This is a genomic window from Pseudoalteromonas sp. SR41-1, assembly GCF_014164015.1.
GTDB classification, from domain to species: Bacteria; Pseudomonadota; Gammaproteobacteria; order Enterobacterales; family Alteromonadaceae; genus Pseudoalteromonas; species Pseudoalteromonas distincta.
Genome location: NZ_JACJEK010000024.1, coordinates 1 through 57,454, shown reverse-complemented (window position 1 = coordinate 57,454; position 57,454 = coordinate 1). Strand labels below are relative to the sequence as shown.

The window sequence follows — 57,454 nt, the reverse complement described above, 5'->3', positions numbered from 1 at the left end:
CTAGGTCGGTTTGCTCAACACACGATACAGCGCGTTGCTTACCTTTGCTCATTGCCGTTACGGCAGCTTCAGCGCCTGTTTGTAGCGATTCAATCATTGATTGTATCTCTTGGGTTGACTCTTGAGTTTTACTCGCTAGAGAGCGTACTTCGTCAGCTACAACAGCAAAGCCTCGGCCATATTCGCCTGCACGTGCAGCTTCAATTGCGGCATTTAGTGCAAGTAGGTTAGTTTGATCCGCTATTCCGCGTATTACATCTAAAATGCTGCCTATTGATGCGCTATCTTGATGCAGTTTATTAATGACTTGTGAGGCGTCGTCTACTTCACGTGCTAGCTGTTCAATCGTTGCTTTATTGTTATTCGAAATACCTTTAACGCGTTCAGCTTCTTTATCAGCATTTTTAATTTCGCTAAGCGCTTGTTGAGCGCTGTTACTAACTGTTTGCGATGTACTGCTCATTTCGGTTGTTGCAGTAGCTGCTTGTTCAACTTGTGCTTGTTGGTTACGAATTGCTTGGCTTGATTCTGAGGTAATGGCCGATGTTTGCTCTGATGCTGCTGCAAGCTGAGTAGAGCGCGAAATAATACCTTTAATTAGGCTGCGTAGGCTGTCAATTAGTGTATTACAACTTTTAGATAGTTCGCCAAACTCGTCTTGAGCGCTATCGTCTAAACGTTGTGTCATGTCGCCACTTGCAACAATATCTAAAATGCGATTAACTTCGGCAAGTGGTTTAGTAATGCGGCTAACAGTAATAATGGCAATCACAATTGCTAAAAGAGTGGCTATAACCATACCAACCCAGGTCCATAAATTAGCTGAGTCTACATCGCTGCGCACACCTTGTTGCAATTTAAACGCAACGTCACTTGCTTGATTAACTAGCTCGTCAATTTGGTTAAGTGCCATTTTGGTGGCTTGTTCTGACTGTGCAAGCTCTGATTGCGTAAGCGTAATCGAATCAATTAAACGTTTTTTGTTTGCTGCTAAGCTGTTATTGCCCTTTATGTTATTTTCTAAAATATCAACATATTCTTTTAGGCTTGAATATAAGTCGCTATGCGTTTGCTCTATTGCTGGCTTAATTAAATCAACGGTGCGTACTACTTCTTCAAGGTAATACGTTTGCTCGTTTTTAACAATATCGAGAGTGTTAAGCGTTTTAACAGTTAGCATGTCGGTGCTGTTACTAACTACCGACATAAAGTTGTTTTCTAAATTATTTGCAGCTTGATAAGCGCGAGGGTGGTTTTGTTCAAACCCATCAATGTCGATAATATCGAGTACAACAGAGTTAGCATCTTCTGCACTTAGTTCTATATTTTCTAATTGTGCTTTTAATGTTTTATTTAATGCTAGTTGCTTGCCTTTATCTGCTAATAAATTTTCAACTGAGCTTAAAAAGCTTAAATAAGTTTTTTCTACATTTTGGCTGCTTTGATTAAGTGCAGCATCGTTTTTTACTACGTCTTGAAGCTCACGGTGCAGCGTGTTGAACAATTGTTTTTGTTCAAGGACCTGTGCTTTTATTGGTGCAAGCTCATTGGCTGATGTAGTGTAAAAGCTCGCTTGAGCGGCTTTGCTCATTAAAATAAATTCGGCTTGTAGCTCAGAGCTTTTATTTAATGCTGGGAGTGATAGTTGGTTCACTTTTTGAGTGGAACGGTCAATATTTGCAATTTTTATTAAGGAATTACCACCAATTATTAATAATAATAGTGTGATAAATATAAAACCACCCCAAATACGCTGGCTTACTGTCAGGTTCATAAGATTTCCACTCAAAAAGTACTTCAATTAAGACTTATCGGCGTTTGTACCAATAAGTTAAGTAATTAAAATCAATTACTTTAATTAATTTTAACTATTAATTGATAAATCTAACAGATGTATTGTTTTTTTTCAGTTTATTTAGACGAAAGGTGGGATTTTTCTACAATTACTTTTTTAGTACTCAGCTCCATTAGGCTCATGGTGTTACCCCATACGCAGCCTGTATCTAGGGCGTGAACCCGTGAATTACCTGTTCTACCTTCAAGTGCGGCCCAGTGGCCAAAAATAATATCGTGTTTAGATTTAGCTATATTGGGGTGGTTAAACCAAGGAGTGAGAGTTTCGCTGTCGGTTATTGCACCCTTTGCATTAAGCTCGAGTTTGTTATCACTTGTTAAAAAACGCATGCGGGTAAAGTAATTAACTATGTATCTAAACTTTGCAAAGTCATCAAGGGTGTTAGACCACCTAGCGGGGTGAGCCTGGTACATGTGTTCAAAAAACGCTTCTGCGTTACTTGATTGATAACAGCTTTGTGCAAATTGAGCTTGTTTTAGCGCATCTTCAACAGACCAATCAGGGTTTAACCCCGCGTGAGATATAAAGCAGTTATGTTTTATAAGCTCTAATGCCAATGGCTGGGTTTGTAAAAAAGCGATGTAGTTAGCCAATTTAGGGCTTTCAAATATTGGGTTTAATTTATCTTTTGGATTAGTGGGTTTGTTAAGAAAGTAGCAGGCAACCATGTGAAGGTCGTGATTGCCTAAAGTGATGGTCATGCTATTTTGATGTTGGTAAATATAGTCTAAGCAGGCTAGGGAGTCTGGCCCGCGAGCAACTATGTCGCCAACTAAATATAGGTGATCTTTACTTGGGTTAAAATCAACCCGTTGTAAAAGGGTGTTAAATTCACTAAAACACCCTTGTAAATCACCTATCGCATAATCTGCCATCTAAGTGCTTAATGCAAAATGTTAGGGCAAGCCAAACGAAACACATTAATAGGCGCCTGAAACTCAGAGCCAAACTCGTTGCGTAACGTGTAATGGCCTTGCATAGTGCCTACAGGTGTATCTAAAATTGCACCGCTGGTGTATTTATAGCTTTCGCCTGGGCCAATATCTGGCATTTCGCCAACAACGCCTTCGCCTTCAACTTCTACTTGTTTGCCATTTGCATCGGTAATTAACCAATAGCGGCTCAGTAATTTTGCACTGCATAAACTATGGTTTTTAATTGTTACCGAGTAAGCAAATACGTATTTTTCAAGCTCAGGTTGAGATTGGCCTTCTACGTAAAATGTTTCTACAGATACCTTTACAGGCGATCCAATGTTACTGCTTGTTGTCATAAATCCAGTTAGCTATATCAATAAATTGTTGTAAAGATAAGCGCTCAGCACGCAGCGTTATATCAATGCCAATGCTAGTTAGTTCTTCTGCGGTAAGTAAATTACCTAAACTATTACGTAGCGTTTTGCGGCGCTGGTTAAATGCTTCTAAACACACGGTGTTTAAAATTTTAACGCTTTTTGCTGTACGTTGCTCTGGCTTTTTAGGTATTAAACGAATAACAGCAGAGTCAACTTTTGGCGCTGGTTTAAAGCACTCAGGTGGTACTTCAACAACCGGCATTGCATTACAGTAGTATTGAGTCATTACGCTTAAGCGGCCAAATGTTTTACTACCTGGGCCTGCTACCATGCGTTTTACTACTTCTTTTTGAAGCATAAAGTGCATGTGCTCAATATGATCTGAAAATTCAAAAAGGTGAAACAATAACGGTGTCGAAATATTGTAAGGTAAGTTACCAAACACTTTTAATTTTTTGTCATCGCGAACCAAGCTTGCAAAGTCAAACGTCATTGCATCGCCTTGGTTAACGGTTAATTTAGGACCCAAAAATGGGTGTTCAATTAATCGTTGTGCTAAGTCTTTATCTAATTCAACAACCGTTAAATGGCCGCTTAAGTCGGCTACTGGCTCAGTAATTGCGCCAAGGCCGGGGCCAATTTCTACTAAGTTGTCTTCTGGTTTAGGATCAATCGCAGAGACTATTTTATCGATGATAGATTCATCAAATAAAAAGTTTTGCCCAAAACGCTTACGAGCGCGGTGTCCTAAATGTACTTTATCGGTCATTGATTTTGTGCTTTTTCTTGGGCGAGCTTAATTGCTTCGCGGATCGCTAATTCAAAACTGCCAACGTCAGCTGTACCAGTCCCTGCTAAATCGAGAGCAGTACCGTGGTCAACTGAGGTGCGGATAAATGGTAAGCCAAGGGTAATATTTACCGATTTACCAAATCCTTTGTATTTTAGCACAGGTAATCCCTGATCGTGATACATAGCAAGTACTGCATCTGCTTCAGATAGGTATTTATGTTGAAATAAGGTATCGGCCGGTAGTGGGCCAATTAAATTCATCCCTTCGCTTCTAAGTATTTCAAGCGTTGGGGTGATTGTTTCTATTTCTTCACGGCCTAAATGGCCATCTTCACCTGCATGTGGGTTTAAGCCACACACTAAAATACGTGGTTTTTCTATCCCAAACTTAGTTTGTAAGTCGTGATTTAAAATACCCGCTACTTTAGTTAAGCGCTCAGGAGTAATGGCACGCGACACATACGCAAGTGGAATATGCGTGGTTACAAGTGCAACGCGTAAACCTTCAGTTGCAAGCATCATAACCACATCTGCAGTATTTGATTGCTGCGCAAAATACTCAGTGTGTCCGCTAAATGAAATGCCCGCTTTGTTAATAATGCCTTTGTGAACAGGGCCCGTAACAACCGCATCGAACGTGCCATCCATGTTTTTTTCGCTTGCTATACGCAAGGTATCTAACACGTATTGGCCGTTACCGTCGTTTAGTACGCCAAGCTCTACATCCGCACCTAAATCAACCTGATGAATATACAAACTGCCCGCAGGTGCTGCTATGGCGGGGGCATTATCATCAAATTCAATTAAATTTATTGTTAAGCCTAAATGCTTTGCACGCTCTTTTAATAGTTTGCCATCAGCAATCGCTATTAGTTGAGCGTCCCACGCTTGCTGAGCAAGCGTGAGTAGCAGATCTGGGCCAATACCGGCTGGTTCACCCGGTGTAATAGCAATTCTTAGAGTCATATTTATTGGTCTATAGGGAAAATTTCAACGTGAGCTTGCTCGCGCATTTCTTGCTGCCAGTTAAAACTTTCTTCCTTAAATTTACGGTTAAACAACATGCCATGAGCACGGTTACGTTTAGCTAGTTCAGTTTTATCAGCTACACGTTTGCCAAGTAACTGCACAATATGCCAACCAAACTGTGTTCTAAACGGTTCGCTTATTTCATTTTCTTTAAGAGAAAGTAATGTATCTTTAAACGCAGGTACGTAGGTAGTTGGATCTGTCCAATCGTACTCGCCGCCTTTAAGTGCAGAGCCTGGATCTTCTGAGTACTCTTTAGCAAGTTCACCAAAGTCGGCTGTTCCTGCGCGTAAGTCTTTTGCAAAGCCTGCAAGCATTGAGCGTGCTTTTTCTTCACTTAAAATAATTGAAGGTTTAATAAGTATATGGCGTGAACGTACTTCAGTTGTTTCTACAACTTGTAGACCACGAACGTCTTGTACTTTAATGATATGAAAACCAGCACCAGAGCGAAGTGGGCCAACAATAGCGCCTTTCTTTTGGCCTTTTACTGCTTCAGCAAAAAGCGATGGCATTTCGTTAATGCCCATGTAACCAAGTTGTCCACCTTCAAGTGCTTTAGAGCCGCTTGATGATGAAATAGCAATACGCTTAAACTCTTGGCCATCGTTTAATAGCTCAATAACCTTATCTGCACGTGTTTTTGCATCAGCAATTTCGTCAGCTGTCGCATCGTTAGGGATATCTATTAAAATATGACCAATGTCGTACTCTTCAGCACTTTGACCTTGGGTTTCCATAATTTTTAAAAGGTTATCAACTTCTTGTTCGCTAATATAAATACGACGATCAACGCTTGCACGTGTTACTTGCTGCGTTGTGATTTCTTTACGAATTTCTTCACGGTAAGCTTGAAAGCTTTCGCCCGAACCTTCAATAGTGCGGCGTAAGTCGGCGATTGTTCCGCCTTGCTCTTTTGCCATGTTAGCGAGAGTTTGATCGAGTTGGCTGTCTGAGATTTGTAATCCCATACGCTCAGCCATTTGCATCATAAGCGCTTGATTAACTAAACGCTCTACAGCTTGTACACGAAGTGTTTCATCTTTTGGTAATTGCTGGCCTTGTTCTTGTGCTTGCTTTTTAACACGATCAATTATGGTGTCTACTTCGCTTTTTAAAATTACGCCTTGGTTTACAACGCCAATAACTTTATCTATTTCTACTGGTGCAGCCATTACACTTTGACAAAGGCTGGCACTTAAAACTGCTGATGTTAATAATTTTTTTAAATTCATATTCTTTTTACTACTCTTGCTGATAGTACTCTAGTTACTAAGAAAATACGGTCTACGATAGCCAAAAATACCTTGTTGTAATAATTTTTGTGCATCATAACGGCTTTTACTGCCAAGTCCTTTTAATACAAAATTCAAACTAATACCTGAATCAAAAGTTGCTTGTTCTTGTCCTATTGACTGATTTAAATCAGTTTCAATTTGGCGATGGCCAGTAATTTGGATAGCCCAACAGCATGATTCATACTGTAATCCGCTCAATACTTCGATACTTCTGTTGTTTTCAAGATCTCGATGATAGCTCGCAATAAATTGCCATTCGTCGCTAATAGGAATACTTGTAAATACACCTGCTTGCTCGATTGTATTTCCTGAGACATCATTTGCATAGCGATGGTTCAATTGTACTAGCTGATTATTATCACCTTTATAATCAAGCGTTACATTTGACTGTACCATTTGCTTGCCATCTGTATCATATTGAATACCTCCAGCGAGGTACCAACGGCGGTGCCAATGTAACATGGTTTGAGCTGCAAATAGTGCATTATAATTAGTGTCTGAGTTTAAGCCTTGCTCTGTTGGCTTGGCATCGTCACTTAAATAAAATATTTGGCCCGCACTAAAGTTAAACACTTCTTCTTGTTTTTTATCAAATAAGCGCGTTGTAGCACCTAAAGTAAACTGATTAGCAGCTGCTATACGGTCAACACCCGAAAAGCGCACGTCTCTAAATAAACCATAATAATCATCTTGCAGTTTGGTTGTATCAAACAAGCCAATATCTGACTGATCTTTATTAGGTGTATATAAATACTGAATTTGTGGCTCTAGTGTTTGTATACCATCTTCAAAAAAGTAAGATGCGTCACGCTCAAAATTAAGCTGAGAGTACAAACGTACTTTTGGGATAGTACGCGATACGGTATCGCTGTATTGCGTGCCGGTTAAGTTTCCGCTTTGCTTATAATTAGTTTGTAATAAGCTTACTTCAGACAAAAATGACCACGCATGCGTAGCGTAGTTGTAGCGTGCTTTTGGCTCTACGTGTACACGAGTTGCGCTGTCTATGGCCACTTCTGATGAATCATTAGTAAAATGACTAATCTCGCCCGACACACTAAAGTCAAAATTATCAAAACGCCAAGGCGCTGTTTGCGTAAAATTAACTTGCGGTATAGCAGTGTAAGACTCTAAGTGATCGCCCAGTACTTCAAAGTTTTGTACTTTAATATCGGTGCGCCATGTTTCACCTAAATGGGTAAGTGAACCAGTACGATACAATTGAGTATCGGTTTTACTTGCGTAGTTTGAAGTTAAGTCGGTGATGTAGTTATCATCGCTCACATTGGTTACATCAACGTTTGCGCGCCAGTTTTCACCTAGGTAGCTTTGCTGTTGCCAATGAAACATGTAGCGTTCATTCAAATCAGGCTCAGAATCATCACTATCTAAGTATTCAATCCCTACTAAGCCTTCGTGTTGCTCTGTTAGGTATCTAAACTCTGTCTGTAATTGCAGCCCTTTGTTAGACATATAACGAGGCGTAATAGTGGCATCAAAATTAGGTGCAATATTTAAATAATACGGCGTAATTGTTTCAAGGCCGTATTTGTCAGAGCTTGAAATGGTCGGGGTAAGTAGGCCCGATTTACGGCGTTCATCTAGCGGGAATGTAAAATAGGGTAAATATAGAACTGGTGTATCTAAAATACGCAATACGGCGTTATATGTTTCGCCCCAGCCTTCTTCGCGTGAAAGGTTTATTTCGTCAGCTTCAATTTCCCATGCTGGGGTGTCACTTGGGCAAGTAGTAAAGCTTGCATTCATGAGTAATAGGCCAGACTGATTAACAGTGAGCTTTTCAGCGCCGCCTTTACCTTGTTGTTCGGTTAGGCTGTAGTCGGCGCCTAACAAACTGACTTCTGAATTATTTAAATCGGCATTTAATCCGGTGCTGTTTACTTTACTTACGTAGTCTTGATAAGTAATTGGCCCCGTTGCATTTAATAAACCACGCTGTTTGTCTATCAACGCAGTTTGTGCGGACAAACTCATCTTAAGGGTGTTAATATCAACATTGCCGGTAAATTCAGCGCTTTGAGTGCCAAGTAGCTCAACATCATCAGCTTGGATATCAACTTCACCAAGGTTAAGGCCTTCAAGTGGTTGCCAAGCTCTGGTTTGCATTGAAATGCCACAAAGGTTGTGTGCCAGTTCAGTTTCGGCAAGCGATGGTGCGCTAACTACGCTTAGCATCAATATGCCCCAGGTTTTGCTCATTTATCGACCTTAATACTTTGTGTTTAATATAATATACACATAATAAAGGAAAATAATGGCAATTACAGTAATTGACCTATAAAAATAGATATCTAATAAAATGACACGCTTTGAGAATTTACAACAATTTATAAACACACACCTTAATGCCAAGTCGCATACTTTAAACGCGATCACGGGGGATGCTAGCTTTCGCCGTTATTATCGTTTAAATCACGATAATAAACATTTAATAGTGATGGACTCAGATCCAAAAAAAGTGAATAACGAACCTTATATTTCGCTAAACCAGGTGTTTGTTGAGCAAGGTTTTTTACTTCCCACTATTATTGCAAGCGATGAGAAACAGGGCTTTTTTATCCTCAGTGATTTAGGCAGTACGCACCTAGCTGACATGCTTGATGATGCAAATCGCACCGAGCATTACCAAGCATTAATTAGTTTAAGTGCTCAGTGGGCAAAAACGCCCACAGCTTCTGCTATGCAAGCGTATAACGAAGATTTTATAAAGCTAGAGCTTGATATATTTAGCCAGTGGTTAGTAAGCGACTTTATTAATGAGCCACTCAGTACCGAACAAAAAATAATGTGGCAAGCAAGTTCAGAGCTATTAATAAAGGCGATGCTTGAGCAACCTACGGTTACCGTTCATCGTGATTACCATAGCCGTAATATTATGAATAGTGACGGCCAGTGGGCCATTATAGATTATCAAGATGCTGTACGCGGGCCGCTTTGCTACGATTTAGTATCGCTACTGCGCGATTGCTACTTTAAATTGCCAGAGCAAGAGTTAACAAGTTTACTTGATTTTGCTTATCAAGAATTTACAGCTCAAAATTTACTGACTAACACTTCATTCGATGAGTTTAAATATTGGTTTGATTTAACCGGATTACAGCGCCACTTAAAAGCTGCGGGTATATTTTGTCGATTGTATTTACGCGATGGTAAAACAGGTTATTTAGATAATATTTTACCGACGCTTGATTACATTATTGAAGTAGCAGCAAATTACCCAGAGCTTAAAGCATTGAGTGAGTGGACAAAAAATACCATAGTGCCAAAAGTGACTGAAAAGTTGGCAAAGGAGCGCTCATGAAAGCGATGATTTTAGCTGCAGGACGCGGGCAAAGAATGATGCCGCTAACGCAAAATATGCCAAAGCCAATGTTAAAAGTGGCAGAAAAACCACTTATTGAGCACCATATAAATAACCTTAAAGCAGCCGGCATTACCGATATTGTAATAAACCTTGCGTGGCAGGGTGATAAAATTAAAGACTATTTTAAAGATGGCAGCCAATTTGGCGTAAATATACTTTATAGCCAAGAAGTTGAAGGTGGCCTTGAAACAGCCGGCGGTATTATTGAAGCGTTACCGTTGTTGGGCGACTCGTTCATTGTAATAAATGGCGATGTATACACCGACTACGATGTAAGTGCGCTAATGCAACTTCATTTACAACCCGGTGAGGCGCACATAGTGTTTATAGAAAACCCGCCACATAACCCAGATGGCGACTTTGCATTAAGCCATTTGCCGGGCGAGAGTCAAAAATATACCTTTTCGGGGATTGGCCGCTATCAGGCTGATTTTTTTAAAGGATTAACGCAAGGTATTCGCCCTTTAGGGCCTATTTTACGTGAAAAGCTAAATGAACATTTAGTCTCTACTGAGCTCTACATAGGGCAGTGGGATGACATTGGTACACCAGAGCGTTTAAACCAATTAAACACGCGCCTTGAGGCGTAACAACTCAATTTTTAAGAAGGCAGTATTATAGATGTGGGGAAAAATTCTCGGTTTTTGTTTTGGCTTTATGTTTGGCAAAATATTTGGTGCTATTTTAGGTTTATACCTAGGTCATTTATTTGATAAAAGCTTAAAAAATAACTTTGATAAAGCAGGCGGTTTTTCTAGCTTATTTAGTGGTGACGATGTTCACGAGCGCCAAGCTTTATTCTTTTCAAGCTGCTTTGCTGTTATGGGGCACATTGCCAAGTCGAACGGTCGAGTGAGCGAAATACACATAAAAGCGGCTAACTTGTTTATGGATGAAATGGGCTTAAAGGGCGAAGAACGCCGCGAAGCACAACATGCATTTCAGTCAGGTAAAGAGAGCGACTTTTCACTTAAAGAAACCGTACACGATTTTAAAGAACGCTTTGCTAAACGAAACGATTTAATACAGTTGTTTTTAGAAATACAAATACAAATGGCGTTTTCTGATGGGGTATTAGCCGAACAAGAAAAGCAATTATTAGCAGATGTAAGTAAACAGCTAGGCATTTCTAAAACACACTTTGCATTTGTATTAAAACGTTATCAAGCTGAGTTTAACTTTAGAAAGCAACAACAGCGCTTTAATCAGCAGCAACAAAGCCAAGGTCAAAGTAGTAGCTACCGTGAGGGTTCTGGCCATCATGTACCGCCAAATAATAATATGAATCGTGCGCAAGCATTGGCGTTATTAGGCTTAAATAGCGATGCAACGCAGCGTGATATAAAAGTAGCGTACCGCAAACTTATGTCGCAACATCATCCAGATAAATTAGTATCGCAAGGCTTACCAAAGCACATGATGGAATTGGCAGTTAAAAAGAGCCAAGATATTCAAGCCGCTTATGAGTATTTAAAAAAGTCGGCGTAAAAACCCGTCTATTTCTTTTGTTAGGCGTGCGTGTTGACCAGGTTGATCGCGCAGGCCAAACAATTGGCGTTGGCGGTAATCAAATTTTGCATTTCGGTTAACCCAGCGCTGACGATTTTTAAGGCTCATTAAAATGTCTGTGCTGTCATTTGCATAGTAAATATCAAGCAAGGCGGGTGTAACAAGTGACGCTGTTTGGCTCAAACTTTCGTTACGCTTAGTATTAGGTAAGTAACTGCTTAAACTTATAAACGCATCTAGTCTCTCATCTGGAAAATCTGCATAGTACTCCAACAACACACCCGCACTTGTACCTTGTGCTATAACCACTATATTACTCGAATCTTCCATAGCGGTTTGATACAGCGCATTAAACCGAGAAATGAGATTTATTTTATAGTCATCAAGTATGTCATCGGTTACTTTTTCAATTGCATTTACGTAATGAGGTTCTTCTTTGATTTTTGCAGGCTGTGATTGTGCGTTTGTTGCTGTGTCGGGTGATGCAGGTTCATCGGCTTTACTAGGCGCTGTTTCTGCTTCATTAGGCGTTGCTTTGGCCATTTTACTTGCTTGCCAATCAATGTCGGGCACTGTCATTGCGTAGGTGCTGTAGCCTAAATTATTAAGCTCTTTACGCAAGTAGCCCATACCGGAGTTATTGGTAGGTGAAGAATGCCAGTCGGGTATAAGTATTACTATACCCCTAAAATTACTACTCATATATTCGCTGTAAAGGCTTAAAAATTCTGTTTCACCCGCTAATATTGGCTTTATTTCATCACTTGGCAGTAGTCGCTCAATATCGCTATTTTCAATGCTTGATAAACTAGGTGGGGCAATATGTTCAGCCGCGTAGGCGGGGTTAGCTAAAAGTAGCGCACAGCTGAGTTGTATATAAAAAGCTGCTTTTAAAAACCGTGAAAATAGCATAATGCACCTAACTAATGACAATTAGTTAGGTATCGGCAAGGTTATCTAAAAGTTTAATAATTTACGAAGTATTTGCGCCGGTTAAAATTCTGGCTCAGCTTCAAAAGTAAGTACTTGCTCAGTTTTAGGGTGCTTTAATTGCAGCATTTGTGCATGTAACTGTAAGCGAGGAGCCGCAGCAAGTGCCTCTTTATGGGCGTAAAGTCTATCACCTAAAATAGGATGACCAAGGCTTAACATATGCACACGTAGTTGATGCGAGCGACCAGTGATGGGGGTTAGTTCTACACGGGTTGCATCTTCTTCACGCTCAAGTATTTTAAAATGCGTAAGTGAAGGTTTACCTCTGTCGTGATCAACCATTTGTTTAGGGCGATTAGGCCAATCACAAATAAGGGGTAAATCTACTGATCCTGTTTCAGCTTCAAGGTGTCCGTATATACGTGCTATGTAACGTTTAGCTGTTTCGCGCTCTTGAAACTGCATACTTAAATGTCTGTGCGCGGCTTTATTCATGGCAAGGCACAGTATGCCAGAAGTCGCCATATCTAAGCGGTGCACTATTCTTGCGGTTGGAAAAACACGATTAACACGATTAATTAAGCTGTCGGCATGTTTAGGATCTTTACCTGGGACAGTTAATAACTCACTTGGTTTATTAACTATCAGTAAGTCGTCATCCTGAAAAAGTATCGTTAAATACGGACTCATAGGGGGATTGTAGTTAACTAACACGGCCGACCTTAGTAATTTTGAAGGGCGCTATTTTAGTAGAGCAAGCCAACAGGCTCAAGTAAAAGTTTGGCTATATTGTTTTAGTTAGGGCGTGTTGAACGTTGGTGGTTGAATTTGCAGTAGTATGTTTGGTTTTTAGGCAAGGCAGCGCCTATGTAGTGTGGTTATTCCCCATAATTAGGCGATAACGCAGCATAAATGCCAAACATGCTCTGCCCTTTGGGTTCTTCCTAGGGGCGATTAACTCTTTGTTGCTCGATTTTTACTTAGCCCACTAGGTTACAAACCTCGCGCCGCGATTAAATCGCCCCTAGATTGAACAAATTTCAATCCACAAAGCTCAACACGCCCTAGTATATCCAAACTTAGGCTCCTTTAAAGCGCTTTTATAACTTAATTTCTTCGGGTGTTAATAATCGATATTCACCACTGGCCAAGTTTTCATCTAGGGTAATCCCCGCAATCTGCTCGCGATGTAACTCAACCACTTTGTTATCTACCGCGTAAAGCATACGCTTAACTTGATGATACTTTCCTTCACTTATTGATAAACGCAGTCCGTAATTAGCAAGTCGTTCGGCAATAGCTGGGCGGGTTAAATCTTTTTCGTTATGCAGCATGACGCCTGTACGTAATTGCTCAAGTGCTTCATCGGTAATAGGCTCTTGAGTTTCTACTAGGTAGGTTTTAAATTTATTGCTTTTAGGCGACGTAATTTTATGTGACCAATCGCCATCATTAGTAATAATAACTAACCCGGTGGTATCTATATCAAGGCGACCTGCTACGTGAAAGTCGCTCATATTTGGCTCATCAAGTAAGTCAAAAACAGTTTTATGAAGCTCGTCACTGTTGGCACATACATAGCCAACAGGTTTATTTAGCATGTAATAGCGCTTACCTAAAAATACCAAAGGCGTACCTTGGTGCAGTACTTCATCTTGCTGGGCTAGCTGAAAATTATGTGATGTGATTATTTCGCCATTCACGCTTACTTCTTTTCGCTTAATACTAGCACGAGCTTGGGTGCGCGGTATTTCAGCTAAGTGGCTAATAAATTTATCTAAGCGGCAAGGGAATTTCATTTTGGTTCACATTTTTAGTCGGCTACAATGGGCGCGATTATAGCCGATAGTGAAATACCATGACAGTGCACAGCACACAAATTTTAAGCCTTTACCAAGCAAAAATAGACACAGGTGAACTGTGTTTTGATGCTGCGCAGCAAAATGCGGTGGAAGCTTTAAATACGCTAAGCGAGCAACTTCAAGCTCACACATCATGGTGGCAAAAAGCACCCTTAATAAAAGGCATTTATTTATATGGACCCGTAGGGCGTGGTAAATCCATGTTAATGGATTTATTTTATAAAAACCTATCTATTGAGCAAAAGCAGCGACTGCATTTTCATCATTTTATAGCACAAGTGCATGCCCAACTTTCGCAGCTACAAGGTCAAAAAAATCCACTCATTCTAATTGCAAAACAATGGGCTAAAAATATTCGAGTACTGTGTTTTGACGAGTTTTTTGTGAGCGACATTGGCGATGCCATGATTATGGACAGATTGTTCAATGCGTTGTTTGAACAAGGTGTTGTGCTGGTGGCCACATCGAATGCAAAGCCAGAGCAGCTTTATTACAACGGCCTGCAACGGGCGCGATTTTTACCTACTATCGATTTAATTAATAACCATTGCCATATAATTAACGTAGCAGGGGAGGACGATCACCGCTTTAGATATGGTAAAAACAGCCGTCACTATTTTATTAATTTACCTAAACGCGATTTTCAAAATGAGTTTTTAGCTTCGTATCCGGCTGTAACATGCAGCAATACAATTACTGTGCATGGGCGCGATTTACATTATTTATTAAGAGCCGATAATGCCTTGATGATTGATTTTATGGCGCTATGCTCCGGCCCGCGTAGTGCTAACGATTATATGTTTTTAGCAACGCAATTTGATGTGTTATATGTATCGAACGTGCCGCAAATGGGTGTTAAAGCAACGGGTAAAGTTATTGTTCACGGTATAGAAGATAGCTACCAACGCGAAAAACAAACGCTTGATGAGCACACATTTGACGACGAAGCACGGCGCTTCATTGCGTTAGTCGATGAATTTTACGATTGCCATAAATTGCTGGTAATAAATGCGCAAACCGACATTGAACATTTGTATAAAGGTAAAAAGTTGAGCTTTGAATATGCGCGCACGCAATCACGCATAGTCGAAATGCAAAATTGGTAACGCTTTAATATATATTGTAAACGAGCTTGCTCACGCGAAAAGCGCAGCGCCTTCTCAACCTCTTTGTGAATAATTCACTTAAGATCTTATTGCACAAAGAGAAGCAAAAGAGGAGTAAATGAGAAGACATAAAACAATAGTAATTATGTATTTTTACTTCTCTAAAGCGCAGCGCCCTCTAAACCTCTTTGTGAATAAATCACTTAAGATCTTATCGCACAAAGAGGAGTAAATGAGAAGACATTAAAACATAGAAATTACGAGCTTTGCTCGTCACAGCCAGCAAGCTGTGCTTATACAAGTAAATTTAACCACGGCGTTAAACTTACCCTTCTTGGCGCACTATATTCTCAAGGGCGCGAATATTAGTAATTAAGTCCTGGCGTTGTGGGTTGGCTTGTAATGCTTTTCTAAGATGCTTTAGCGCGCTCGGGTAGTCTTTAGAATCAATTGCTATTTGCGATAATCCAAGCCACGCCGATAGTTGGTAATCAGGTAGAGCTTGTGCACGAACATACATAAGTTTAGCTTGGGTAAGTTGGCTCTTACTGCGATATATACTCGCTAAACTAAGTAGGGCATCACCTAAATTCGGGTTTATTTTAAGTGCGTTATTTAAGCTTTTAAGAGCACGTTTAGTATTACCTTGTTGCATAGCAATTTGTGCGTTGTATACAGAAAACTGCGCTTGTTCATCACGGGGTAGCTGCTTAGTTAATCTTTTTGCGCTGCCTATTAGCTCTTTAGCTAAATCCCATTTTTGTTGAGATACTAGCCAGCCTAAAGTTTGCATCGTGGTATTAATAACCTCAACTTTCTGCTGTTTAGTGGCGTGTTTTAAACCTTGCTTTAATAAACTCACTGCGCGTTCAGTGCTGCCTTCAGTTAAATGCAGCTGGGCTGCTAAAAGCTGGTTACTGGCATCTTTAGGGTTGAGTTTTAGGGCTACTTCAATAGCAGCAAGCGCTTGCTTTTTTTGATCAAGCTGTAATGCTATTTGTGCACGTTGCAGCCAAAGTTCAGCTTTATCAGGGCTTTTATTGAGTAATTCTTTTAATAATGCATTTGCCTGGCTTAAATCACCCGATTCAATTAACGCAAACAATAGACCTTGTTGATATTGGCTTGTTTCTGGCGCTAGCATAAGCGCTTGGCGGTAGGCCGCTACTGCGCTCCAAGGTTGGTTGTGCTGTACGTGTATATAAGCAAGTTGCGCATAACTTTGTGCATCAGCTTGGCCTAGTTCAATACTGTGAACTAGATGTGTTTGCGCTTTATCATACTTTGCTTGTTGCATGTATAAAAGGCTCAAACCTTGGTGAGCTTTTACTAAATCAGGTGATGCTTTTAAACATGCTAAATAAGCGGCTTCTGCTTTATCAAAATCTTTTGTTGAAAGCAGTACTTGTGCACGTAATAAGTTTAAAGCAGTGCTATCTTGGCTTATATCTCGGCCTTTAAATAGCGCCGCAACTTCACTGTAATTACCGGCTTGTAATAGTGGTTGTACTTGGCGAGCAAAACCGCGCTCGGTAGGCTCAATAAGAACCTCTGTAGGGCCTAGTAATTTATTATTTATAGCCAACTGCCATGTTGGATCGCTAGGCGATAACGTTACTTTTAGTGGCGCACTTTTTAATGTCGTACTAGCAGCGCTTGCATGCACGCTACTTACACCTAGTAAAGGGAGTGAGCACATTAAAGTAGTGATAACTGAGCGAGTTAATGGTTTTAGCGTTTTAAATATATTCATATTTTTCATTTTAATAGGCTTAAGGTTTAAATTCGATTGGCCAAATAAAGCGAGCGCGTACGGTTTCACCTTCTTTTTTAGGTGCACTAAAGCGGCTTTGTTTAATAATTTTGTCGATAGCTGGTTTAAGTTCAGGGTATGGGTTTTGTACTACCTCAATTAAACTTAACTTGCCACTTTCATCAATAAATACATCGAGTTTTACAGTAAATACATCAACACCTCGGCGGGTTAAGCTTTTTGGTAAAACGGCCTTGACGGGAGTAAGTAAAGTGGGGAGACCATCGAGTTGATTTAAGCTAAATGCATCCCAATTTACACTCATTGATTGCCATTGTGGCGCACTTACTTTTACGTTGGGTGTATCGGGTTTTACAATACTTAAATCACTCTTTATCTTAATTTTTACGGCTTGAATTGACGCGCCTGCACCTTCTACCGCTAAGCTTTGCATTGGCTCACTTGTTTGCTGTTGTGATATTGATGGAGGTGGCGGAGGAGGCAGTGCCACCATGGCAATCTCACGTACAACCACTTTGTCTTGGATATGATGTTCAGCAAGTTGCCCAAGCCATAAAAGCAGTAATGCAGCACTAAGCACAATGAGGCTAAGGCCAAATGCAAACAGCGGATGGCGATTGTTTTTTGTTTTTTGAAGCGGGTTAATCGTGTGCATATTATTGCTTGGTCGCTAAGTTAACTTGCGCCGCGCCTGCCAGCTTTGCTTCGTCAATTACTTGAACAAGTAACTCAGTAGGTACTGTTTTATCAGCTTGAATAACCACAGGGCGTTGTTGCTGTTTTAACATTTGCTCGACACTACTACGTACACCGGCAACACCAATTTGGCTGCCATCAAAAAATACTTGTTGGTTGTCGGTTATTGCTAAAAATATAACTTGCTGCTCAAGACGACTAGCCGATACGGCTTGTGGTTTATCAACCTCAACGCCGCTTTCGCGTACAAATACGGTTGTAACAATAAAAAATATTAGCAATATAAATACCACATCAAGTAGCGGCGACATATCAATATGTTGCCCCGCTTCTTGCTCTAGCTTGTGCTTTAATCGTGATTGCATAGTGTTACCCTAACTGTTTACTTAACGTATGTAATTTAGGATTACGCTGCGAATACGCTAAGTAAGCTTGCATTAACCACGCAGGAATAGCGCACACAAGGCCGAGTTGAGTTGTTAGTAATGCGTCACCAATGGCGTCACTCATTAACTCGTTATGGCCCAGCGCCATTACTTTAAATGTATCAAGCAAACCAACAATGGTGCCTAATAAACCAAGTAGCGGAAGCGCTGCAGTTAAAATAGAGCTAACTTCTTGCCAATAACCTTTGCGCTGCGCTTGGTATTGTTTAAGGTGCAGTAAGTCATGAAAAATCAGCTGGTATACAAATAAAGCGAGTAAAAGAATACACCAGCAAATAGGGTTACTAACGATTTTCTCAAACATTGGTTTCTCCTTTCTCTAGTTGACTTAGCTGTAATGCAAAGCCTTCTAGTTGGCTGTAGTACGCTTTTGCTTTACGCGATAACAGTGCATTTAATACCAATGCAGGGATGGCAACGACTAAACCCAATTCGGTTGTTATAAGTGCTTGTGCAATACCGCCCGATACAACTTCTGGGTCGCCTGAGCCAAATAAAGTCATCATTTTAAATGTTTCGATCATGCCGCTAACAGTGCCTAATAACCCAAGTAGTGGGGCTACAGCAGCCGTAACGGCAATAGCGCCAATAAAGTTATCGAGTTTATGCTTATCATGAATTAACTGATTAAATAATTGATCGTCTCGTACTTGGCCTTTTTCGCTTTGCAGCGTTAAGTTAAATAGCTGCTGCTGCATACCTGCAAATTCACTGCTATTTTCAGCTTTAAAAAGTTGCTGTAATTGCATTTGAGAGTGCATTTTAATTTTACTTAAACGCAGTAGCTGTGCGGCTTTTAATAGCGCAATGGTAAGTGCAAAGCAGGCAAATAAAATAATAGGGATAGCCCATAAACCGCCTTTTTCTAGGTGTTCAAGCGGACTTTCTTGTTGGGCTTGGCTAGTTACTAAGTGCGTTAAACTAGGGTCGAAAGTAAGTAATGTAGAGCCTACACCGTTTTGCTTTAAAGTATTATCGAGTGGGTTGTCGTCACTTGTTGATTGTACTAACGCTACTTTTAATGCATTAGATTCATCATCTAAATTTAATAAACCCATAAGTTTAGGTGTTTGCGTACTAAACCATGCAACAGGCCCGACTTGAAGGGTATTAGCTTGGCTTAATTCGCCATTACTTAGCACAACCGATTGTTTTTTTAACTGTGGATAAAGTGCCTGCTCTTGATTATTAATTAGCGATACAACACGGCTTAATAACTCGTTTTGGCTATTAGCCGACTCGTTACTGCTAGCACTATTGCTGGTGTTTTGGCGTACAAAACGGCTAAGTAAGTTTAATTGATATTGCTGCTGCTGTTGCCAAGTGTCTAATCGGGTTTGTAACTGATCAAGACTTAATGTGTTTTCGTCAGCTAGGCGGCGATTAACGGCTGCTTGTTCGCGTAATTTACTGAGCGATTGCTGCTTGGTAAAAATTTGCTTTGCAAGGATTGCTTGCTCTTTTGAAATGCTATTTTGAGTTTTATTTAGAGTACGCTGCGCTGTTTTAATATCACTTAAAATACTTTGCTTAGCATCATCACTGCTAGCTGCAAAAGATATGTTTGCACTAAAAAGTAAAACTGTGGCGCTAAATACTTTAATTATGCTGTTAGTCGCCATTATTTAGCCCCTTGCTGGTTTTTATTTACATAACTTAATATTGGGAGTGTTACCCAATCAGCAGCGCGCTTTTTTTGCTGTACAGCAATACCCAGTGCAACTTGTTCTGCATTAATGCTTGAATCAAACTCCCACTGCCAACCTAAGTCACTTGGAAAACCAATACCTACGTAACTTAAGTCTTCGCTTACAAACCATGCTTGAGCTGCACCTAAATAAAGCTGCTTAACCCATACTTCTTGCCCGTCAGGGTGCTTAATAGCCATTTCGTGAATAGAAATACGTTGTTGAAAATCATTAAGTAGAGTCAGCATTTTTAGTGCTGTTTGTAATTTGTCAGTTGTACTGAGTTTTGAATCGCTTAAATCACCAGCGTTTTTCCAACTACTCAAAAGTGGCGGGGGGAGTTGCACTTGTAATGAAAGTAATTGCCCAGAAATACGTGCTAGTTGATCATTTAATTGCTGTTGATCATTTTCAAGTTCTGATTGCTGAGTTACAAGCTGTTCACGTTTTTGGGCAAGCTCACTGGTGCTTTTTTTTCTACGCTGATTAAGCTCGCTAAGTTGCTGCTGCTCGGCATTAAGAAGCGTTAAGGTTTGCTCCATACTGCTTTTTTGTTCAAGCCAATGAGTATTTAATTCTGTGTTTTGATTTTCTATTTGTAGCCATTTATTAACGAGTTGTTCTAGCTCACTAACAGTGTCGGCTTTTACTGCCATAGTGCTACAAAGCGCGATAACTACGCTAATTGGTTTAATTAAGCTTCGCATTACTTAACAACAATCCTGAAAGTTACGACAAGCAATTACAAGGACGTAATTACTGTTAATTTTTGAGTGTGTATACAATATAGGAATTCACATAACAATGCAATTGATAACAGTTATCGTTTACATTGCTTTGTTTGAGTGGTAGGATTTCGCCGAAATTAAATATGTACCTTAAATTAACAATAGTTAAGTGCTTAATAAAAACTACGGAGTAACCATGAGTAAGCCATCGAATAAAGGAAATGCGTACGTGAAGCCAATTGCAGCGGTTGTTACAGCTACGCTTTCAACTTGGGCAAGTGCACAGGATGTTCAAGAACTATCGGTAACCAAAGCAGAAACTAAAACTGAGTCTAGTTATGTTGTAGAAAAATCAACGTCGCATAAATACACTCAACCGCTACTCGATACAGCTAAAACGGTAACAGTAATCAACCAAGCGGTAATGAAAGACAGAAACGTAGATAGTCTACGTGATGCTTTGCGTAATGTTTCAGGTATTTCTTTAGCAGCAGGTGAGGGTGGCTCACCTACTGGCGATAGCATGTCGATTCGTGGTTTTAGTGCAACAAATGATATTTTTGTTGATGGTATTCGCGATGTTGCAGGTTACACACGTGATATTTACAACATTGAAGCCGTTGAAGTTGCAAAAGGCCCAGGCTCTGCAGTTTCTGGTCGTGGCGCAACAGGTGGTAGTGTTAATTTAGAAAGTAAAAAGGCGAAGTTAGACAACTTTAACGACGTTTCGCTACGTTTAGGTACAGAAAACGATTACCGTGGTCGTTTTGATACTAACATTCAAGTAAACGACACAAGCGCACTACGTATTAATCTTCTTACTGATAAAGGTGATGTTGCAGGTCGCGATCATGTTGAAAACGAAACAAATGCTGTTGCGTTTGCATTTGCAACAGGGCTTGGTACAAACAGCCGTTTTGATTTAAACCTAGAGTATCAACGCCAAGACAATTTACCAGATTATGGTATTCCTTGGGTTTACAGTGATACGCCAGTAGCTGAACTTGCAGATAGTGCACGCTCACCTTCTCCTGTCGACTTTGATAACTTTTACGGTAATATTTACCGTGATTACGAAGATATTGAAGCCTACTCAACAACAGCTCGTTATGAGTATGATTTTTCTCAAAATACTACGTTACGTGTGCAAGGTCGTTTAGGTAAAGTTAAGCGTGAATCAGTAACAACTGCACCGCGTTATTTCTCGGTTACAACAGACACTGACATTACCTTTGCAGATGAAAAAACACGTGATACTGAAAATTCACTTGCTGCACTTCAAGTTGATTTAATTGGTAACTATGAATTTGCTGGCTTTACTCACGACGTAGTAGTGGGTGTTGAACTTGCAAATGAAACGTTTACACGCCATAACTTTGTTGCAACTACGCCTGATAACCTGATTGAAGATGGAATACGCAATGACTTATACAACCCTGATGCAACAATTGCATTTACGGGTGTGTACGGCCGTGACGGTACAAGCATTGAAGCTAAAGCTAAAAACCAAGCTATTTATGCATTTGATACAGTGACGCTTAACAAGCAATGGGAAGTTACAGGTGGAATTCGCTTTGATAGCTTCACTACGGATTATCACAACGATTACAATGATCCAAGCGCTTTAATTTCTACAAGTGACGATTTATTTAGCTGGAATGCAGCTGTAGTTTATAAACCTACAGAAAATGGCAGTGTGTATTTAGGCGCAGGTAATTCATTTAATCCATCGGCGGAAAGCCTAACGGTATCTACGCGTTCAAATGCAGCTGATTTAGACGCAGAAGAAAGCCGTAGTTATGAATTAGGAACTAAATGGAGCCTAATGGATGGCCGCCTGCAAACTAATGCTGCACTTTTCCGTACTGAAAAAACCAATGCCCGTACTGATGACCCATTTGCAGATAGCTCAAGTGACGAAATACTTGGTGGTGAACAGCGCGTTCAAGGTTTAGAGCTTTCAGCAACGGGCCTAATTACTAAAGAGTGGACTGTAATTGCTTCATACACTTACCAAGATAGCGAAGTAACAGAAGCATTAGGCGACGACGCAACTCAAATCGGTAACGAGCTTGCACGTACGCCTAAAAATAGCGCGAGTGTTTGGACTACGTACGATATGTCGGATAAGTTATCGTTTGGTTTAGGTGCGCAGTATGTAGGTGAGCGTTACAACGGCACTACGTCAACACGCTCTCGTGCGCCAGGTTATACTATTTTTGACCTGATGGTTGCGTATGACATATCAAAAGATTTGAGCCTGCAGCTTAATGGTGAAAACCTAGGTGATAAAGATTACGTTGATCAGTTAGGTGGTGGACACTTTGTACCAGGTGATGGTCGTAAGTTTAGTTTAACAGCGAGCTACTCTTTTTAATTTTAAAACAAATTAAAAAATAAAAGTAAGCATAAGGGCAGGCCTATTACCTGCCCTTAATTATTTGATGAAAATGTGAGAGGGCGCACATGATAGTTAAAATTCCAGAGCTATTAACGAAAGAAGAAGTGGCGTATTGCCATGAGGTTTTGCTTAAAGCACAGTGGGCCGATGGCAGTATTACCGCAGGCCATCAATCAACCAAAGCAAAAAATAACTTACAGCTACCTGAAAATAGTCCTGAATGCCAAGAGCTTGGCGATATTATTATGGCAGCACTTGCGCGTAGTAATTTGTTTATGTCGGCAGCGCTTCCTGCAAAAATTTTTCCTCCGTTATTTAATTGCTATCAAGGCGGGCAATCGTTTGGTGTGCATGTAGATAATGCAATTAGACAAGTGCCGGGTACGCCAGTAAAAATTCGTACAGATGTATCAATGACGTTATTTATTAATGACCCTGAAGACTATGAGGGCGGTGAACTTGTTATTGAAGACACTTATGGCTCACACAGTGTAAAGCTGCCCGCAGGCAGTATGGTGTTATACCCTTCAACGAGTTTACATCGTGTAATGCCTGTAACGAGTGGGCGCAGATTAGCCTCATTTTTTTGGCTGCAAAGCATGGTAAACAGCGACGAAAAACGTGGTTTGTTATTTGATTTAGATATGTCGATTCAAAGTTTGCGCAGCAAAGTAGAAGATAGCCCAGAGATTATTCAATTAACAGGTGTGTACCATAACTTACTAAGACAGTGGGCACAGACATAACGAAGATACTCGTTATTAAATACTGGATATAAGTATTTAAATATAAGTAATTAAAAGCTGCGCTTTTCGCGTGAGCAAGCTCAACGCCTACAGCCAAAACTTAACGCTGTGGTTAAATTACTTGTAGACAGCCAGCTCGCTGGCGTGACGAGCGAAGCTCGTAATTTATATGCTTTGGTGTCTTCTCATTTACTCCTCTTTTAGTTCTCTTTGTAAATAAGATTTTAAGTGATTTATTCACAAAGAGGTTAAGAGGTCGCTGCGCTTTAGAAAAGTCAAAAGTAGGTAACAATCAGTTTTAAATAATTAAAAACTGCGCTTTTCGCGTGAGCAAGCTTCACGCCTACAGCCAAAATTTAACGCTGTGGTTAAATTACTTGTAGACGGCCAGCTTGCTAGCGTGACGAGCGAAGCTCGTAATTTATATGCTTTGATGTCTTCTCATTTACTCCTCTTTTAGTTCTCTTTGTAAATAAGATTTTAAGTGATTTATTCACAAAGAGGTTAAGAGGGCGCTGCGCTTTAGAGAGCCAAAAGTAGGTAACAATCAGTTTGAATATTAAAAGCTACGCTTTTCGCGTGAGCAAGCTCTACTCCTACGACGCAGCCACAAATTGAATTCGGTGTTTAAGATACTCGGTATGCGCGGCTCGATACCGCGCACTTATTTTAAGGGCGAAGCTTGTTTTAATTAACCTTTATAACCATTTGGGTTATTTGACTGCCAGCGCCAGGTATCTTGCATCATTTCATCAATACCGCGCACTGCTTCCCAACCTAGCTCTTTAAGGGCTTTTTCAGGTGCCGCGTAACATGCGGCAATATCACCAGGGCGGCGAGGTGAAACCTGATAGGGTACAGCCTGATCGCTTGCTTTAATGAATGCATTAACCATTTGTAGTACAGAGTAACCATTACCAGTACCTAGGTTATAAACTAATGCACCCGTACTGCTGGCTATTTTATCAAGCGCTTTTAAGTGGCCAATCGCTAAATCTACAACATGTATATAGTCGCGCACACCGGTGCCATCAACTGTGTCGTAGTCATCACCAAATACAGCGAGTTGCTTTAATTTACCTACCGCAACTTGTGCGATAAAAGGTAAAAGGTTGTTTGGAATACCATTAGGATCTTCACCAATTAAGCCCGACTCATGTGCACCCACTGGATTAAAGTAACGCAAAATAGCAAACGCAAAGCGCTCATCTGATTTAGCGATATCTTGTAGCATCATTTCAACCATTAGCTTTGACGTACCGTATGGGTTGGTAGTGCCGCCTACAGGGAAATCTTCTTTGATTGGTAAGCTTGCTGGGTCGCCGTAAACCGTGGCTGACGAGCTAAATACCAATTTAAATACACCTGCGTCGCGCATCGCATCAACAAGTGTAAGCGTACCTTGAACGTTGTTTTGATAGTACTCAACTGGCTTTGCAACCGACTCGCCTACTGATTTTAAACCCGCAAAATGTATAACACTATCAACCGTGTGTTTTGCAAATACAGAATCTAAAAAGGGTTTATCGAGAATATCGCCTTGGTAAAAAGTGGCTTCTTTACCTGTTATATTTTTTACGCGCGCAAGTGATTCTTGTGATGAGTTACTTAAATTATCAATAACAACAACATCGTTACCTTGCTGTAAAAGTTCTAAAACAGTGTGCGAGCCAATATAGCCTGCGCCACCGGTTACTAAAATAGTCATGAAAGCTCCGTGGGTACCTTTTATCAATTAAGTTAATTTCACCATAAATAGAGGTGATTTACATGTTTTATCTGTAATTTATATGATTTTAATCGTATTTTTTTGATATCAGCACATTAAATACTTTTGATTACATTTTGTGCAAAACAAGTAACACTTGATTCGTAAGATTAAGTTATAGTTAATAAACAAGTGCTAAAATAGCTTTAGTAATAACTAATGCTAGGTTTACTCCAATCCACACTTTTGTGATTGGTTACCTCTTTGGAGAAAGATATGAATTTAGTTAAAAAAATAGCAACAACAATGTGTATCGCATTACCTGCGCTTGCCCATGCTGGTGAGTCTGTTGTTAAATGGAATGACTTTAATGATTATCGTGATGTGCGAGCGTCTAACCAAGCTAAGGGCTCGTATCACAAAAGTATTGCGGCAAGTTTTGAAAAACATATGTCTAAATTAGCTGAGCAACTACCAAAAGATTATAAGTTAAACGTAGAGTTTACTGATTTAGATTTAGCGGGAGATGTGCGTTATGGTGGTATGGAGGAAATTCGTGTAGTAAAACCAATATACTTTCCACGCATTAAGCTTAATTATTCGTTAACCGATAACGACGGTACAGTGCTTAGTAAAGATACTGATGTGGAGCTCAAAGATATGGGCTTTATGGATAAAATCAAAATGGGCCGCGAAGAATCATTATATTACGAAAAACGCTTATTAACAGAGTGGTTTGGTGAGCAAATATTACCAAGTTTAGATTAACTTAAAATAAAAATGCCGCTAAATAGCGGCATTTTTGCTTTTTAATCTTTACTTAAAAGTAGCTAACAGCGTGAGTATTTGTTGTAACTTAATAACGGTTGTTTTAAGTTTTTCTTCATCAAAACCATCGTTAGATAAGCTTTCAACGTCAGCGGCTACGTCAAGAACATACGGCTTAAAGCGTTTAGCTTCAAAGCTAAAACCAGCATCTTGTGCAAATAAGGCTTTAAATTTGCCATGGCCTTGCTGTTGTAGTTCATCGAGTTTTTTGTCGGCATCAAGCGCCTGACGATAAACAATTTTTAAATTAGTATTGAGTTGTTCAATAATTGAATCCATGGTTTTCCTAAAGCTTTGTACTGCATGGCCGACATAATACTTGGATTACATTTAAAAGTCAGGTTTGTTATATGAATATATCAGGCACAAGTTTACCCGCTGTTTCTGGCTCAGGCCAAGGCAGTGAGCTTTATAGCGCTGCTTTATCTAAAAAGCAGCAACTAGCAGATGGCGCAGCAGCACTTGCACTTATTGAAGGTGCTGCACAATCGTCAAGTGCGCAAACACCGGCTAAATCGGTAACAGCATCATTGGGTAACAACGTAAATATATACGTTTAAATGCTGTTTTAAATTAGCTTAAGATCGATAGGTGTTTTACTTTTTTGACCACCTATTTCTCTAACTAATTTAGGCACTAAAAATCCAGGCAGGGCTTTTAATAGCTCTGCCATTATTTTTATAGCGTCTTCTTCGTTAATATCAAAGTGGCTGGCCCCTTCAACTTTATCGAGCAAATACAAATAATACGGTAATACGTCTGCGTCAAATAACGCTTCGCTTAAATTTATTTGCGCATCGAGCGTATCATTCACATCTTTTAAAATTACAGCTTGGTTTAAAAGCGTTACGTTTGCTTGTTTAAGCTTTTGCATGGCTGCTTTAAAGTCAGCGTCTATTTCGTTGGCGTGGTTTATGTGATTAATAAAAATAATTTTTAATGGCGATTTTGCTAATCGCTCACATAGCTCATCGGTTACTCGCGCCGGTATAACTACTGGTAAACGGCTATGAATTCGCATTCGTTTAATTTGTGGTAATTGCTCAAGCTCATCTAAAAACCAACTTATTGCATCGTCTTTGGCCATCAGCGGATCGCCACCACTTAAAATCACTTCGTTTATATTGGCATCAGATTTTATGTAGCTTAGTGTTTCAAGCAGGCTTTTTTTATTAAGTTGGTTTTCTTGATACGGAAAATGCCTTCTAAAGCAGTAACGACAATTGACTGCACAGCCGGTTTTAAACATTACTAAAACACGCGATTTATACTTATGTAAAAGGCCGGGTTGTTCGTTATCTTGCTCAAGTAGGGGATCTTTATTAAAACCCGACTTAGTTAAAAATTCTTGATGGCGTGGCATGACTTGCAATAAAAGAGGATCGTTTGGATCGCCTTTGCGTATTTTTTTTATAAAAGGGATAGGCACGCGTACCGGAAATAAACTGCGGGCTTTTAGGTCGTTTTCATGGACTTGGCTCGATAAACCGACCATTTCAAGCAAGGTTTTTGGGCAGGTAACTACATTTGCTAATTCTTTTTGCCAGTTTTTATGCAAATTTGCTTCATTTCTTTGTATCATTGGCATGTAGATTACTCGAAAAAATATAAATAGAGGAAACGATGGCGAATTATAGCACCAACGAGTTCAAGGGCGGCCTAAAAATTATGATGGACGGCGAGCCTTGCAGTATCTTAGAAAATGAAATGGTAAAACCTGGTAAAGGCCAGGCGTTCAACCGTGTTCGTATCCGTAAACTTATCTCTGGTAAGGTGCTTGAAAAAACCTTTAAATCGGGTGAATCAGTTGAAGGTGCTGATGTAATGGATACAGATTTAGCGTATCTATACACAGACGGCGAATTTTGGCATTTCATGAACAACGAAACATTTGAGCAAATTGCCGCTGACGAAAAAGCACTAGGCGATGCAGTTAAATGGTTAGTTGAAAATGATTTATGTACAATTACATTATGGAACGGCAGCCCTATTGCTGTTACACCACCAAACTTTGTTGAGCTTGAGATCACTGAAACAGATCCTGGCCTTAAGGGTGATACAGCGGGTACTGGTGGTAAACCAGCAACGCTTAGCACAGGCGCTGTAGTACGAGTTCCATTATTTGTACAAATTGGCGAAGTAATTAAAGTAGACACTCGTAACGGTGAATACGTAAGCCGTGTTAAGTAAGCTTTAACATTGTTTATAAAATCCCAGCTTAAGCTGGGATTTTTTTTGGAGAAAATATGTCAGCAGATCTTTGGGCCCCAAGCGCAAGCATTGAAACACTAAAACAACGTGCAGCGATATTACGTAACATTCGTGAGTTTTTTTATACGCGTAATGTAATGGAAGTAGAAACGCCGAGCTTAAGTGCTGCCAGTGTAACCGATGTGCACTTGGCCAGTTTTAACACCACATTTGTAGGTCCAGGGCACGCAGGTGGGCTCCCTCTTTTTTTACAAACATCTCCAGAGTTTGCTATGAAACGCTTGTTAGCAGCAGGCTCAGGCGCTATTTTTCAGCTTTGTAAAGCATTTAGAAATGAAGAAGCGGGTAGCCATCACAATCCCGAATTTACAATGCTTGAATGGTATCGCCCAGGCTTTGATGAGTTTGCACTTATGGATGAAATGGATGAACTAATGCGGCTTGTTTTAGATGTTGAGCCGGCAACAAGGCTTACTTATCAGCAAGCGTTTGAACAAGCACTTGGGCTCGATCCGCTAACAGCGAACATAGAGCAATTAAAGCAACTAGCGTGTGAGCATGGATTTGCTGATATAGCCCAAAATGAAACGCATAAAGATACCTTACTGCAATTATTATTTTGTATGAAAGTGGAGCCCACAATAGGACAAGATAAGCCATGTTTTGTGTATCACTTTCCAGCTTCTCAAGCGGCACTTGCACAAATTTGTGAACACGATACACGCGTAGCAGGGCGCTTTGAGCTTTATTATAAAAATATGGAATTGGCGAATGGCTTTAACGAACTCACAAATGCCAGCGAGCAAGCTAAACGTTTTAATGAAGATAACGCATACCGCGCTGAAAACGGTTTAAAGCAAGTGCCAATGGATACGCGTTTAATTAAAGCGCTGGAGCATGGATTACCTCAGTGCGCAGGGGTGGCTTTGGGTATAGATAGGCTTGTAATGCTCGCAACAAATAAAGAGAAAATTAAAGACGTAATCGCGTTTGATGTGCAAAGAGCGTGATGCTTGGCTTGTAGGCGTAGGTGGAAAACCTGTCGGTGCGAATTTATTTCGCGCTCATGTAAATTAACTTTATAAATAAGCGAGGTATAAAACCTCACCTACAATAAACATCAACCCCAACAACCTACGGCAAACTTGTAGGTGCGAATTTATTTCGCGCTCATGTAATTTAACTTTATAAATAAGCGAGGTATAAAACCTCACTTACAAATAAAAACACCGCGTTTAATTTAAACGCGGTGTTTTTATTGCTTGCTGTAGCTTTCATTTGAAAGCCAACGGCTATGCTTTACAGATTAAGTGTAAACGTAACACCTGCTACGCGAGGCTCACCTAATTGTGTATAGGTATGCGTTGCGTAACCATCTTGTGGATCGTTACCAAATTCAAAACCACGTGTAGGGACTGTTTCGTCAAACACGTTACGAGCCCATGCGCGAACTGCCCACATGTCTGCTTCGTAGCCAAAGCTTAAGTTAACTAAGTTGCTACTTGGTGCCTGTGAGTTATGACTATCTGAGAAGTAGTAATCGTCCTTACCTTCAATACCAACCATGCCGTAAAATGCGTTAGTAAAGTTGTAACGTGCAGTAAACGCATACTGGTATTTAGGTGACTGTGCTTGTTCGCGACCGTCTTGGTTTAAGCCTGATTGTGTTACAAAGTCGTCAATTTCAGTGTTTAAGTAACCAGCACTACCTGTTAAAAATAGATTATCAGTTAGTTGGTAACTACCTTCAACTTCAAGTCCGTAGTTGCTACCAGAACTTGCGTTATCAACATAACCGGTAAATTGCTGACCTTCTACTTGCCATGCTTTTAACTGAATATCGTCGCGGTGCATGTAAAATGCTGCTAAGCGAAGTGTAAATTTGTCATCAAGCGATGAACCTTTAACACCAAATTCGCCACTCCATAAATATTCAGGGTCAAAACTGGTGTGCTGTTGGAAAAAATCAGCGCTTAGGTTTAAGCCTTCATCTTTGGCTTTAGCAAGCGCTTCTGAGTTAATACCACCGGCTTTGTAGCCACGCGTAATGCTGGTGTAGATCATAGTGCGATCAATTACTTGATATTCAAGCGCTATTTTACCGCCAACCATTACATCGTCAGTATCTTGTATAAAGCCATTGCTATCAGTGTAGTCGCCTTGGTATTGCTCTACACGTAAACCTGTAATTAATGTTGTTTTAGGACCAATTGGTGTCGCTACTTGACCATATACTGCAACGTTACTCGTTTCGTAAGTTGAAGAGAACGGGCTTGCTAACCATGTGTACTGGCGCTCTAAATCAACATCACGGTTTTGGTAATAAATACCCGCAACCCAGTTACCTGTTTTAGAATTAAATTGTAAATCTACAGATTGGTCATCGCGATCGCGACTGTAAAGATCGGTGGAGCTGTATCCATCTGGATGTAAGCCAGCAGCACATAACTTTGGCTCACTTGTATCGTTACATACCCAGTCTTCGTCAAAGCTATAAAGCAACTCGGTATCAATAGCCGACAGGTTTAAATTTACATCAAAAGCGTCAAAACCCGTGTAAGTATTATTAACGCCTATAGCGTAGCTTTGTTGATTATCTTGTCCTGGTTCATCGGCAACACTATTGCGGCTGTTATCAAGCGTAAACGCATCATAGCCGTTGTTTATATCAATATAGTGCAGGTTTAGCTCAGTATTTAAATGCTTTGTAAGCTGGCTGTTTAATTTAAAACGGGCTACTTGTTCGTCTTGATTTTGTGTTTCGTCATTTAAGTACAGGTTATCTACGTAACCGTCTGACTTTCTACGAAAGTAGCTAACGCGTGCGCTAGTGTCATCTGTTAAGCCTGTGCTTGCTGCAATACCTGCTTCGCGGGTGTTGTATGTGCCAGCACCTACTTGTAATTTTAAGCTTGGATCGCTTGTGGCTTTAGCTGAACCCATTTGGATCATACCGGCCATACCGTCTGCGCCAAAGCGTGTACCTTGTGGCCCACGATAAATTTCTACTTGGTCTATATCAAATAATAATGAACTGCCACCAAGGCCAGAATAGTTAATACCATCAATAACTAAGCCTACAGATGGATTAATAGGGTCTACAAATTGTGAACGAAGTCCCACGCCACGAATTTGAATATAACGACCGCGCGACGCACCAGATGCAAAATTTACATTGGCGGTACTGCCTAACATTTCGTCTAAGTAACTTGCACCACGTTGATTAATTTCATCTTCGCTGAATAAGCTCGCACTCGCACTTAAAGTTTGAATGCTTTCGCGCTGAAAATCGCCAGTTACAACAATTCTTTCTAGGTCGCTATCATCAGCGTTAGCTGCAATTGGTGCACCAAGCAGCGGTAAAAGTGCGGCAGTAATTAAAGACAAACGTAAGTTCATTGGGTTACTTAACTCCATTTTAGGGACTCGTATGGTAGCAATTATTTAAACACATGTGCTATAAACGCGGCAATTATACGTTAAATAATCAGGATTACTAATATGACCTTTAAAGTTGACTTCAAGGTACGTGATTACGAATGTGACTTACAAGGTATTGTTAACAACAGCGTCTATTTTAATTATTTAGAGCATGCTCGACATGAGTTCTTGTACGCACACGGTATTGATTTTGCTCAGTTAGCAAAAGATAAAATTAACCTAGTCGTGATGCGCAGCGAAATGGACTATAAACATTCACTATTACCAGGTGATGAATTTTATGTGGCTGTAGAGCCGCAGCGTATTAGTCGTTTAAAATTTGCCTTTAAGCAAACGGTTATACGTAAAAGCGATGAAAAAGTAATGCTCAATGCACTGGTTATAGGAACGTCTGTTAATGAAAAAGGTAGGCCATTTTTACCAGAGCAAATAGATAACGTATTTAAAACTACAACTTAGTACTTAATCGCATAACTTTTGAACTATCATAGAACAAAAATTTACATTTAAAACATGCATTTTTAACGGATAAAGGGCATAAATATTGTTACAATTACATTAATTAGACAATTAGTTAGTAGTAGCATGAAATTAGCAGCAATACCGATGCTTATAGTCGGTTTATGTGTTGGTTGCGCATCAACAGGGACGGTTACCAGTGAGCAGCTTAAATACACCCAATGGCAATTATCACGTGTTGATGGTTTAGCAATTCCACCTTCGTTTAATGCATCAATGAGCTTTATTGAAGCACTGCAAGTAAACGGTTTTGCTGGCTGTAACAAATTTTTTGGTGAAGGCTCGCTTGAAGAAAGTAACCTTACCGTAAGTAAATTAGGAATGACGCGCAAGTCATGCGGCGAAGACCTTGATGAGTTTGAGCAGCAGTTATTACAAGCCTTAAAGCAAGGTGCAGAGCTTAAAATGCAAGACCAGCAATTAGTCATGCAAGGCGAGCAAACATTTGTGTTTATCCCTAAATAATTTTAAGTTTTTGAAAAACAGCCCCTTGCGGGCAGTTTTTAACTGACGTACACTCAGCGCAGATTTGTTGAATAATATCTTCGAATCGACGAACAAAATTTATATATCAATACTTGTCGGAGTGCCAAAGCTAAGTAATTAGTTTTTGGCTGAGATCGCGAAAGCGGGATCCGTGAACCTGATCAGGTTAATACCTGCGTAGGGAACAAGCTGCCTAAAATGGGACGCTTGTGCGTCTTTTTTTATGCGCACAATAAAGTGATTTATTTTTTAGGCTGCAAAGTAGCATGTACGCTACTTTACGATCTTTCTCTATTCCTCGGAATATCTGACAAGACAACCCTTAAGCAATGAGGCAAGTCATGTCAAATACTACAAATAAAGCGTCACGCCGAGAAACTCGTGCTGCCGCGTCTGAATATATTTATAACTTAACGGGTCAACCGTTCCCAAATTCTCATAAAGTATACGTTGAAGGTACTCAACCAGGTGTGCGTGTTGGTATGCGTGAAATCACGTTAAGTGACACGTTTATTGGCGGCACAGATGAAAACCCTGTTTATGAGTCAAACGATCCGCTTCGTGTTTACGATACGTCGGGCCCGTATACCGATCCTAATTTTAAACTAGACGTGCGCAAAGGCTTACCAAAATTTCGTGAACAATGGATTGAAAACCGTGGTGACACCGAAATTTTAGAATCAGTGACGTCGCAGTTTTCGCAGCAGCGCATGGCAGATGAAGGGTTGGATCATATTCGCTTTGATCACCTTCCAAAAATTCGCCGTGGTGTCGCTGGTAAAAACGTAACGCAAATGCACTACGCACGCCAAGGGATTATTACCCCTGAAATGGAATACGTAGCTGTTCGTGAAAATATGGGGCGTGCAGAAATCCGTAAAGAATTACTTGCCGCGCAGCATAAAGGCGAGTCGTTTGGTGCGAGTATTCCTGAATTTATTACCCCAGAATTTGTACGCGACGAAATAGCCCGCGGTCGCGCTATTTTACCAAATAATATAAACCATCCAGAAACAGAGCCTATGATTGTAGGTCGTAACTTTTTAGTAAAAGTTAATGCCAACATTGGTAACTCATCGGTTAGCTCATCTATTGAAGAAGAAGTAGAAAAAATGGTGTGGTCTACCCGCTGGGGCGCAGACACCGTGATGGACTTATCAACGGGGCGTTACATTCACGAAACGCGCGAATGGGTTGTACGTAACTCGCCTGTACCTATTGGCACAGTACCGATTTATCAAGCGCTTGAAAAAGTAAATGGTGTGGCTGAGGATTTAACGTGGGAGATTTTCCGCGATACGCTTATAGAGCAAGCCGAGCAGGGTGTTGATTACTTTACTATTCATGCGGGTGTACTGCTTCGCTACGTACCAATGACGGCTAAACGTGTAACCGGTATTGTGTCGCGCGGTGGCTCAATTATGGCTAAGTGGTGTTTAGCGCATCACAAAGAAAACTTTTTATACACGCACTTTGAAGACATTTGCGAAATTTTAAAACAATACGATGTGTGTTTTTCATTAGGTGATGGTCTTCGCCCAGGCTCGATTGCTGATGCCAACGATGAAGCGCAGTTTAGTGAGCTGCGCACATTAGGTGAACTGACTAAAATTGCGTGGAAACACGACGTACAAGTATTTATTGAAGGCCCAGGGCATGTGCCAATGCACATGATTAAAGCCAATATGGATGAGCAATTAAAGCATTGCGACGAAGCGCCATTTTACACTTTAGGCCCGTTAACGACCGATATTGCACCAGGGTACGATCATATCACCTCTGGTATTGGGGCGGCCCAAATAGCATGGTACGGCTGTGCAATGCTTTGTTATGTAACACCTAAAGAGCATTTAGGCCTGCCAAATAAAGAAGATGTAAAAGAAGGCTTAATTACCTACAAAATTGCAGCGCACGCCGCCGATTTAGCAAAGGGGCACCCAGGCGCGCAAGAGCGCGATAACGCGCTATCAAAAGCACGTTTTGAGTTTAGATGGCATGATCAATTTAATATTGGTTTAGATCCAGAGCGTGCTCGTGAGTATCACGACGAAACCCTGCCGCAAGAATCAGGCAAAGTGGCTCACTTTTGCTCTATGTGTGGCCCTAAATTTTGCTCTATGAAAATTAGCCAAGAAGTACGCGATTACGCTAAAGATTTAGAAACACGCGGTATTGATCCAAATGACGCTGGCGAGGCTATTGAAATAAAAATGATTGATGTAGAAGCCGAGATGAAAGCTAAATCTGCCCAGTTTAAGCAAACAGGCTCAGAAATTTACCACAAAGCGGTATAGGAATAAGTTAGATACAGATGTAGGTGAGGTTTTATACCTCGCTTCTTTAAACATTGAAGAAGTGCGAGTGAGTTCGCACCTACTAATAACTGCTTTTGGAGGTTTTATGTTTTATAACATTGCTGTGGTGGGTTTTGGTTTAGCAGGGCGCTTAGCTGCCCTTGAGCTAAGTAAGTTGCATCATGTAACGGTGTTTGAAGCAGACGATGAGCAAACCCCAAATAGCGCCGGTAAAGTGGCAGCAGCCATGCTGGCACCGCTGGCTGAGTCGGTATTGTGTGAGGCTGATTTAGCTTTAATGGGGCTTGATTCAATGAAGCGCTGGCCAGAAATAGTGAGTGAACTTGAGGGGGATGTGTTTTTTCAGCAGCAAGGTACATTGGTCGTTGCGCATCAGCAAGATAAGGGCGATCTACAAAGCTTTACTCAGAGAATAAAGCCCATAGCAGGGCACAGCGCTCAGGCATTAAATGCTCAGCAAATAGCGCAGTTAGAGCCAGAGCTTGCTAATCGGTTTAACCAAGGTCTATTTTTACCCTGCGAGGGGCAAATAGATAACCAAGCCTTTTATAAAGCAAGTTTTACCATGCTCAACAAGCGCAAAGTTAAGTGTGTGTTTAACCAGCGCGTAACCATTAAAAACGGCGAAATAAATAATCGGCCATTTGACTATATTATAGATTGTCGTGGGCTTGGTGCTAAAAGCGATAAACCGCTTAGAGGTGTGCGCGGTGAAGTAGCAAGACTATATGCACCTGAAGTAAATTTAACGCGACCTGTGCGTTTAATGCATCCGCGTTACCCAATTTATATAGCGCCTAAACCTAATCATGAATATGTAATTGGTGCGACCGAAATAGAATCGCAAGATAGCGGCGCCGCAACAGTGCGCTCAACTCTTGAGTTACTTTCAGCGGCTTATACCGTACACAGCGGATTTGCCGAAGCACGACTACTTAATATTCAAACCGGATTACGCCCTGCATTTAGCGATAACCGCCCAGAAGTATCACAAGTTGGCAATGTAATTAGCATTAACGGCTTATATCGTCATGGTTATATGCTGGCACCGGCATTAGTGGCGCAAGTAGCTTCACGAATAGAGTGAGAATAAAATGAACATTACAATTAATGGCGAGCTACTTAATGTTAATAGCAAAGCGCTCGTCGAGGTACTTCAAAGTTTTGGTGCAGTTGCGCCTTTTGCTGTGGCTGTTAATGGCGAATTTATTCCACAAAGTCGGCACAGTAACTATGTACTTAATGAAGGCGACAGTGTTGAGTTGCTGTCACCCATTCAAGGCGGATAAAGCTCATGCAAACTAAAGACTGTTTAACTATTTATGGTGAGCAAGTAAATAGCCGTTTATTAATAGGCTCTGCGCTTTATCCGTCGCCTGATATTATGACCCAATCGATAGTCGCCTCTGGTGCTGAAATTGTTACCGTGTCGCTTAGGCGCCAACAAAGTGCAGCAGCCGGTGATGACTTTTGGCGGTTAATAAAAAATACAGGCTTAAAAATACTGCCTAATACCGCCGGGTGCCACAGTGTTAAAGAAGCCATAACGCTTGCAAAAATGTGCCGAGAGGTATTTGCCACCGACTGGATTAAGCTGGAGCTGATTGGCGATGATTACAATTTACAGCCTGACCCTTTTGCGTTACTTGAAGCCACAAAAATATTAATTAATGATGGCTTTAAAGTATTGCCTTATTGCACCGATGACTTAGTACTTTGCCAGCGCTTAAATGAGCTAGGGTGTGAGGTGCTTATGCCGTGGGGGGCGCCAATAGGCACCGGTAAAGGCTTGTTAAATAGCTATAATTTAAAAACTATTCGAGAGCGTTTACCCGATACCACATTAATAGTAGATGCAGGTTTAGGTTTGCCATCGCATGCCTGCCAAGCACTCGAAATGGGGTATGATGCGGTATTATTAAATTCAGCCATTGCAGGGGCGGGCTGCCCAATTACTATGAGCCGCGCATTTAAAGCCGCAGTTGAAGCAGGGCGCTTTGCATATCAAGCAAAAGCAATGCCTGAAAAAGACGTTGCAGCCCCATCAACCCCAACAATGGGTATGCCATTTTGGCATCAGCAGTGAAGGAAAAAATATGAATAACGTAGTGTGGACAATTGCCGGATCTGATTCGGGCGGCGGTGCAGGCATTCAAGCTGATATAAAAGCAATGCAAAGTTTTGGTGTACATGGCTGCACGGCAATTACGGCGCTTACTGCACAAAATAGTTTAGGCGTAGAAGCTATTAATGCAGTGTCTACCGATATTATTGAATCGCAGTTACTTGCGCTTGAAAAAGACATGAAAGCCAAAGTAATAAAAATTGGCATGTTAGCCAATGTGCAGCAAATTCAGTTGATCAGCGAGCATATAAGCCACTATAAAGCTAAGTGGTCTGTGCCTCCCGTTATTGTATATGACCCTGTTGCTATTGCCTCAAGCGGTGACTTACTAACAGAAGAGGACACGGTAAGTGCAATAAAAGAATGTTTACTGCCGCTAGTGGATGTAATAACTCCAAACACCCACGAAACACAGTTATTAACTGGTGTGTATTTAATTGGCCCAGCTGCAATAAAAGAAGCGGCTAATAAGCTATTAAGCTGGGGGGCAAAAGCTGTTGTTATTAAAGGCGGACATTGGGATTACCCAAGTGGCTACTGCATTGATTATTGTATTGATAGTAATACACAAAATGGCGAAGAATATTGGTTAGGCAATCAAAAAATACAAACACCGCATAACCACGGCACCGGATGTAGCATGGCTTCGGTCATTGCTGCGTGTTTAGCTAAAGACTACCCATTAAAAGATGCCTTTATTTTAGCTAAAGCATATATAAACCAAGGGCTAAAACAGTCGGTACGCTATGGCGAAGGGATTGGACCGGTTGCTCATACATCGTTCCCCACTAATTTAGCTGACTACCCACAAGTAATTGAGCCAGGGAGCTGGCTGGGTGATGAATTAGATTTTGATGTGCCGCTTGATTTTAATATGGCTGCTGATTTTGCTCCATGTGAAAGTAAATCGCTTGGCTTATATGCGGTTGTAGATAGCACAGATTGGTTAGAAAAATGCTTACAACAAGGCATTAAAACAGCGCAGTTACGCGTTAAAAATAAAACGCAAGATGAGCTTGATGGGCTCATTAAGCAAGCTGTTGAGCTGAGCAAGAAATACAACGCACAGGTATTTATAAACGACTACTGGCAGTTAGCTATTAAGCACGGTGCATATGGCGTGCATTTAGGGCAAGAGGATTTAGAGATTGCCAATTTAGCGGCAATTAAAGATGCTGGGTTAAGGCTTGGGCTTTCTACTCATGGTTTTTATGAAATGCTGCGTGCGCATAATTATCGCCCTAGTTATATGGCATTTGGTGCTATTTACCCAACCACAACAAAAGATATGACAGGCCAAATACAAGGCCTTGAAAAGCTCATTAAATTTGTACCTCTTATGCAAAGCTACCCAACAGTAGCAATAGGCGGTATTGATTTAAGCCGTGCTGAACTGGTAGCTAAAACAGGCGTAGGCAGTGTTGCCGTAGTGCGTGCGATTACCGAAGCTGATAATTACGTAGAGGCTATAAGCGCTCTGCAAGTGGCCATAAGCAGTGCCAATTAAAACTAACAAGGGTAATACTATCAAGGGTAAAACTAACAAGGTTGATAAACGTGAGTGAGCTAAGCGATAAAGAAACTCTGCGTTATAGCCGCCATTTGTTGCTTAAAGAAGTTGGGCTTGAAGGGCAATTAGCACTTAAATCCTCAACGGTTGCAGTAGTGGGGGCTGGTGGTCTAGGTAGCCCAGCGCTTTTATATTTAGCCGCTGCAGGTATTGGAGCGCTTATTTTAATTGACGATGATGAGGTTGAGCTTTCAAACTTACAGCGCCAAGTGCTTTATAAAATAAATCACTTAGGACAAAGCAAGGTCGTCGCCGCGGGTAAAGTATTAGCGAGTCTTAATAATCAAATAAACATAGTAACGCATTGTCAAAAGCTAGATGAGAGTAATGCAGCTAACATGCTCAAAGGTGCTGACATCGTACTTGATTGCTCTGATAACTTTAGTACTCGCTATAGTGTTAACCGTTATTGTATTAGCAATAAAACACCGTTAATTTCGGGTGCTGCACTCGCAACCAAAGGGCAATTAATGGGCTTTGATTTTAGGCAAAGTGATAGCCCATGTTATGGCTGTGTTTTTCCACGGGGCGAAGCTACACCGGTTATCAATTGCAGTAACGCTGGGGTTATTAGCCCGTTACTTGGTGTAATAGGCTCTATGCAGGCGCAACTTACGCTCAACTTATTGCTGGGGCATGCAGAGGGAGGTGTGTTTATAACCTTTGATGCGCTCACTTTAAAACAACAGCACTTTAAAGTGATTAAAGATTCAGAGTGTAAAGAGTGTGGTAAATAAGTTTTTGAGGGGCTTGTGCCTTTTATTAAATGTAGCGTTAAAGAATTAAAAGCTGCGCTTTTCGCGTGAGCAAGCTTCACGCCTACAACATATCAAACTTTTGCACCAAGCTTGTTGACGCACAGCTTGCTGGCGTGACGAGCAAAGCTCGTAATTTCTATGCTTTGGTGTCTTCTCATTTACTCCTATTTGTGCAATAAGGTTTTAAGTGATTTATTCACAAAGAGGTTAAGAGGGCGCTGCGCTTTTCGCGTGAGCAGGCTTTGCGCCTACAAAAATAAAAAACCGCGTTTAAATAACGCGGTTTTTTGATTTCTAATTAACGATTTATTTTAGTCGTTAATTTTTGCAAACGCAGTACCTAAGCGAGTAACCACTTCTGGTAGTTGGTCATCCAGTATTTCAGCTTTATCAGCACCCCATGCTAGTACCACAGTAGAGCCTAACTTAAAGCGACCCATTTCTTCACCCTTTTTAAGCGTGATAGCGTTATCGCCAGTGGTTGGGTATTTCCAACTAAATACATCGCTACCTGCTGGTGGCGTGACAGTACCTGCCCAAATAGTTTCTATGCTGGCTACAATTGTTGCGCCAACAAGTACCATAGCAAGCGGACCAATCTCAGTTTCAAAAATTGCTACTACTCGTTCGTTACGTGCAAACAAGTTAGGCACGTTTTGCGCTGTAAGTGGGTTTACTGAAAATAAATCACCTGGCACGTAAATCATTTTGCTTAGTGTGCCATCAATTGGCATGTGAATACGGTGGTAATCTTTAGGCGCTAAATAAATAGTGGCAAACTTACCGCCTAAAAATGGTGTTGTATCATCTTGTGAGCCGCCTAGTAGCGCTTGTAAGCTGTAATCGTGACCTTTAGCTTGTATTAGCTGTCCGTCAACAATATCGCCTAGCTGGCTGATTGCGCCATCCACTGGATGAATGATTATATTGCTATCTTCTACCATTGGGCGCATGCCGTCTTTTAAAGGGCGAGTAAAAAATTCATTAAAGCTTTTATAATGAGCCGGATCTGGGTATTGGGCTTCGCTCATATCTACTTTATATTGCTTAATAAATAGTTTAATTAAAGTCGTTGTTAAAGCACCTGCTTTAGCTGCGGCTAATTTACCCACTACGCGTGAAATAAAGTGTTTTGGCATTGCGTACTGCATTGCGATTTTAAATTTGTCTAAACTCACAGTATTTATCCTAAATTATACGCGAGGCGCACGGGCGCCTGCACGGCCATCGGCCATTGTTTCTAAAATTCGGTGGTAGCTGTCAAAGCGCAATTGAGAAATTTTGCCATCTGCTACAGCTTCTTTAACTATACAGCCCGGATCGTTTAAATGTTTACAGTCTCTAAAGCGGCATCCGCCTATAAATTCTCTAAACTCTTTAAAGCACCAGGTTACACGCTCAACATCTAAATGCCATAAACCAAATTCGCGAATTCCTGGCGAGTCGATTAGGTTACCGCCACTTGGTAAATGGTGAAGGCGTGAAACAGTTGTTGTGTGCTGGCCTAGGCCGCTGTTTTCAGATACTTCTTTAGTTAATATTTCAGCGTTAGGTAATACAGTATTAACGAGGGTTGATTTACCCACACCACTTTGACCAACAAAAATGTTATTTTTACCAACAAGTACTTCTTTTAATTCATCAATACCATTACCCGATATATTACTAACAAGGAGTACTTGGTAATCAAGTTTACGATAGATATCGAGAACTTTTTGTATTTCGCTAAGACCTGCGTCATCAATTAAATCTATTTTATTGAGTACTAAAATTGGCTCAATACCCATATCTTCACAGGCTATTAAATAGCGGTCGATAATACTTGGGGTAAACTCAGGTAATACCGCCGATACCATGAGTATTTGATCAATGTTAGCCGCAATAACTTTTACGCCGTCGTAAAAGTCAGGGCGGGTAAGTTGCGAGCGACGCTCTTGCGTGGCTTCAATTACTCCGGCTAAATCACCTTCACTTACTTTGGCACGGCGAAACAATACCTCATCACCACACACTAAATTTGACACGGTACGTCGTATATTACAACGAAGTACATCGCCATTTTCAGTTTCGACATCGGCGTGTTGGCCAAAACGACTGATCACAATTGCGCTCTCGACCTGACCTAAATTATCGGTTTGCCACTCTTGCGCGCCTTTTTTAGCTGGTCTTGAGTCTGCGCTATTAATGCGCTTTTGGTGGTTGGCCTTGATCTGACGCGATTGGCCTTTACTTAATTTTTTCTGTTTTGCCACTGGAGGCCTATAACCTTAGTTAAATGTCGCTTTTCCTAAAAAAAGCTTTAGCTCGACGGTTGATGCTAATATGATATATCGAAATGCGTTGGATCTAAAGGAAAGCACCGCTTAGGTAATTATGACTATTAATAAATCAAATTTAATTTGGCTCGATCTTGAAATGACAGGACTCGAACCAGAGACCGATAAAATACTCGAAATTGCGACGGTTGTCACTGACGCAGACCTGAATATATTAGCCGAAGGGCCAACCATAGCTATTCATCAAAGTGATGAATTACTAAATGGTATGGACGAGTGGTGTACTACGCAGCATGGTAAGTCGGGTTTAACAGCGCGCTGTAAAGCAAGTACATTCGATGAAGAGTATGCCGTGGCACAAACGTTAGATTTTTTAAAACAGTGGGTGCCTGCAGGTGTATCACCAATGTGTGGTAATTCAATTGGGCAAGACCGCCGCTTTATGAATAAATACATGCGTGAACTTGAAGATTTTTTTCATTACCGCAATCTTGACGTGAGTACTATTAAAGAATTAGCACGTCGCTGGAAACCCGAAGTGCTTGCAAAAGTGAATAAAAAAGGCTCGCACCTTGCTTTGGATGACATTAAAGATTCGATTATGGAATTAAAAGTCTATAGAGAAAATTTCTTTAATTTGTAAAAAACACTTGCAAACACATCGGATTATTGTAGAATCCTGCCCCGCTCAAGACGATAACCCACGCGGGGTTAGTGTGTTTGAGTTGTTTTTATTGTGGTCGTTTTACATCCATAATTAAAATGCGGTACTAGCTCAGTTGCTAGAATGTTGAACGCGACCCGTCGCGCACCAACGTAAAATAACTGAAGAAATAAAAAATGCGGTACTAGCTCAGTTGCTAGAATGTTGAAAGCGACCTGTCGCGCACCAACGTAAAATAACTGAAGAAATAAAAAATGCGGTACTAGCTCAGTTGGTAGAGCGCGACCTTGCCAAGGTCGAGGTCACGAGTTCGAGCCTCGTGTACCGCTCCAATTTCGAACCAAAAGAAATTGTAGTGTTGAATGAAAATATAATGCGGTACTAGCTCAGTTGGTAGAGCGCGACCTTGCCAAGGTCGAGGTCACGAGTTCGAGCCTCGTGTACCGCTCCAATTTCTAACCAAAAGAAATTGTAGTGATAGTAAATTTAGTTATGCGGTACTAGCTCAGTTGGTAGAGCGCGACCTTGCCAAGGTCGAGGTCACGAGTTCGAGCCTCGTGTACCGCTCCAATCTTTTTATATCCTTTCAAAATCCTTTGTATTAAAAATCATAAATAAAATTATAATTTAAAATCTCTCTTATCTACTTTATTCTTTGTGCAATATTCAGCATTAAAGTTTTGGTTGTTAGAAGCTATGGTTTCTCGCGCGAGCTATGCGCCTACAATAAAGCTGTTGTACTTTGAAGTTATGAGGTATGAGTGAGGTACAGAGGAGTCAATACTTTGAAACCGAGAGCTTTTATTAAAATAGCTCCCCCTGAATAGTTGCTATAACTCGTCTAGAGCCACCAGAATCGCGATGTTCACCTAAATAAATACCTTGCCATGTACCTAACGCTAAATAACCATTTGAAATAGGAATACTTAACTCGCAGCCTAACGTACTGGTTTTTATGTGTGCAGGCATGTCGTCGTCACCTTCATAATCGTGGCGATAATAAGGCTGACGCTCAGGAACGAATTTATTGAAATGGCTCTCCATGTCCATACGAACAGTGGGGTCTGCATTTTCGTTTATTGTAAGGCTCGCTGAGGTATGCTGAATAAATAAGTGCAACAAGCCTATTTTGTAACTCGCCAGTTCAGGAAGCTGAGACAATATTTCGTCATCGATTATATGAAAACCTCGCGGGCGAGGCTTTAATGTAATTTGCTTTTGCTGCCAACTCATAATTTATCGAAACTAACTTCAATGTTTGCATTACCAGCATCACAGCTAAATGGCATGATGATTTTTTTACCTTGGCTTTTGTGAGTAATTGTATGACCCTTACCCGATACCACAATAGGCGTTGCCATATCAAAGTCGAAGCCTTTCTCGCCAAGTAAATTTTTAGCACCACCAGTTACCATGTTGGTTATTTCGCCAACCATATCGGTAACTTCTTCATCTATAGCATCAGGGCGTTCGCCAAGCATACGCTCCATGATGGTTAATGCTAGTTCTTCATCAAATGTAATTGAAAATGATCCTCGCGTTTGCGGGCCAACCATACCAATCAAACCTGATACATCACCACAGGCTATCTCATCAGTTTTAATGCGAGGTTTACCTGGCTTCAATTGAGTTTGAGCCATAGTGCTCAAAACATTAATTAAAGAAGATAAAAAAGGATTGATGAATTCTACATTCATAGTGGCTACTCTTAAATTTGTTCTGTGAAATGACTATATAGTTTGAGTATAGTCACTAAGGATAACTTTGAAGGATTATGATGCTCTGCAAGATTCACATTTACCATGTGCTTCTATTGTTTGCCCTGATACAACAAAGCCACCTTCGGCAGCTAAATTATTTAGCTCATGCGAAATTACACTCGAGTGTAATTCTTTGACAAAACCACAGGTATCGCAAATTAACAATTGTACTGGGTGTATATGATCAAAATGATGACACAGCATAAATGCATTTGTGCTTTCAATTTTATGAATAAAACCTAGCTCAGCTAAAAAGTCTAATGCACGATAAATAGTTGCAGGTTTAGCACCCGTTTCAGTTATTTTTAATTGCTCAAGTAAATCGTATGCACCAACACCACCTTGTGCGCTGGCTAATAGGCGAAATACTTTCTCGCGGATAGGCGTAAAACGCGCACCACGGTTGTCACAAACTTGTTTTGCTTTACTTACGAGTGATTCTATATTCATCATTACTCTTATCCTTATGCTACCGTGATATACTAACATACTGTGTTGTAGTTGCAGCGTTTTTATTAAGCGCTTTTTACCTAGGAAACCCAGTAATGCACGAACTATTAGCTATATTTATTTTCTTTTTTGCGGTTATTGACCCCATTGGTACTGTACCTGTATTTATTGCAGTCACACGTGGTGATGATGAGAAATTTAAACGCAAAGTTATATATAAAGCGGTAGGCGTATCTGCATTAGTGCTCTTATTTTTTGTACTTGCAGGTGAGCAATTACTTAACGCAATTGAAATTCCGCTTTCGGCTTTTCAAATAGCCGGCGGTATCATATTACTTATTTTTGCGCTCTCAATGATATTTGGTGAAAGTAAACCAGAAGCCGAAATTAAAAGTGTACGCGACAGCACTGAAACCGCTATTTTTCCGCTTGCGATTCCCTCTATCGCGAGCCCTGGCGCTATGTTAGGCGCCGTATTAATGACTCGTAATGAAGAATATACTTGGGTTGAGCAGTTACTAACGTCTTCGATGATGCTTGCTGTATTGGCTGTTGTACTGGTTTTGTTACTGCTTGCAACGCATGTACATAAATTAATTGGTGACAGTGGTGCAAGTATAGTAAGTAGAATTATGGGGCTTATTTTAAGCTCGGTTGCGGTTACCAATATTTTAAATGGCATAGCCCATTATTTTGGCTTGCAGGTTTTCTCTTAACATTGATGCTCGCTAGGCTTTTGTGTAAAATGCAGCGCCTTTTAAGCTGTGCTTAATAACTTTAATACCCTGAGGTTTGCTTTGAATAAATGTACTTTGGATAGACGCTTTTCTGTGGCCCCAATGCTTGATGGTAACGACTAACCGTCTATATTTGACTCAATGCTATGATTTATAAGGGCTTTAATCTCTAGTTAGAAATTGGCTGTCTTCCTATTGTCTTCCCATCTTAATGAAATAATCGTAAATATCCAGAAATAATTGTTGTAACTTTTCAGGATGCTAAGCGAATAATATACAGTTATCCTATAGGGATAATAATTTGTGGGATTATAAGAATATATAGTCCAAGAAGGTAGCTGTGGAAAAAGTTGAGCTTATCAATAAGGCTGTTAGTTGACGAGATTAGAACATCCCTGTTCGATGATACCCTGTTACATTTTATGCGATCAGCTTATTGATATTTGTGGAATGATCTCTAACAACTCAATCAAACTTTATTTGTATTTTAGGCTGTTGTAAGTAGAGGCTCTATCTTTCAGCTCTTCCTTAGCCTTTTTGCGGCGAGCGTCCAACAACTCTACCAAATCATCAATATGCACAAGTAGGGGAGCTTTTTGGCTATCCATAATTTTAAAAACATTTAATGCCAACTCACCTGACTTGATCTTCTTCACAGTTATGTCATAGCTAAATGGGAAATACTGTTCAGTGACATCCGCTAGATGAATAATACAGCTGCCAAATTGTTCAAGTAGTCCTAAGCGAGTAGTGACCATATTACTTACCTCTTTGTTGTGTTTACGGTTACGGCGATTTTCGATTAGAGTGGATAATCCAAATAAGCTAAGCTTTCTATTTGAAGAGCTTTGCAAAATCAAAAGTTTTGGGTTGTCGCTAAGCATCTTTTCAAACTTAGATTTATTACTATCTCCAAAATATTTTTGGCGAATATCATCTGCTGATATTTCATCTGTACCATATTCGTTAAAAAGTAGATTAAGTGTTTTCAGTGGATTACTCCGTCTCAATTTTAATATCTAAGAGATAATGTGCTGAATTAATACAATCTGTTATTATATACTGAGTTTTTTTGAGCAAATTATTTTATGGCAGAAAATACAAGTGATTCAGCACTGATATACACCGGAAAAAGTGAAGTATATGAAGGGCGAAAATGTAAAATATGTGGTTGCACGTTAAAAATTAGAAAGAGAGGTTGTCATGATTGCTATTTACTTGCCCGTTTAAATGCTCGGCCATTGGCAGACCTTAAAAAAGAAAATACAGCTAGGCGAAATAAAGCTATAGCGGGGGGCTATAAAACTTATAAGTCGGCGTATCGATGTGATAAGTGCATTCGTTTAATGGACGATATCCCTGAAGATAAAATAGACGTGATTAGAAAAAAGTTTAAAAACAAGAAAGATGAAGAGGCAAGGTTAGGGTGGTATCGATTCTCGGCCAACAACTATTGCACAGATTGTAACGTGATCGACTATCGAGCTAAGCAGTTTTACTTTCAACATCCTAAAAATCCAGAATTCAATAAAAATGGAGAGAAGGTTGTTTGGACTGAGATACCGATTCCTGAAGCTGGCAGCTTTAATGAGGTGCTCGTGGAAGCATTTCGTCCAGGAGCAAGAGAGGGGCTCAAGTACGTCAGAGACTATTTTGAAAAACAGACTGACGAAATAAGAAGGTCTGCTAAAAAAACCGCTATAAAAAAGGTTTACATAGCTAACGGCGGTTATAGACGATAAGTTAAGTGTTGTTTTACTTAATTTTTTTAGCGTGTTTGATAAGCCTAATTAAAATGATGCTCAGCACAGCAGCTGGTAATAGCCATATAAAATCACTCATCTTAAACTCTCAATATTTGAAGTAGTACTTCAACCTTAATGATTTTGATGTGTTTTGCAAATTTAAGTCGTTTATCTATTACCTTTCAATTTTTCTCCTGACTTATGCCTAGTTAGTTTTAGGACAAATAACTAGGAAAAATAATGAAAGATCGAAAATCACCGTTTATACGCCAATATGTACGCGCTAGTAGATCACCGTGGGATGACAGTTCTACAATTTTGCTATTAGCTGATGTAGTTGATAAGCAAACACTAGAGATGGGCTTCACAAACTACATTTATCTACACCGAGATAGCGTGGGGAGTGTTTTGGGTATTAGTATTTCTCAACAGTTGTTAGCTGCTAACCCTGAGTTCTCGGAGAGGTATTTGGAAGGTATTGAGATGTATGCTTTTTTACTCATACATATTGAAGAAATAACAAAATTTTGTGGGTTGTTTACTGCAGAATTTGAGCAACTATTTATGCTAAAACCGAATGAGTATTTTGCAGCTACAGAGTGCCATTGGTTAGATATATTAGAAAATACCTAAAAACCTTTAGCGAACCACGTGGTTCGCTTTTTTATTTCCCTGCAACGCTACTAGTTATATGTATAGAACCAAAAATAAGTTACACACTGCATGTTCATTACTCCAAAAAATTGCACCGAGCCTGGCGCTAAACAGGCTTACCTACCTGAAGAGCCTTTGTGGTGATTCACTGCATTTAAATGAATATTCATACTCTGTATGACGTACAGGGTTATGTAGGGAGAAAACAATATAGCGATTGTTTTGGCGGCAAGGCCCGAATGCGCGGTCTTAGTTACCTAATGTAGACAGGTTAAAAATAAAAAGGAGTGAATAATATTCACTCCTTTTTTACATTCAAATTTTATCGTTTTGATATTCTATGCGAAATATCAACAATGCCTCTTAGTTGTGCATACCTAATTAAAATAGGTCATATACATAAGAGATATTATGAAAAATAAACCAATAAAATGGCAGTTCGGGGTGATAGTTCGAACACTCTCAGATGTGTGCTCCATAAGCGGCTACACATTTGCGTTATCGGGTTGGCTTCATTACAAAAAGGTCTGTGATATACCATTAATTACAGATATGGCAGCTAACTCGTATGTACTGTTGATTTTAGCGTGTTACGCAAGCCATTTGACATTGGATATTATTGCGCAGTGGTCTAATCGCCATTAACTTCTAGAGCATCATTTTGATGCTCTTTTTTATGAATAGAATAGGGCGGTAATTTCATCGCAAAATTTAGTGCGATACACAATGGCGGATTGTAATAGTGCAACATCATTCTGAGTCATGAATGGTTGTTGGGTCTTTTTGTTTGTTCGTGCGGGGAGCTCTGTGTATAGCTGAGTGTGTAATCTTTTTATATCATCAAATATTTGCGTAGATTGTGAAAATATAAATACCTGTTGGTAGTGGCCTGCTTTAAGTGAGGCGAGGTATTTGAGCAGTATAGTCTGACGTGTCGATTTACTTTTAAATGAGTTTTCAATTTCGATAGCAACGACGGTTCTATCTGGTAATACGGCCACACCGTCTACAATTCGCGAACTGCTTTGATTATAAAGTCGTTTAAATTCTGGCTCAGATAAAAATCCTGTCCATAGCGGCCTGTAAATGCCGTCTGAGGTATGGTTATGTAATCCGCGAAGGGCAACAAATGTATTCATCAGGTCGTGCATTATGTGGTTGTGGTTAACCTGCAGTGCGGGGTTTAATTTTGAGCGAAAGTAATAATCGATACTGGTTTGTTCTTGTGCGTATTTAGCTCCTGAGTAGCTAGGAATATAAACCCGCCCATCGGGGCTTCTATGTGTAGGGACCATCGTTAACAGCTCTTCGTCTACTAACTTATTTAAATGGGCAAGTGCTTGAGGTTGACTTATATTATAGAGCCAGCGAATAATCACTGGCGCGACAATAGAAAACCTGACCGCAATAAGAACTGTTAGAGCAGTACGGTTTATACCCTTTTGATAGTTGTTAGCACCTACGTTATATCGCATATCAATGTCAAAATAGCGGGCGTATTGGTGAGTATAGTCGTTATCTTTTTGCATTCGTGTTCACTAAATCAGGAGTCATAATTTATATAACTCCCGAGTATGCGAAATTGACTGCTTATTTAGCGCGAACCATCAAAAATTGCCCATCGTTATATACATCACCAAACGCGATACTCATAAGCTTTTCACTACTGGCGCCGTTGCGTGATTTAGACTGCGCTATATCAACCACAGTCACTGCATTAGTACTCAGTTTTAAATCTTTTGCTGCAATGAGCACATTATCAACTGCACGCGCAATTTCAGTATGGCCTCGGTAGTTTTTGCCTGTTTTATCTGTATGGTGCAGTATCAAAATTGCCCTTCCTTCGTTTCGTAATGCATCAATACATTTGTTGTAGTAGTTCCAGTCGTTTTGATTGAGCTCCTCTGCGGATGTATACAGCGCGGATAGGTTATCGAAAATCACTACATCGGCCCATTCAATATCACTGGCGAGTGCATCAAAACCGTCAGGTGTTGCGAGGTCGGGCATTCCTCCTGGAATACTTTTTCTATGAATTACTCTAAATAATTGGTCACCAGGCCAAGCGCCTATCGCGTTAAAAATATTGGCAAAACGTGTTTGTATTTGATGCAAACCTAATTCAGCATCAATATACAAAACTTTTTTAGCTTCGCACGGCTCATTACCAAAACTAGTAGTGCCAGCAGCAACACACGCTGCGATATACTGAGATATATAGGTTTTTCCAGAGCCAGCTCCGGCAGCAAGCAGTGTAGCCTCTCCGGCTGTTAATATTGAAGGTACAATGATGCATGGTTGAGGAATATCGGCCTGAACAATACTAAGCACGCTATCGGCTTGTCTTAATTGATGTAATGGATTAGGTGTGTTTGTTGATTCAGTGTTTGGTGAAAATTGTTGGGTATGTTTTTGGTCATTCATATTAATAAACTCCTATGAGATTGCGATATTTCGGAATTTCTAAATAGGATGTCGAAGAACGAACTAATTGCGTTTTATGTAAAATTATCCAATTTATTTTTTATTTTTATTAGGCGTGTTTTTGAACGTAGAAAATTTGTGTGAATTAAACCTATAAAGTAAGACCCCCTCTTAAAGAGGGGTCTTACTTTATAGGTTATTCTTTATTTCAATTAGGCAAAAATATTACTGTATTCATTGCAAGCCGTTGCGCGTTTGCTCTTTTAATGAAACAAGGGATGAAACCATTAAAGAGAAGCCGCTTTCAGCGGATGGCCTCGTCGCTTCGCTAGTCAACCATTGGGCCTAAAACGCACGCCAGCTCTGATGTTGCTCCGCAACGAGCTGACTCAACGCGCTATCGCGCTAGCGTTGTAGACCCTGCGCGAATGCACCTCGCTACGCTCTGTACCAACCGCCATACCGCCGCTACAGACAATGCGATGGGTGCCCCATTATCCGCATTTTTCTTCGCTTTTATTTTCTGACGAAAATAGATGGTTCGATATCAATTTGTGCCAAATTTTAATCGAATTTCGCTGATGCGAAACACTATCGCGGTTGGTACAGACCAGCTGTACATTCGCGCAACTCCATGTGTCCTAAGCTTCGCTTATGCCACATTACGCGCTTGCTGGCCTCATTCTGAGGCGCTATTTTTTCAGTTTTTCGTGCCGAAAAATGCGTTTTATAAGAGCGTCTTTTAGACAAAAGCGCCTTCAAATAAACTTATTAATGAACTTTTTAGATAAAGAGGAGAGGGTTTTTACTAAAAAAATTAAGTGAAAATAGAAGAAAAGTGAATGCCTTATTCAAACTGTTTGTTGCTGAGCTGCGCAGTCAAACAGTTTGTTTTTTATCACGAAATCATTAAATTTGATAGCATAAATTAATAATTAAGAAGGTTTAAAAAATGAAAAACGACGCTAATGATATTGCTATTAATCCCTCAACAGGATTACCTATCACAAATGCGAGCGCTAATATGGTTGATGTTGGTGGCAATGTGGTGGGCCAACCTGATAGGGTCATGACTGTTTATGAGATTGAAGAGTCGATAGCGGATTTAAACGATGATGGCTGCTTTGACTCATTTGATGACCGCTTTTAATGCCCGAGATATTGAAAGTAGTTAGCCGGTATCGAATAGAAATCGTATATTCGACCATTGTATTTGGTGGCTCAGCGGTACTTTCTTTCCTGTACCAATCAACTCAAAATTTTGCTTGGTTTATCGCTCTAACTTTGTTTTGCACTAAAATGGCTATTGGCATAATTAACTATGAGCAATATCGCCAGAGAAATAACCAAAGCGTGAAGATGATGCTCAAATATTTGTTATTTAAATTTGTATAAAACCCGTTTATTTGTCCTAAACGCAAAGCGCCCTGATTTTATCAAGGCGCTTTTTTAGTTTTATAAACTTACTTAATTATTTTAATTTTCCCCATATTTCCCGCTAAACTCCCTACAATTTATTTTTTAATTTAACTTATATCTGCCACTCTAATTTCATGGGAAGTTTGTTTTGACTTTAAGTTCATTCTAGCAAGTGGCCCAATTGCGCTGGTTAAGTTGAACTTGCCTTCAAATTTGTAGTGAGTAAATTACAAAATGAAACTGATATGGTGTAGTTTTAACTTATTTAGATTTTACCAATGTAGATCGATGTATAAAGGATACTGATGTTTAAAGACGCAAAGAAGCTCATACAGAATAGTATTTATGATAAAGCGTTAAATTCACTTGATGTAACAACCAAAACAAAAAATGTCATCAAAAGCCATATGACTTGGTTTGATAGCTTTAAAACAGTTGGAGATATTTATCGTTTTTTAAAAAGCAACGCAGACTCAGATTCAGGGAAACGGTTAAGTAGTGAGCTTGAACGAAGTCATATCCCTAATTATGAGTCCTTACTGAGTGAGTTTGAAACCCAATTTAAATCAGAATTAATGCTAGTAACACAGTTCGCTGATTTTAAAGTCGGACAGTCTTATATGTCTCGTGAGCTTTTAATACCTATTGGTAAGTATGACACTCGTTTGGGTGGGATACAGTTACACGAAAGCGAAGGCGATTTAAAAGAAATAGTTATTAAAGCTACCTTAAATGATGGCAAATACCCTAATGAGTGGTTATCAAAGGGGAAGCTATTAAAATATTACATGAAAAGCATATCGGGCGTATTTAAAGAGTCCTACAAAGATAATGCTGCAATAATCAATTCAATTGATATACCAATACATGCGTTTGTACGCGAGAGCGCATCTGACAACTTATTTAAGTATTATGGTATTTTTAAATACCTAAGTCATGTAACGGAAGATGATTCAGGAAAATGGTTTACGTTGGAAAGTGCGAGCAACAACAGTGTTTTATCTACAAATGATATCTTCAATGCGCTTACCCAGGCTGTTAGTAAATCTAAGCATGATTCGCCACAAGCAAGACAGAAAAGGTTATTAAAAGCACCTAAAAAGCCAAGAAAGAGATTGGTAGTGACACCTGTGTATGACAGAAATCCTGATGTGATTGTTGAAGTTTTGGAGCGTGCAGGCAGTAAATGCGAAAAGTGTTTGAATGATGCACCTTTTAAAAAAAGAAAAGATGGAATGCCATATCTAGAGGTTCATCATGTTGTGCGCTTAGCTGATGGTGGAGATGATACAGTTGAAAACGCAATTGCCCTTTGCCCCAACTGCCATAGAGAAAGTCATTATGGTTAATTACAGTTTTTGTTTAAAAGGATTTGTTATGAAGAAGGTTATTTTAACATTCATCACTATTTTGTAGTTACCGACATTAGCTGATTATCCATCGAGTTTTTCTAACGCTAAGAGCAAAGCAGAAAAGTATGTTTATCATGACAGAAATACGACGTTCTATTGTCAGTGTGACTTTGTCTTTGATGACATAGCCGATGTTGATAATGATGGTGATGTTAAAGAAACAAAAGTTAATCCTCTTAGCTGTGGCTATAGTCCGCGTAACCCGATTACATCTTCAGGCAAAGAGAATAAACGTGCATCACGTATTGAGTGGGAACATGTAATGCCAGCTCATTTAATGGGTGGTAATTTAGAGCAATGGCAAAATCCCAAAGCATTCAGCGAATGTAAGAGGTCAAATGGTAAATATCTGTCAGGCCGAGACTGTGCTTATAAATTGGTACCTTCATTTAAAAAGGCTCACAATGATATGAATAACCTAACACCAACAATAGGTGAGCTCAATGGAGATAGATCAAACTTTAGCTTTGCTTTTATTGAAGGTGAAAAGAGAGCATACGGGCAATGTGATTTTGAAGTTGATTTTGCTTCAGACTTAGCTGAGCCAGCAGACTTTGTTAAAGGTAATATAGCTCGCATTTATTTTCATATGGTTAAAGAGCATGGTGCAATTATTTCAGATGAAGAAATGGTTATGATGAATTCGTGGGATAAAGCTGATCCAGTTGATGAGTGGGAGTGTGAGAGAAATATGCGAATAGAAGCGGAGCAGGGGATGGCTAATAGCTATGTGTCTAAAGCTTGTGATTAAGGCATATCCAATAGGCTGCTATGAGCGATAACCGGACACTGAAAAAGTTAAATTTATTCCTGTGTTTTGAGTAGAAATCTAATTTTGTCCAATAACATTATTAAACGCCGTTTTGGGGCAAAATAACATGCTTAATTTCTAGCTGTTTTAATTACTTGTTTACAAAGGTAATTATTGGTGAAATTATCATGGTATGTAATATACGCCGTTTTGTTGTTTTATAAGCTGTTAGCTTACAAGGAATATTATGAGTACTTTAGATCATTTAACTAATTGGGACATTGAGTTGGTTAAGAAAGTAGTTGATCACTTAAATGAATTCGGAATTGTATCGGATGAAGATGGTTATGGTTTTCCATCTACATGGATTGAAAGGTGGTCAGATGCGTGTACAGACTATTTAAAAATACATGGTTATAAAGGTGGACCCTTATCTGATATTGGTGAATTCTTTAGTGGGTATGGTGCAGTATATGGTTTATATAATACAACTGGAATTAGTTATAAGTCTGCAGGTGAATACATCACCAAATTAGCAACTAGCAACATGCAAGTCAATCGGACGACTAACACTGTTGCCTTATTTGCTAAAAAACAGCGCAAGTACGCTGCAGTTCCTTGCGGCGTTATCACTGTCCGCTCATGGCACTGAGCCCAACTTCGGCTAAGAGCGATTAGCGGTCAGTCGAGCCATCTCAATCTTAAAGTATCTTTGAACAGATAGCTCTAGATATGACGATGGCTGATTTTAATATATAGCGAACATCTTACGCGCATACTTCAAGCTTTAATCTCTTCGGGTTTAATTCCCCGCCGCTTGCGGCGTAAAGGTTTTTGACCTCATGCTAATTAAGATACCCCTCTTCGCGAAGCGAGTTTGAACCTAAGCGAAAAGCCTTGGCGCGGGGTAGTTCATTGCGCCAAGGTTCTCCTCTCCCATCGAAACATAATAATTACTTATACAGAGACGCGACTATGACATCGGTTCATCGAAATACTTATGAGTTTCTTTATATGCAGGTCTCTGTTGGATTCTAGAAATATATGCAGCTACCTTAGGTGATGGGGCAAGCATTCCAAAAGTAACCGCAGAATCTAGCAGTCCGCCGAAAACGATGTCTGCTGCTGTAAACTCATCTCCTAAAGCCCAACCACTTTGGGGAGTCATCGCTTCGATAGTCGCTACTACTCGCGTTTTATCACCCCACCCAGCTGTTGCTGAATTAGGATGCTCGATGTTTGAAGCCGCCAAGGTTAATGCCGGCTCAATGGTATTTCCAGCAATGAATAGGTATCGATAATATTTCGCTCTTTGATTAGACCCAATAGCAGGGGCGAGCTTCTTATCCAAATATTTATCAGAAAGATACGCACATATCGCAGCTGTTTCTGTAATAACGCTTTCGCCATCTACCAGTGTTGGCAATTTACCCATTGGATTGATAGTTTGCAGATCGCGCAATTCAGGTGAATCTTCAGAAAAATTAATATTGATTTGTTCATGTTGTACGTCTAGCTCTTTTAACATCCAATCAGTTGTAACTGATCTGCTCATTGAATTGTAATAGTGCTTCATCTTGTAATGTTCCTTTCTGTATAAGTTCAATTGTCAAAATACGGGTGAAATTGGTTAAGTGCTTCTAAAAAGTTTAGACTCTAGCCACTGATCTGAAGTATATTTATAAATATGTCACTTACTGGCACATTAAATTATGGCGAAGACAAATTTTAAAGATCGTGTTGCAAGGCGAAGTCGTTTGCTTGGGATGCTTCGTTCTGAACAACATTGGACAACATCTGATTTACGAGAACACTTAGATGTTAGTCAACGAACCTTGATGCGCGAGTTGGCAAGCTTAAAAGAAGAGGGATACCCAATCGAGTCAGATAGAGGTCGGGGAGGAGGTGTTCGTTTAGCAGGTCGATGGGGTATTGAGCGGCTAATGTTAAGCCATAAGGAGGTGATTGAATTATTACTGGCGCTCTCAATTGTTGAATCACTAAATTTACCCTTCATGACAAACAATTTGGAAGTAATCAAGCAGAAGTTATATCAAGCATTTCCTGCAAATCAGCGTTCTAGAGTAAGCAGAATTCGAAAACGGATATTTGTAAGCACACATGTTAGGAGCACTGCACCGTATCAATCATCAGATGATCACATTGATATATCACAGACTATATGTGAATCCTTTCTGGAGCAACGTTGTTTAAATATTAATTATATTTCGGAAAACAAGAGATGCTCTTCGAGAACTATAGAGTCTCATTATCTTATGCTCGCTTGGCCTGTTTGGTACATTGTTGCTTGGGATCACCTTAGAAATGCACCTAGAATCTTTCGTATAGATAGGATAAAAAATGCTGAAATAGCATCAAAGAGTTTTAAACTTCGACCGGAATTAATTGCGAACGACCCCTATGCCCATCATTTCTCATCAATTTAATCTGTTTTAATGTATTAAGTAAATGTCTGCTATTGGCACAAAGCGGAATATTTTGAGCTAAAGTTTATTCAGTAAAAGCGAGACGTTCATTTATCAGATTTTGCATATTAGATGAATGTTCTGGTCTAATTCTATTCAATACTTGGTTTATCTAACCTAACTCAATCACAATCTATGATTGGAATATCTGACCAACGGGTTGTGTAATGGGGCGATAAAAAAGCTCGTTTCATGCTCCATGATTTTGTGAGCATTTCACTTCCTAAAGATAAAGTGCCAACACCATAACGTTTATTTATAGCATCTAAGCACGCCATTACTTCTGGGTTATCTTTACTCACAGAAAACATATCTGCTTGTTGAAATAACTCACTTTTTAATTCTATTGCGCCAATACCGCAGCGATAAAAGCGCGTGTTAGCCTTATAAATATCATCAATAACATCTGAAACAGCACTGGCTATAACACTGGTATCTGATGTAGGTATAGGAAAATCATAGAGCAATGATTTCTTATAATACAGGTCTTCGTGTGGCGAGCTTGCAGCGAATGTAACAAGTCGTTTTGCTAATGATTGTTGCTTTCTTAGTTTACGACCTACAATTGCTGCGTGTGTTACAAGGGCTGATTTTAATGTATTTAAATCACTTACTCTTTCTCCGAAACTTCTCGTCGAGTAGATTTCTTTTTTATTCTGTTTTACTTCATCCCAACTTAAACAAGCGATGCCATTGAGTTCACTTATAGTCCTCTCAACAACAACGCTAAACATACGACGCATTTCTTTTGGGTTTTGATTCGCTAAATCCCATGCACTTTTAATCCCCATTACCTTAAGTTTTCTACCGAGTCGAGAGCCAATACCCCAAACATCAGTAACATCCATACGCATAAGGACTTCTTGGCGTGAGATATCATCATTAATAACAGCAACCCCGTTATAACCAGAGAGTTTTTTCGCCGCATGGTTGGCTGCTTTAGCTAACGTAGGCGTAATACCAAAGCCTACACCAACAGGTAATCCAGTTTCGCGCCATACAGCTCGTCGTATTGTGTGTCCGTAATCAGCCCAGTGATTAATAATTCTAGAAAAACCAGTAAAACGTAAAAATGACTCATCAATACTATAAACATAATGGTCATCACAAAAACGATTAATGACCGTCATCATTCTCTCACTCAAATCAGCGTAGAGTTCATAATTTGAAGAG

Annotated in this window: 56 protein-coding genes, 3 tRNA genes, 1 pseudogene and 1 riboswitch (1 of these 61 cut by a window edge); of the genes and pseudogenes, 30 read left to right on the top strand and 30 right to left on the bottom strand. The window is 40.1% G+C overall.

What is annotated here, in order from left to right:
- The 7 genes from H5118_RS18150 to lptD form a co-directional block, all read right to left on the bottom strand.
- On the bottom strand, positions 1–1,774 hold the 5' portion of the coding sequence (locus tag H5118_RS18150; RefSeq protein WP_182749641.1) for a methyl-accepting chemotaxis protein. Its footprint begins 242 nt before the window's first position; 1,774 of the gene's 2,016 nt are visible here — the first part of the coding sequence; the start codon lies at positions 1,772–1,774; its stop codon lies beyond the left edge, outside the window.
- A gap of 137 nt (positions 1,775–1,911) precedes the next feature.
- Positions 1,912–2,730 (bottom strand): symmetrical bis(5'-nucleosyl)-tetraphosphatase, encoded by an 819-nt coding sequence (locus tag H5118_RS18145; RefSeq protein ID WP_182749640.1) that lies wholly within the window; start codon positions 2,728–2,730, stop codon positions 1,912–1,914.
- Between the two features lie 8 nt (positions 2,731–2,738).
- Positions 2,739–3,128, bottom strand: coding sequence for a Co2+/Mg2+ efflux protein ApaG (gene apaG / locus H5118_RS18140; protein WP_002960839.1), 390 nt, complete (start codon positions 3,126–3,128; stop codon positions 2,739–2,741).
- Positions 3,112–3,918, bottom strand: coding sequence for a 16S rRNA (adenine(1518)-N(6)/adenine(1519)-N(6))-dimethyltransferase RsmA (gene rsmA, locus H5118_RS18135; RefSeq protein ID WP_002960838.1), 807 nt, complete (start codon positions 3,916–3,918; stop codon positions 3,112–3,114). The genes apaG and rsmA overlap by 17 nt, the downstream gene beginning before the upstream one ends.
- Positions 3,915–4,907: a 4-hydroxythreonine-4-phosphate dehydrogenase PdxA gene (pdxA, locus tag H5118_RS18130; protein ID WP_024589800.1), complete on the bottom strand. Its 993-nt coding sequence runs from the start codon at positions 4,905–4,907 to the stop codon at positions 3,915–3,917. Before pdxA ends, rsmA begins: the two co-directional genes overlap by 4 nt.
- Positions 4,908–4,909: 2 nt before the next feature.
- Positions 4,910–6,205 (bottom strand): peptidylprolyl isomerase SurA, encoded by a 1,296-nt coding sequence (gene surA, locus H5118_RS18125; RefSeq protein ID WP_002960833.1) that lies wholly within the window; start codon positions 6,203–6,205, stop codon positions 4,910–4,912.
- A gap of 30 nt (positions 6,206–6,235) precedes the next feature.
- Positions 6,236–8,488, bottom strand: coding sequence for an LPS assembly protein LptD (gene lptD / locus H5118_RS18120; protein WP_182749639.1), 2,253 nt, complete (start codon positions 8,486–8,488; stop codon positions 6,236–6,238).
- Between the two features lie 100 nt (positions 8,489–8,588).
- Here lptD and H5118_RS18115 point away from each other — a divergent pair, with 100 nt between their 5' ends.
- The 3 genes from H5118_RS18115 to djlA are packed head-to-tail and all read left to right on the top strand — an operon-like array spanning position 8,589 to position 11,141.
- The gene (locus H5118_RS18115; protein ID WP_182749638.1) at positions 8,589–9,590 is read left to right on the top strand and encodes an aminoglycoside phosphotransferase family protein; all 1,002 of its coding nucleotides are present in this window, start codon (positions 8,589–8,591) and stop codon (positions 9,588–9,590) included.
- Positions 9,587–10,243 (top strand): N-acetylmuramate alpha-1-phosphate uridylyltransferase MurU, encoded by a 657-nt coding sequence (gene murU / locus H5118_RS18110; RefSeq protein ID WP_182749637.1) that lies wholly within the window; start codon positions 9,587–9,589, stop codon positions 10,241–10,243. Before H5118_RS18115 ends, murU begins: the two co-directional genes overlap by 4 nt.
- Positions 10,244–10,274: 31 nt before the next feature.
- Positions 10,275–11,141, top strand: coding sequence for a co-chaperone DjlA (djlA, locus tag H5118_RS18105; RefSeq protein ID WP_182749636.1), 867 nt, complete (start codon positions 10,275–10,277; stop codon positions 11,139–11,141).
- Here the strand turns inward: djlA and H5118_RS18100 are convergent.
- The 3 genes from H5118_RS18100 to rsuA form a co-directional block, all read right to left on the bottom strand.
- Positions 11,124–12,074, bottom strand: coding sequence for a DUF3530 family protein (locus H5118_RS18100; RefSeq protein WP_182749635.1), 951 nt, complete (start codon positions 12,072–12,074; stop codon positions 11,124–11,126). The genes djlA and H5118_RS18100 overlap by 18 nt on opposite strands.
- Positions 12,075–12,155: 81 nt before the next feature.
- On the bottom strand, positions 12,156–12,809 hold the full coding sequence (gene rluA, locus H5118_RS18095; protein WP_182749634.1) for a bifunctional tRNA pseudouridine(32) synthase/23S rRNA pseudouridine(746) synthase RluA: 654 nt from the start codon (positions 12,807–12,809) through the stop codon (positions 12,156–12,158).
- Between the two features lie 386 nt (positions 12,810–13,195).
- Entirely contained in the window at positions 13,196–13,894 is a 699-nt protein-coding gene (gene rsuA, locus H5118_RS18090; protein WP_039485514.1) for a 16S rRNA pseudouridine(516) synthase RsuA, read from the bottom strand.
- Positions 13,895–13,953: 59 nt separating this feature from the next.
- Here rsuA and zapE point away from each other — a divergent pair, with 59 nt between their 5' ends.
- Positions 13,954–15,063, top strand: coding sequence for a cell division protein ZapE (gene zapE / locus H5118_RS18085; protein ID WP_182749633.1), 1,110 nt, complete (start codon positions 13,954–13,956; stop codon positions 15,061–15,063).
- A 325-nt stretch (positions 15,064–15,388) separates the two neighbouring features.
- On the opposite strand, the gene H5118_RS18080 is transcribed toward zapE, so the two are convergent.
- Genes H5118_RS18080 through H5118_RS18055 form a run of 6 tightly spaced genes read right to left on the bottom strand, consistent with a single transcriptional unit; the run spans position 15,389 to position 20,374 of the window.
- Entirely contained in the window at positions 15,389–16,816 is a 1,428-nt protein-coding gene (locus H5118_RS18080) for a lipopolysaccharide assembly protein LapB (RefSeq protein WP_182749632.1), read from the bottom strand.
- Positions 16,817–16,835: 19 nt separating this feature from the next.
- Positions 16,836–17,492: an energy transducer TonB gene (locus tag H5118_RS18075; RefSeq protein WP_138488520.1), complete on the bottom strand. Its 657-nt coding sequence runs from the start codon at positions 17,490–17,492 to the stop codon at positions 16,836–16,838.
- A gap of 1 nt (position 17,493) precedes the next feature.
- Positions 17,494–17,898, bottom strand: coding sequence for a biopolymer transporter ExbD (locus H5118_RS18070; protein ID WP_036981164.1), 405 nt, complete (start codon positions 17,896–17,898; stop codon positions 17,494–17,496).
- Between the two features lie 4 nt (positions 17,899–17,902).
- Positions 17,903–18,283, bottom strand: a complete 381-nt coding sequence (locus H5118_RS18065; RefSeq protein WP_002960812.1) for a MotA/TolQ/ExbB proton channel family protein — start codon at positions 18,281–18,283, stop codon at positions 17,903–17,905.
- Positions 18,276–19,601 carry a MotA/TolQ/ExbB proton channel family protein gene (locus tag H5118_RS18060; protein ID WP_182749631.1) on the bottom strand — a complete coding sequence of 442 codons (1,326 nt, stop codon included), beginning with the start codon at positions 19,599–19,601 and terminating at the stop codon, positions 18,276–18,278. Before H5118_RS18060 ends, H5118_RS18065 begins: the two co-directional genes overlap by 8 nt.
- Positions 19,601–20,374, bottom strand: a complete 774-nt coding sequence (locus tag H5118_RS18055) for a DUF3450 family protein (protein ID WP_024596704.1) — start codon at positions 20,372–20,374, stop codon at positions 19,601–19,603. Before H5118_RS18055 ends, H5118_RS18060 begins: the two co-directional genes overlap by 1 nt.
- Before the next feature lie 217 nt (positions 20,375–20,591).
- Here H5118_RS18055 and H5118_RS18050 point away from each other — a divergent pair, with 217 nt between their 5' ends.
- Both H5118_RS18050 and H5118_RS18045 read left to right on the top strand, forming a co-directional pair.
- Positions 20,592–22,772, top strand: coding sequence for a TonB-dependent siderophore receptor (locus H5118_RS18050; RefSeq protein WP_138488523.1), 2,181 nt, complete (start codon positions 20,592–20,594; stop codon positions 22,770–22,772).
- 89 nt (positions 22,773–22,861) lie between these two features.
- On the top strand, positions 22,862–23,542 hold the full coding sequence (locus tag H5118_RS18045; RefSeq protein WP_002960803.1) for a Fe2+-dependent dioxygenase: 681 nt from the start codon (positions 22,862–22,864) through the stop codon (positions 23,540–23,542).
- Between the two features lie 691 nt (positions 23,543–24,233).
- On the opposite strand, the gene galE is transcribed toward H5118_RS18045, so the two are convergent.
- A complete protein-coding gene (galE, locus tag H5118_RS18040) occupies positions 24,234–25,250 on the bottom strand; it encodes a UDP-glucose 4-epimerase GalE (protein WP_182694742.1) in 1,017 nt (338 codons plus the stop codon).
- Positions 25,251–25,526: 276 nt separating this feature from the next.
- Between galE and H5118_RS18035 the strand changes: the two genes are divergently transcribed.
- A complete protein-coding gene (locus H5118_RS18035; protein WP_138488524.1) occupies positions 25,527–26,018 on the top strand; it encodes a DUF3016 domain-containing protein in 492 nt (163 codons plus the stop codon).
- 48 nt (positions 26,019–26,066) lie between these two features.
- Here the strand turns inward: H5118_RS18035 and H5118_RS18030 are convergent, their stop codons facing one another.
- Positions 26,067–26,357, bottom strand: a complete 291-nt coding sequence (locus H5118_RS18030) for a hypothetical protein (RefSeq protein ID WP_002960798.1) — start codon at positions 26,355–26,357, stop codon at positions 26,067–26,069.
- A gap of 71 nt (positions 26,358–26,428) precedes the next feature.
- Here H5118_RS18030 and H5118_RS18025 point away from each other — a divergent pair, with 71 nt between their 5' ends.
- Positions 26,429–26,638, top strand: a complete 210-nt coding sequence (locus tag H5118_RS18025) for a hypothetical protein (RefSeq protein ID WP_002960797.1) — start codon at positions 26,429–26,431, stop codon at positions 26,636–26,638.
- A gap of 8 nt (positions 26,639–26,646) precedes the next feature.
- Here H5118_RS18025 and epmB read toward each other — a convergent pair whose 3' ends face one another.
- On the bottom strand, positions 26,647–27,660 hold the full coding sequence (gene epmB / locus H5118_RS18020; protein WP_182711539.1) for an EF-P beta-lysylation protein EpmB: 1,014 nt from the start codon (positions 27,658–27,660) through the stop codon (positions 26,647–26,649).
- Between the two features lie 41 nt (positions 27,661–27,701).
- On the opposite strand from epmB, the gene efp reads away from it, so the two are divergent.
- Both efp and epmA read left to right on the top strand, forming a co-directional pair.
- Positions 27,702–28,268, top strand: a complete 567-nt coding sequence (gene efp / locus H5118_RS18015; RefSeq protein WP_024596699.1) for an elongation factor P — start codon at positions 27,702–27,704, stop codon at positions 28,266–28,268.
- A gap of 56 nt (positions 28,269–28,324) precedes the next feature.
- Complete coding sequence (epmA, locus tag H5118_RS18010) at positions 28,325–29,299, top strand: elongation factor P--(R)-beta-lysine ligase (protein WP_154904265.1); 975 nt, start codon at positions 28,325–28,327, stop codon at positions 29,297–29,299.
- Positions 29,300–29,588: 289 nt separating this feature from the next.
- On the opposite strand, the gene H5118_RS18005 is transcribed toward epmA, so the two are convergent.
- Entirely contained in the window at positions 29,589–31,706 is a 2,118-nt protein-coding gene (locus H5118_RS18005; protein ID WP_182749630.1) for a TonB-dependent receptor, read from the bottom strand.
- A gap of 84 nt (positions 31,707–31,790) precedes the next feature.
- On the opposite strand from H5118_RS18005, the gene H5118_RS18000 reads away from it, so the two are divergent.
- From H5118_RS18000 to H5118_RS17965, 8 genes are all read left to right on the top strand, one after another.
- Positions 31,791–32,189, top strand: a complete 399-nt coding sequence (locus H5118_RS18000; protein ID WP_010555268.1) for a thioesterase family protein — start codon at positions 31,791–31,793, stop codon at positions 32,187–32,189.
- 126 nt (positions 32,190–32,315) lie between these two features.
- A complete protein-coding gene (locus tag H5118_RS17995) occupies positions 32,316–32,714 on the top strand; it encodes an META domain-containing protein (protein WP_010555269.1) in 399 nt (132 codons plus the stop codon).
- A gap of 107 nt (positions 32,715–32,821) precedes the next feature.
- Positions 32,822–32,936, top strand: a riboswitch (TPP riboswitch).
- A gap of 140 nt (positions 32,937–33,076) precedes the next feature.
- Positions 33,077–35,029: a phosphomethylpyrimidine synthase ThiC gene (gene thiC / locus H5118_RS17990; protein ID WP_220491753.1), complete on the top strand. Its 1,953-nt coding sequence runs from the start codon at positions 33,077–33,079 to the stop codon at positions 35,027–35,029.
- Positions 35,030–35,135: 106 nt separating this feature from the next.
- Positions 35,136–36,137 carry an FAD-dependent oxidoreductase gene (locus tag H5118_RS17985; RefSeq protein ID WP_182711410.1) on the top strand — a complete coding sequence of 334 codons (1,002 nt, stop codon included), beginning with the start codon at positions 35,136–35,138 and terminating at the stop codon, positions 36,135–36,137.
- A gap of 7 nt (positions 36,138–36,144) precedes the next feature.
- Entirely contained in the window at positions 36,145–36,339 is a 195-nt protein-coding gene (gene thiS, locus H5118_RS17980; protein ID WP_002960781.1) for a sulfur carrier protein ThiS, read from the top strand.
- Positions 36,340–36,344: 5 nt separating this feature from the next.
- Positions 36,345–37,136: a thiazole synthase gene (locus tag H5118_RS17975; RefSeq protein ID WP_182694737.1), complete on the top strand. Its 792-nt coding sequence runs from the start codon at positions 36,345–36,347 to the stop codon at positions 37,134–37,136.
- Positions 37,137–37,146: 10 nt separating this feature from the next.
- Positions 37,147–38,682 carry a thiamine phosphate synthase gene (gene thiE / locus H5118_RS17970; RefSeq protein ID WP_182694736.1) on the top strand — a complete coding sequence of 512 codons (1,536 nt, stop codon included), beginning with the start codon at positions 37,147–37,149 and terminating at the stop codon, positions 38,680–38,682.
- A 50-nt stretch (positions 38,683–38,732) separates the two neighbouring features.
- Positions 38,733–39,482, top strand: coding sequence for a HesA/MoeB/ThiF family protein (locus H5118_RS17965; RefSeq protein WP_182749629.1), 750 nt, complete (start codon positions 38,733–38,735; stop codon positions 39,480–39,482).
- A 332-nt stretch (positions 39,483–39,814) separates the two neighbouring features.
- On the opposite strand, the gene asd is transcribed toward H5118_RS17965, so the two are convergent.
- Together asd and rsgA are read right to left on the bottom strand one after the other, a co-directional pair.
- The gene (asd, locus tag H5118_RS17960; protein WP_004336058.1) at positions 39,815–40,681 is read right to left on the bottom strand and encodes an archaetidylserine decarboxylase; all 867 of its coding nucleotides are present in this window, start codon (positions 40,679–40,681) and stop codon (positions 39,815–39,817) included.
- Positions 40,682–40,696: 15 nt separating this feature from the next.
- On the bottom strand, positions 40,697–41,755 hold the full coding sequence (rsgA, locus tag H5118_RS17955; RefSeq protein WP_004336055.1) for a small ribosomal subunit biogenesis GTPase RsgA: 1,059 nt from the start codon (positions 41,753–41,755) through the stop codon (positions 40,697–40,699).
- Between the two features lie 121 nt (positions 41,756–41,876).
- Here rsgA and orn point away from each other — a divergent pair, with 121 nt between their 5' ends.
- From orn to H5118_RS17935, 4 genes are all read left to right on the top strand, one after another.
- On the top strand, positions 41,877–42,422 hold the full coding sequence (orn, locus tag H5118_RS17950) for an oligoribonuclease (protein WP_004336052.1): 546 nt from the start codon (positions 41,877–41,879) through the stop codon (positions 42,420–42,422).
- 277 nt (positions 42,423–42,699) lie between these two features.
- Positions 42,700–42,775, top strand: a tRNA-Gly gene (locus H5118_RS17945).
- A gap of 43 nt (positions 42,776–42,818) precedes the next feature.
- Positions 42,819–42,894: transfer RNA gene (locus tag H5118_RS17940), tRNA-Gly, on the top strand.
- A 43-nt stretch (positions 42,895–42,937) separates the two neighbouring features.
- A tRNA-Gly gene (locus H5118_RS17935) sits at positions 42,938–43,013 on the top strand.
- Between the two features lie 234 nt (positions 43,014–43,247).
- Here H5118_RS17935 and H5118_RS17930 read toward each other — a convergent pair.
- The 3 genes from H5118_RS17930 to H5118_RS17920 all read right to left on the bottom strand — a co-directional run bounded on the left by H5118_RS17930 (position 43,248) and on the right by H5118_RS17920 (position 44,653).
- The gene (locus H5118_RS17930; protein WP_024589772.1) at positions 43,248–43,676 is read right to left on the bottom strand and encodes a secondary thiamine-phosphate synthase enzyme YjbQ; all 429 of its coding nucleotides are present in this window, start codon (positions 43,674–43,676) and stop codon (positions 43,248–43,250) included.
- Positions 43,673–44,140, bottom strand: a complete 468-nt coding sequence (locus H5118_RS17925) for a chemotaxis protein CheX (RefSeq protein WP_024595807.1) — start codon at positions 44,138–44,140, stop codon at positions 43,673–43,675. Before H5118_RS17925 ends, H5118_RS17930 begins: the two co-directional genes overlap by 4 nt.
- A 75-nt stretch (positions 44,141–44,215) precedes the next feature.
- Positions 44,216–44,653 (bottom strand): transcriptional repressor, encoded by a 438-nt coding sequence (locus tag H5118_RS17920; protein WP_002957918.1) that lies wholly within the window; start codon positions 44,651–44,653, stop codon positions 44,216–44,218.
- Positions 44,654–44,748: 95 nt separating this feature from the next.
- Between H5118_RS17920 and H5118_RS17915 the strand changes: the two genes are divergently transcribed.
- Positions 44,749–45,369, top strand: coding sequence for a MarC family protein (locus tag H5118_RS17915; protein WP_149602124.1), 621 nt, complete (start codon positions 44,749–44,751; stop codon positions 45,367–45,369).
- A 497-nt stretch (positions 45,370–45,866) separates the two neighbouring features.
- Here the strand turns inward: H5118_RS17915 and H5118_RS17910 are convergent, their stop codons facing one another.
- Positions 45,867–46,400 (bottom strand): pyocin activator PrtN family protein, encoded by a 534-nt coding sequence (locus H5118_RS17910; RefSeq protein ID WP_182749628.1) that lies wholly within the window; start codon positions 46,398–46,400, stop codon positions 45,867–45,869.
- Positions 46,401–46,478: 78 nt separating this feature from the next.
- On the opposite strand from H5118_RS17910, the gene H5118_RS17905 reads away from it, so the two are divergent.
- The gene (locus H5118_RS17905; protein WP_182749627.1) at positions 46,479–47,132 is read left to right on the top strand and encodes a hypothetical protein; all 654 of its coding nucleotides are present in this window, start codon (positions 46,479–46,481) and stop codon (positions 47,130–47,132) included.
- Positions 47,133–47,375: 243 nt separating this feature from the next.
- Positions 47,376–47,768, top strand: coding sequence for a hypothetical protein (locus tag H5118_RS17900; protein WP_182749626.1), 393 nt, complete (start codon positions 47,376–47,378; stop codon positions 47,766–47,768).
- A 695-nt stretch (positions 47,769–48,463) separates the two neighbouring features.
- On the opposite strand, the gene H5118_RS17895 is transcribed toward H5118_RS17900, so the two are convergent.
- Positions 48,464–49,318, bottom strand: coding sequence for a hypothetical protein (locus H5118_RS17895; RefSeq protein WP_182749625.1), 855 nt, complete (start codon positions 49,316–49,318; stop codon positions 48,464–48,466).
- A 61-nt stretch (positions 49,319–49,379) separates the two neighbouring features.
- Complete coding sequence (locus tag H5118_RS17890) at positions 49,380–50,213, bottom strand: AAA family ATPase (protein ID WP_182749624.1); 834 nt, start codon at positions 50,211–50,213, stop codon at positions 49,380–49,382.
- Positions 50,214–51,165: 952 nt separating this feature from the next.
- Between H5118_RS17890 and H5118_RS17885 the strand changes: the two genes are divergently transcribed.
- The 4 genes and pseudogenes from H5118_RS17885 to H5118_RS17870 all read left to right on the top strand — a co-directional run bounded on the left by H5118_RS17885 (position 51,166) and on the right by H5118_RS17870 (position 54,447).
- Positions 51,166–51,363, top strand: coding sequence for a hypothetical protein (locus H5118_RS17885; RefSeq protein WP_182749623.1), 198 nt, complete (start codon positions 51,166–51,168; stop codon positions 51,361–51,363).
- A 574-nt stretch (positions 51,364–51,937) separates the two neighbouring features.
- The gene (locus H5118_RS17880) at positions 51,938–52,981 is read left to right on the top strand and encodes an HNH endonuclease signature motif containing protein (protein WP_220497274.1); all 1,044 of its coding nucleotides are present in this window, start codon (positions 51,938–51,940) and stop codon (positions 52,979–52,981) included.
- A 127-nt stretch (positions 52,982–53,108) separates the two neighbouring features.
- Positions 53,109–53,795: pseudogene (locus H5118_RS17875) on the top strand (endonuclease); the annotation flags it as partial.
- Between the two features lie 247 nt (positions 53,796–54,042).
- Positions 54,043–54,447 carry a hypothetical protein gene (locus H5118_RS17870; RefSeq protein WP_182749622.1) on the top strand — a complete coding sequence of 135 codons (405 nt, stop codon included), beginning with the start codon at positions 54,043–54,045 and terminating at the stop codon, positions 54,445–54,447.
- Between the two features lie 321 nt (positions 54,448–54,768).
- On the opposite strand, the gene H5118_RS17865 is transcribed toward H5118_RS17870, so the two are convergent.
- Positions 54,769–55,371: a glutathione S-transferase family protein gene (locus tag H5118_RS17865; protein WP_182734205.1), complete on the bottom strand. Its 603-nt coding sequence runs from the start codon at positions 55,369–55,371 to the stop codon at positions 54,769–54,771.
- Between the two features lie 136 nt (positions 55,372–55,507).
- On the opposite strand from H5118_RS17865, the gene H5118_RS17860 reads away from it, so the two are divergent.
- Entirely contained in the window at positions 55,508–56,242 is a 735-nt protein-coding gene (locus H5118_RS17860) for a YafY family protein (RefSeq protein ID WP_182734203.1), read from the top strand.
- A 161-nt stretch (positions 56,243–56,403) separates the two neighbouring features.
- Here H5118_RS17860 and H5118_RS17855 read toward each other — a convergent pair.
- Positions 56,404–57,454 (bottom strand): Y-family DNA polymerase (locus H5118_RS17855; RefSeq protein ID WP_259398001.1); only part of this gene is annotated, 1,051 nt, incomplete at its 5' end.

Excerpts from the sequence above, each read along its gene's own strand:
- H5118_RS18005 (WP_182749630.1), bottom strand. The coding sequence starts at position 31,706 with ATGGAGTTAAGTAACCCAATGAACTTACGTTTGTCTTTAATTACTGCC.
- zapE (WP_182749633.1), top strand. The coding sequence starts at position 13,954 with ATGACAGTGCACAGCACACAAATTTTAAGCCTTTACCAAGCAAAAATA.
- H5118_RS17930 (WP_024589772.1), bottom strand. The coding sequence starts at position 43,676 with ATGAGTTGGCAGCAAAAGCAAATTACATTAAAGCCTCGCCCGCGAGGT.
- H5118_RS18025 (WP_002960797.1), top strand. The coding sequence starts at position 26,429 with ATGAATATATCAGGCACAAGTTTACCCGCTGTTTCTGGCTCAGGCCAA.
- apaG (WP_002960839.1), bottom strand. The coding sequence starts at position 3,128 with ATGACAACAAGCAGTAACATTGGATCGCCTGTAAAGGTATCTGTAGAA.
- rsmA (WP_002960838.1), bottom strand. The coding sequence starts at position 3,918 with ATGACCGATAAAGTACATTTAGGACACCGCGCTCGTAAGCGTTTTGGG.
- H5118_RS17920 (WP_002957918.1), bottom strand. The coding sequence starts at position 44,653 with ATGAATATAGAATCACTCGTAAGTAAAGCAAAACAAGTTTGTGACAAC.
- thiC (WP_220491753.1), top strand. The coding sequence starts at position 33,077 with ATGTCAAATACTACAAATAAAGCGTCACGCCGAGAAACTCGTGCTGCC.
- H5118_RS18100 (WP_182749635.1), bottom strand. The coding sequence starts at position 12,074 with ATGCTATTTTCACGGTTTTTAAAAGCAGCTTTTTATATACAACTCAGC.
- H5118_RS17860 (WP_182734203.1), top strand. The coding sequence starts at position 55,508 with ATGGCGAAGACAAATTTTAAAGATCGTGTTGCAAGGCGAAGTCGTTTG.
- H5118_RS18080 (WP_182749632.1), bottom strand. The coding sequence starts at position 16,816 with ATGAATATATTTAAAACGCTAAAACCATTAACTCGCTCAGTTATCACT.
- H5118_RS17895 (WP_182749625.1), bottom strand. The coding sequence starts at position 49,318 with ATGCAAAAAGATAACGACTATACTCACCAATACGCCCGCTATTTTGAC.
- H5118_RS17880 (WP_220497274.1), top strand. The coding sequence starts at position 51,938 with ATGTTTAAAGACGCAAAGAAGCTCATACAGAATAGTATTTATGATAAA.
- epmB (WP_182711539.1), bottom strand. The coding sequence starts at position 27,660 with ATGATACAAAGAAATGAAGCAAATTTGCATAAAAACTGGCAAAAAGAA.
- epmA (WP_154904265.1), top strand. The coding sequence starts at position 28,325 with ATGTCAGCAGATCTTTGGGCCCCAAGCGCAAGCATTGAAACACTAAAA.
- surA (WP_002960833.1), bottom strand. The coding sequence starts at position 6,205 with ATGAATTTAAAAAAATTATTAACATCAGCAGTTTTAAGTGCCAGCCTT.
- thiE (WP_182694736.1), top strand. The coding sequence starts at position 37,147 with ATGAATAACGTAGTGTGGACAATTGCCGGATCTGATTCGGGCGGCGGT.
- galE (WP_182694742.1), bottom strand. The coding sequence starts at position 25,250 with ATGACTATTTTAGTAACCGGTGGCGCAGGCTATATTGGCTCGCACACT.
- H5118_RS18050 (WP_138488523.1), top strand. The coding sequence starts at position 20,592 with ATGAGTAAGCCATCGAATAAAGGAAATGCGTACGTGAAGCCAATTGCA.
- efp (WP_024596699.1), top strand. The coding sequence starts at position 27,702 with ATGGCGAATTATAGCACCAACGAGTTCAAGGGCGGCCTAAAAATTATG.
- H5118_RS18070 (WP_036981164.1), bottom strand. The coding sequence starts at position 17,898 with ATGCAATCACGATTAAAGCACAAGCTAGAGCAAGAAGCGGGGCAACAT.
- H5118_RS18145 (WP_182749640.1), bottom strand. The coding sequence starts at position 2,730 with ATGGCAGATTATGCGATAGGTGATTTACAAGGGTGTTTTAGTGAATTT.
- murU (WP_182749637.1), top strand. The coding sequence starts at position 9,587 with ATGAAAGCGATGATTTTAGCTGCAGGACGCGGGCAAAGAATGATGCCG.
- H5118_RS18065 (WP_002960812.1), bottom strand. The coding sequence starts at position 18,283 with ATGTTTGAGAAAATCGTTAGTAACCCTATTTGCTGGTGTATTCTTTTA.
- H5118_RS17915 (WP_149602124.1), top strand. The coding sequence starts at position 44,749 with ATGCACGAACTATTAGCTATATTTATTTTCTTTTTTGCGGTTATTGAC.
- H5118_RS18035 (WP_138488524.1), top strand. The coding sequence starts at position 25,527 with ATGAATTTAGTTAAAAAAATAGCAACAACAATGTGTATCGCATTACCT.
- thiS (WP_002960781.1), top strand. The coding sequence starts at position 36,145 with ATGAACATTACAATTAATGGCGAGCTACTTAATGTTAATAGCAAAGCG.
- H5118_RS17900 (WP_182749626.1), top strand. The coding sequence starts at position 47,376 with ATGAAAGATCGAAAATCACCGTTTATACGCCAATATGTACGCGCTAGT.
- lptD (WP_182749639.1), bottom strand. The coding sequence starts at position 8,488 with ATGAGCAAAACCTGGGGCATATTGATGCTAAGCGTAGTTAGCGCACCA.
- H5118_RS18030 (WP_002960798.1), bottom strand. The coding sequence starts at position 26,357 with ATGGATTCAATTATTGAACAACTCAATACTAATTTAAAAATTGTTTAT.
- H5118_RS17865 (WP_182734205.1), bottom strand. The coding sequence starts at position 55,371 with ATGAAGCACTATTACAATTCAATGAGCAGATCAGTTACAACTGATTGG.
- H5118_RS17890 (WP_182749624.1), bottom strand. The coding sequence starts at position 50,213 with ATGAATGACCAAAAACATACCCAACAATTTTCACCAAACACTGAATCA.
- H5118_RS17905 (WP_182749627.1), top strand. The coding sequence starts at position 46,479 with ATGGCAGAAAATACAAGTGATTCAGCACTGATATACACCGGAAAAAGT.
- H5118_RS18045 (WP_002960803.1), top strand. The coding sequence starts at position 22,862 with ATGATAGTTAAAATTCCAGAGCTATTAACGAAAGAAGAAGTGGCGTAT.
- H5118_RS17885 (WP_182749623.1), top strand. The coding sequence starts at position 51,166 with ATGAAAAACGACGCTAATGATATTGCTATTAATCCCTCAACAGGATTA.
- H5118_RS17975 (WP_182694737.1), top strand. The coding sequence starts at position 36,345 with ATGCAAACTAAAGACTGTTTAACTATTTATGGTGAGCAAGTAAATAGC.
- H5118_RS18060 (WP_182749631.1), bottom strand. The coding sequence starts at position 19,601 with ATGGCGACTAACAGCATAATTAAAGTATTTAGCGCCACAGTTTTACTT.
- djlA (WP_182749636.1), top strand. The coding sequence starts at position 10,275 with ATGTGGGGAAAAATTCTCGGTTTTTGTTTTGGCTTTATGTTTGGCAAA.
- H5118_RS18075 (WP_138488520.1), bottom strand. The coding sequence starts at position 17,492 with ATGCACACGATTAACCCGCTTCAAAAAACAAAAAACAATCGCCATCCG.
- orn (WP_004336052.1), top strand. The coding sequence starts at position 41,877 with ATGACTATTAATAAATCAAATTTAATTTGGCTCGATCTTGAAATGACA.
- H5118_RS18115 (WP_182749638.1), top strand. The coding sequence starts at position 8,589 with ATGACACGCTTTGAGAATTTACAACAATTTATAAACACACACCTTAAT.
- H5118_RS18055 (WP_024596704.1), bottom strand. The coding sequence starts at position 20,374 with ATGCGAAGCTTAATTAAACCAATTAGCGTAGTTATCGCGCTTTGTAGC.
- pdxA (WP_024589800.1), bottom strand. The coding sequence starts at position 4,907 with ATGACTCTAAGAATTGCTATTACACCGGGTGAACCAGCCGGTATTGGC.
- H5118_RS17925 (WP_024595807.1), bottom strand. The coding sequence starts at position 44,140 with ATGAATGTAGAATTCATCAATCCTTTTTTATCTTCTTTAATTAATGTT.
- rsuA (WP_039485514.1), bottom strand. The coding sequence starts at position 13,894 with ATGAAATTCCCTTGCCGCTTAGATAAATTTATTAGCCACTTAGCTGAA.
- H5118_RS18000 (WP_010555268.1), top strand. The coding sequence starts at position 31,791 with ATGACCTTTAAAGTTGACTTCAAGGTACGTGATTACGAATGTGACTTA.
- H5118_RS17870 (WP_182749622.1), top strand. The coding sequence starts at position 54,043 with ATGAGTACTTTAGATCATTTAACTAATTGGGACATTGAGTTGGTTAAG.
- H5118_RS17985 (WP_182711410.1), top strand. The coding sequence starts at position 35,136 with ATGTTTTATAACATTGCTGTGGTGGGTTTTGGTTTAGCAGGGCGCTTA.
- H5118_RS17995 (WP_010555269.1), top strand. The coding sequence starts at position 32,316 with ATGAAATTAGCAGCAATACCGATGCTTATAGTCGGTTTATGTGTTGGT.